The organism is Brachyspira innocens ATCC 29796 (assembly GCF_000384655.1).
GTDB lineage: Bacteria > Spirochaetota > Brachyspiria > Brachyspirales > Brachyspiraceae > Brachyspira > Brachyspira innocens.
In genome coordinates, this window is the sequence record NZ_ARQI01000128.1 from 57,672 (window position 1) to 110,071 (window position 52,400).

51 protein-coding genes (1 of these 51 only partly in view) are annotated in these 52,400 nt (G+C 28.0%); 20 read left to right on the forward strand and 31 right to left on the reverse strand.

The window, feature by feature from the left end; translation table 11 throughout:
• Both F811_RS0113710 and F811_RS0113715 read right to left on the reverse strand, forming a co-directional pair.
• Positions 1 to 801, reverse strand: partial view of a type I phosphomannose isomerase catalytic subunit gene (locus F811_RS0113710; RefSeq protein ID WP_020005808.1) — the 5' portion only. Its footprint begins 177 nt before the window's first position; the window shows 801 of its 978 coding nt (coding positions 1-801); its start codon is at positions 799 to 801; its stop codon lies off the left edge, out of view.
• Positions 802 to 839: 38 nt separating this feature from the next.
• The gene (locus F811_RS0113715) at positions 840 to 1,277 is read right to left on the reverse strand and encodes a 2-thiouracil desulfurase family protein (RefSeq protein ID WP_020005809.1); all 438 of its coding nucleotides are present in this window, start codon (positions 1,275 to 1,277) and stop codon (positions 840 to 842) included.
• Between the two features lie 342 nt (positions 1,278 to 1,619).
• Here F811_RS0113715 and F811_RS0113720 point away from each other — a divergent pair, with 342 nt between their 5' ends.
• The 8 genes from F811_RS0113720 to F811_RS0113755 all read left to right on the forward strand — a co-directional run bounded on the left by F811_RS0113720 (position 1,620) and on the right by F811_RS0113755 (position 9,970).
• Positions 1,620 to 2,561 (forward strand): Rpn family recombination-promoting nuclease/putative transposase, encoded by a 942-nt coding sequence (locus F811_RS0113720; protein ID WP_020005810.1) that lies wholly within the window; start codon positions 1,620 to 1,622, stop codon positions 2,559 to 2,561.
• Positions 2,562 to 2,830: 269 nt separating this feature from the next.
• Positions 2,831 to 3,379, forward strand: a complete 549-nt coding sequence (gene frr, locus F811_RS0113725) for a ribosome recycling factor (protein ID WP_020005811.1) — start codon at positions 2,831 to 2,833, stop codon at positions 3,377 to 3,379.
• A complete protein-coding gene (locus F811_RS0113730; protein WP_020005812.1) occupies positions 3,376 to 4,092 on the forward strand; it encodes an undecaprenyl pyrophosphate synthase in 717 nt (238 codons plus the stop codon). Before frr ends, F811_RS0113730 begins: the two co-directional genes overlap by 4 nt.
• Before the next feature lie 7 nt (positions 4,093 to 4,099).
• Complete coding sequence (locus tag F811_RS0113735; RefSeq protein ID WP_020005813.1) at positions 4,100 to 5,005, forward strand: phosphatidate cytidylyltransferase; 906 nt, start codon at positions 4,100 to 4,102, stop codon at positions 5,003 to 5,005.
• 103 nt (positions 5,006 to 5,108) lie between these two features.
• Positions 5,109 to 6,434 (forward strand): extracellular solute-binding protein, encoded by a 1,326-nt coding sequence (locus F811_RS0113740; RefSeq protein WP_020005814.1) that lies wholly within the window; start codon positions 5,109 to 5,111, stop codon positions 6,432 to 6,434.
• Between the two features lie 385 nt (positions 6,435 to 6,819).
• On the forward strand, positions 6,820 to 8,151 hold the full coding sequence (locus F811_RS0113745; RefSeq protein WP_020005815.1) for an extracellular solute-binding protein: 1,332 nt from the start codon (positions 6,820 to 6,822) through the stop codon (positions 8,149 to 8,151).
• 131 nt (positions 8,152 to 8,282) lie between these two features.
• Positions 8,283 to 9,140 carry a carbohydrate ABC transporter permease gene (locus F811_RS0113750; RefSeq protein ID WP_020005816.1) on the forward strand — a complete coding sequence of 286 codons (858 nt, stop codon included), beginning with the start codon at positions 8,283 to 8,285 and terminating at the stop codon, positions 9,138 to 9,140.
• Positions 9,137 to 9,970, forward strand: a complete 834-nt coding sequence (locus tag F811_RS0113755; RefSeq protein ID WP_020005817.1) for a carbohydrate ABC transporter permease — start codon at positions 9,137 to 9,139, stop codon at positions 9,968 to 9,970. Before F811_RS0113750 ends, F811_RS0113755 begins: the two co-directional genes overlap by 4 nt.
• Before the next feature lie 140 nt (positions 9,971 to 10,110).
• Here F811_RS0113755 and F811_RS0113760 read toward each other — a convergent pair whose 3' ends face one another.
• The 5 genes from F811_RS0113760 to F811_RS0113780 all read right to left on the reverse strand — a co-directional run bounded on the left by F811_RS0113760 (position 10,111) and on the right by F811_RS0113780 (position 17,154).
• Positions 10,111 to 11,691, reverse strand: coding sequence for an amidohydrolase (locus F811_RS0113760; protein ID WP_020005818.1), 1,581 nt, complete (start codon positions 11,689 to 11,691; stop codon positions 10,111 to 10,113).
• 30 nt (positions 11,692 to 11,721) lie between these two features.
• Complete coding sequence (locus F811_RS0113765) at positions 11,722 to 13,542, reverse strand: ABC-F family ATP-binding cassette domain-containing protein (RefSeq protein ID WP_020005819.1); 1,821 nt, start codon at positions 13,540 to 13,542, stop codon at positions 11,722 to 11,724.
• Between the two features lie 103 nt (positions 13,543 to 13,645).
• Positions 13,646 to 15,061: a UDP-N-acetylmuramoyl-L-alanine--D-glutamate ligase gene (gene murD / locus F811_RS0113770; protein WP_020005820.1), complete on the reverse strand. Its 1,416-nt coding sequence runs from the start codon at positions 15,059 to 15,061 to the stop codon at positions 13,646 to 13,648.
• Between the two features lie 123 nt (positions 15,062 to 15,184).
• Complete coding sequence (locus F811_RS0113775; protein WP_020005821.1) at positions 15,185 to 16,183, reverse strand: hypothetical protein; 999 nt, start codon at positions 16,181 to 16,183, stop codon at positions 15,185 to 15,187.
• A gap of 89 nt (positions 16,184 to 16,272) precedes the next feature.
• A complete protein-coding gene (locus F811_RS0113780; protein WP_020005822.1) occupies positions 16,273 to 17,154 on the reverse strand; it encodes a cation diffusion facilitator family transporter in 882 nt (293 codons plus the stop codon).
• A 258-nt stretch (positions 17,155 to 17,412) separates the two neighbouring features.
• Between F811_RS0113780 and fabD the strand changes: the two genes are divergently transcribed.
• Positions 17,413 to 18,327, forward strand: a complete 915-nt coding sequence (gene fabD / locus F811_RS0113785) for an ACP S-malonyltransferase (RefSeq protein WP_020005823.1) — start codon at positions 17,413 to 17,415, stop codon at positions 18,325 to 18,327.
• A gap of 155 nt (positions 18,328 to 18,482) precedes the next feature.
• On the opposite strand, the gene ahpC is transcribed toward fabD, so the two are convergent.
• Positions 18,483 to 19,046, reverse strand: coding sequence for an alkyl hydroperoxide reductase subunit C (gene ahpC, locus F811_RS0113790; RefSeq protein ID WP_020005824.1), 564 nt, complete (start codon positions 19,044 to 19,046; stop codon positions 18,483 to 18,485).
• A 235-nt stretch (positions 19,047 to 19,281) separates the two neighbouring features.
• On the opposite strand from ahpC, the gene yqeK reads away from it, so the two are divergent.
• Both yqeK and hflX read left to right on the forward strand, forming a co-directional pair.
• Positions 19,282 to 19,851 carry a bis(5'-nucleosyl)-tetraphosphatase (symmetrical) YqeK gene (gene yqeK / locus F811_RS0113795; protein WP_020005825.1) on the forward strand — a complete coding sequence of 190 codons (570 nt, stop codon included), beginning with the start codon at positions 19,282 to 19,284 and terminating at the stop codon, positions 19,849 to 19,851.
• A 152-nt stretch (positions 19,852 to 20,003) separates the two neighbouring features.
• Positions 20,004 to 21,125: a GTPase HflX gene (gene hflX / locus F811_RS0113800; protein WP_020005826.1), complete on the forward strand. Its 1,122-nt coding sequence runs from the start codon at positions 20,004 to 20,006 to the stop codon at positions 21,123 to 21,125.
• A 3-nt stretch (positions 21,126 to 21,128) separates the two neighbouring features.
• On the opposite strand, the gene F811_RS0113805 is transcribed toward hflX, so the two are convergent.
• Both F811_RS0113805 and F811_RS0113810 read right to left on the reverse strand, forming a co-directional pair.
• Positions 21,129 to 21,587 carry a CAP domain-containing protein gene (locus F811_RS0113805; protein WP_020005827.1) on the reverse strand — a complete coding sequence of 153 codons (459 nt, stop codon included), beginning with the start codon at positions 21,585 to 21,587 and terminating at the stop codon, positions 21,129 to 21,131.
• An 82-nt stretch (positions 21,588 to 21,669) separates the two neighbouring features.
• Positions 21,670 to 23,391, reverse strand: coding sequence for a DNA adenine methylase (locus tag F811_RS0113810; RefSeq protein WP_020005828.1), 1,722 nt, complete (start codon positions 23,389 to 23,391; stop codon positions 21,670 to 21,672).
• A 186-nt stretch (positions 23,392 to 23,577) separates the two neighbouring features.
• Here F811_RS0113810 and F811_RS0113815 point away from each other — a divergent pair, with 186 nt between their 5' ends.
• Entirely contained in the window at positions 23,578 to 25,398 is a 1,821-nt protein-coding gene (locus F811_RS0113815) for a methyl-accepting chemotaxis protein (RefSeq protein ID WP_020005829.1), read from the forward strand.
• Between the two features lie 57 nt (positions 25,399 to 25,455).
• On the opposite strand, the gene F811_RS0113820 is transcribed toward F811_RS0113815, so the two are convergent.
• From F811_RS0113820 to F811_RS0113830, 3 genes are all read right to left on the reverse strand, one after another.
• Positions 25,456 to 26,832, reverse strand: a complete 1,377-nt coding sequence (locus tag F811_RS0113820) for an MATE family efflux transporter (RefSeq protein ID WP_020005830.1) — start codon at positions 26,830 to 26,832, stop codon at positions 25,456 to 25,458.
• 521 nt (positions 26,833 to 27,353) lie between these two features.
• The gene (locus tag F811_RS0113825; protein ID WP_020005831.1) at positions 27,354 to 28,361 is read right to left on the reverse strand and encodes an aldose epimerase family protein; all 1,008 of its coding nucleotides are present in this window, start codon (positions 28,359 to 28,361) and stop codon (positions 27,354 to 27,356) included.
• 328 nt (positions 28,362 to 28,689) lie between these two features.
• Positions 28,690 to 29,085: a secondary thiamine-phosphate synthase enzyme YjbQ gene (locus tag F811_RS0113830; RefSeq protein WP_020005832.1), complete on the reverse strand. Its 396-nt coding sequence runs from the start codon at positions 29,083 to 29,085 to the stop codon at positions 28,690 to 28,692.
• 447 nt (positions 29,086 to 29,532) lie between these two features.
• On the opposite strand from F811_RS0113830, the gene F811_RS0113835 reads away from it, so the two are divergent.
• From F811_RS0113835 to F811_RS0113845, 3 genes are read left to right on the forward strand one after another with little or no spacing between them, the layout of a single operon-like run.
• On the forward strand, positions 29,533 to 30,030 hold the full coding sequence (locus F811_RS0113835; RefSeq protein WP_026364468.1) for a pyridoxamine 5'-phosphate oxidase family protein: 498 nt from the start codon (positions 29,533 to 29,535) through the stop codon (positions 30,028 to 30,030).
• Positions 30,031 to 31,419, forward strand: coding sequence for a TldD/PmbA family protein (locus tag F811_RS0113840; RefSeq protein ID WP_020005834.1), 1,389 nt, complete (start codon positions 30,031 to 30,033; stop codon positions 31,417 to 31,419).
• A 3-nt stretch (positions 31,420 to 31,422) separates the two neighbouring features.
• Positions 31,423 to 32,781 carry a TldD/PmbA family protein gene (locus F811_RS0113845; RefSeq protein WP_020005835.1) on the forward strand — a complete coding sequence of 453 codons (1,359 nt, stop codon included), beginning with the start codon at positions 31,423 to 31,425 and terminating at the stop codon, positions 32,779 to 32,781.
• Positions 32,782 to 32,882: 101 nt separating this feature from the next.
• Here F811_RS0113845 and F811_RS0113850 read toward each other — a convergent pair whose 3' ends face one another.
• The 7 genes from F811_RS0113850 to F811_RS0113880 all read right to left on the reverse strand — a co-directional run bounded on the left by F811_RS0113850 (position 32,883) and on the right by F811_RS0113880 (position 39,717).
• A complete protein-coding gene (locus F811_RS0113850) occupies positions 32,883 to 33,716 on the reverse strand; it encodes a DinB family protein (protein ID WP_020005836.1) in 834 nt (277 codons plus the stop codon).
• Between the two features lie 66 nt (positions 33,717 to 33,782).
• Positions 33,783 to 34,310 carry a ComF family protein gene (locus tag F811_RS0113855; protein ID WP_020005837.1) on the reverse strand — a complete coding sequence of 176 codons (528 nt, stop codon included), beginning with the start codon at positions 34,308 to 34,310 and terminating at the stop codon, positions 33,783 to 33,785.
• Positions 34,303 to 34,818 (reverse strand): hypothetical protein, encoded by a 516-nt coding sequence (locus F811_RS0113860; RefSeq protein WP_020005838.1) that lies wholly within the window; start codon positions 34,816 to 34,818, stop codon positions 34,303 to 34,305. The genes F811_RS0113855 and F811_RS0113860 overlap by 8 nt, the downstream gene beginning before the upstream one ends.
• Positions 34,819 to 34,886: 68 nt before the next feature.
• Positions 34,887 to 36,836, reverse strand: coding sequence for a lysozyme inhibitor LprI family protein (locus tag F811_RS0113865; protein ID WP_020005839.1), 1,950 nt, complete (start codon positions 36,834 to 36,836; stop codon positions 34,887 to 34,889).
• Positions 36,837 to 36,964: 128 nt separating this feature from the next.
• Positions 36,965 to 37,753 carry an ABC transporter ATP-binding protein gene (locus tag F811_RS0113870; protein ID WP_020005840.1) on the reverse strand — a complete coding sequence of 263 codons (789 nt, stop codon included), beginning with the start codon at positions 37,751 to 37,753 and terminating at the stop codon, positions 36,965 to 36,967.
• A gap of 27 nt (positions 37,754 to 37,780) precedes the next feature.
• Positions 37,781 to 38,689 (reverse strand): ABC transporter permease, encoded by a 909-nt coding sequence (locus F811_RS0113875; protein WP_020005841.1) that lies wholly within the window; start codon positions 38,687 to 38,689, stop codon positions 37,781 to 37,783.
• Between the two features lie 59 nt (positions 38,690 to 38,748).
• Positions 38,749 to 39,717 (reverse strand): ABC transporter substrate-binding protein, encoded by a 969-nt coding sequence (locus F811_RS0113880; RefSeq protein ID WP_020005842.1) that lies wholly within the window; start codon positions 39,715 to 39,717, stop codon positions 38,749 to 38,751.
• A 342-nt stretch (positions 39,718 to 40,059) separates the two neighbouring features.
• On the opposite strand from F811_RS0113880, the gene F811_RS0113885 reads away from it, so the two are divergent.
• From F811_RS0113885 to F811_RS0113905, 5 genes are all read left to right on the forward strand, one after another.
• A complete protein-coding gene (locus F811_RS0113885; protein ID WP_020005843.1) occupies positions 40,060 to 41,025 on the forward strand; it encodes an Rpn family recombination-promoting nuclease/putative transposase in 966 nt (321 codons plus the stop codon).
• 408 nt (positions 41,026 to 41,433) lie between these two features.
• Positions 41,434 to 41,880, forward strand: coding sequence for a hypothetical protein (locus F811_RS0113890; RefSeq protein ID WP_020005844.1), 447 nt, complete (start codon positions 41,434 to 41,436; stop codon positions 41,878 to 41,880).
• A gap of 14 nt (positions 41,881 to 41,894) precedes the next feature.
• Positions 41,895 to 42,449, forward strand: coding sequence for a hypothetical protein (locus tag F811_RS0113895; protein WP_020005845.1), 555 nt, complete (start codon positions 41,895 to 41,897; stop codon positions 42,447 to 42,449).
• A gap of 73 nt (positions 42,450 to 42,522) precedes the next feature.
• Entirely contained in the window at positions 42,523 to 44,508 is a 1,986-nt protein-coding gene (locus tag F811_RS0113900) for a TonB-dependent receptor plug domain-containing protein (RefSeq protein ID WP_020005846.1), read from the forward strand.
• 170 nt (positions 44,509 to 44,678) lie between these two features.
• Positions 44,679 to 45,812: a 1-propanol dehydrogenase PduQ gene (locus F811_RS0113905; RefSeq protein WP_020005847.1), complete on the forward strand. Its 1,134-nt coding sequence runs from the start codon at positions 44,679 to 44,681 to the stop codon at positions 45,810 to 45,812.
• Between the two features lie 86 nt (positions 45,813 to 45,898).
• On the opposite strand, the gene F811_RS0113910 is transcribed toward F811_RS0113905, so the two are convergent.
• The 11 genes from F811_RS0113910 to F811_RS0113960 are packed head-to-tail and all read right to left on the reverse strand — an operon-like array spanning position 45,899 to position 52,399.
• Complete coding sequence (locus F811_RS0113910; RefSeq protein WP_020005848.1) at positions 45,899 to 46,327, reverse strand: cupin domain-containing protein; 429 nt, start codon at positions 46,325 to 46,327, stop codon at positions 45,899 to 45,901.
• 28 nt (positions 46,328 to 46,355) lie between these two features.
• Complete coding sequence (locus tag F811_RS0113915) at positions 46,356 to 46,631, reverse strand: BMC domain-containing protein (RefSeq protein ID WP_020005849.1); 276 nt, start codon at positions 46,629 to 46,631, stop codon at positions 46,356 to 46,358.
• 9 nt (positions 46,632 to 46,640) lie between these two features.
• Positions 46,641 to 46,949, reverse strand: a complete 309-nt coding sequence (locus F811_RS0113920) for a hypothetical protein (protein WP_020005850.1) — start codon at positions 46,947 to 46,949, stop codon at positions 46,641 to 46,643.
• 17 nt (positions 46,950 to 46,966) lie between these two features.
• Positions 46,967 to 47,512, reverse strand: coding sequence for a BMC domain-containing protein (locus F811_RS0113925; RefSeq protein WP_020005851.1), 546 nt, complete (start codon positions 47,510 to 47,512; stop codon positions 46,967 to 46,969).
• Positions 47,509 to 48,879, reverse strand: a complete 1,371-nt coding sequence (locus F811_RS0113930) for a 4Fe-4S dicluster domain-containing protein (RefSeq protein WP_020005852.1) — start codon at positions 48,877 to 48,879, stop codon at positions 47,509 to 47,511. The genes F811_RS0113925 and F811_RS0113930 overlap by 4 nt, the downstream gene beginning before the upstream one ends.
• A gap of 16 nt (positions 48,880 to 48,895) precedes the next feature.
• The gene (locus tag F811_RS0113935; protein ID WP_020005853.1) at positions 48,896 to 49,168 is read right to left on the reverse strand and encodes a EutN/CcmL family microcompartment protein; all 273 of its coding nucleotides are present in this window, start codon (positions 49,166 to 49,168) and stop codon (positions 48,896 to 48,898) included.
• A gap of 18 nt (positions 49,169 to 49,186) precedes the next feature.
• A complete protein-coding gene (locus tag F811_RS0113940) occupies positions 49,187 to 49,822 on the reverse strand; it encodes a hypothetical protein (RefSeq protein ID WP_020005854.1) in 636 nt (211 codons plus the stop codon).
• 28 nt (positions 49,823 to 49,850) lie between these two features.
• Entirely contained in the window at positions 49,851 to 50,690 is an 840-nt protein-coding gene (gene eutJ / locus F811_RS0113945) for an ethanolamine utilization protein EutJ (RefSeq protein ID WP_020005855.1), read from the reverse strand.
• Entirely contained in the window at positions 50,687 to 51,319 is a 633-nt protein-coding gene (pduL, locus tag F811_RS0113950) for a phosphate propanoyltransferase (RefSeq protein WP_020005856.1), read from the reverse strand. The genes eutJ and pduL overlap by 4 nt, the downstream gene beginning before the upstream one ends.
• The gene (locus tag F811_RS0113955) at positions 51,316 to 52,071 is read right to left on the reverse strand and encodes an ethanolamine utilization protein (protein ID WP_020005857.1); all 756 of its coding nucleotides are present in this window, start codon (positions 52,069 to 52,071) and stop codon (positions 51,316 to 51,318) included. Before F811_RS0113955 ends, pduL begins: the two co-directional genes overlap by 4 nt.
• Positions 52,072 to 52,093: 22 nt before the next feature.
• Positions 52,094 to 52,399 (reverse strand): BMC domain-containing protein, encoded by a 306-nt coding sequence (locus F811_RS0113960; RefSeq protein ID WP_020005858.1) that lies wholly within the window; start codon positions 52,397 to 52,399, stop codon positions 52,094 to 52,096.
• Position 52,400: the final 1 nt, after the last annotated feature.

Below are 52,400 nucleotides of genomic sequence, written 5' to 3' on the forward strand. Positions count from 1 at the left end.
GGTTTTAGAAGAATACATGCCATTAACAATATATTCATCTGCTGTAAAGTATTCATTAGAAAATACTCTATTAATTTCTAATGATGCATCTTTAAATTTATTTTGTTTAGATGATTTTAGGCTAAATGCATTAATATCTTTTATAACATTAAAAGAATCTTCTATATGAAGCTCTCTTGAGTTTCCATTTTTATCAACTCTATTCCAATCATAAAGCCTATATGTAACATCGCTTGGAGTTTGTATCTCTGCTATAACAGCATTTCCTAATATAGCATGTATGCAGCCGCTTGGTATATAAAAGGCATCTCCCTTATTTATATGAAAATAATTGAATTTATCTTCTATATTTTCTTTATTAAGCAAAGCTCTATTTAAATTTTCTTTAGTAATATTTTCTTTTAGTCCTATAAGAAGCTTAGCATTATCTAATGCATCAATAACATACCACATCTCATTTTTACCATGTTTATTATGCCTTTTATTAGCATATTCTTCATCGGGGTGTACTTGTATAGATAATTTATCTCTTGCATCTATGAGTTTTATTAATAGCGGAAAATAATCCTCTTTACATTTTGTTCCAAGAAGTTCAGAACCATATTCTTTTACCAAACATGATAAAGTCTTTCCTTTAAGGTCGCCATTAGACACTACACTATTATCATTAGGCAAATCGCATATTTCCCAACTTTCTCCTATAGCTTTACTTTTATCAAAAGGCTTTGAATATATGGAAGCCAATGAATTGCCACCCCAAATAACTTCTTTTGGTATTTCATTAAATTCTAGCAAATACATAGCTTAATTATATAAGATAAAATAAATAATTCAATATACTATAATTCAAAATATTCTTTTATTTTACACTCTCCTATAATTTTTACATTATTATTAGAAAGCAAATCAGCACAAATGCCATTACCTTTTATCAATACCTTATTAAAAGTGCCGTCATATATTTCTCCAAATCCGCAAGAAGGGCTTCTCTCTTTTAATATAGCTAATTCAGCATTATATAACTTTGATAGTTTAAGCACCTCATTAGCACCATTAATAAAATTTTCTGTTACATCTTCATTATCTTTATTGATAACATTTCTATTAATAATTTCAGCAGGTTTTCTAGGCGTAGGAAGACCTCCTAACTGTTCGGGACATATTGGAATAAGATTATAACCTTTAGATATTAGTTTTATAAGAATATCTGATTTATTATCATTACCATCATATCTGCATTTTACACCCAAAAGACATGCACTTACTAATATATTCATAATAGACACTCTCTATACTTTTGATTATTCATTATAACTTAAAATCATTTTATTTACAGCAATGTAATTTTTTTTATATTATTTTTTAAGTCAAATAAATTTTATAATACTTGTCTCAAAATCAAATTAATAAATATTCATAATATTTTACTTTTTAGTATTTTTATTTTTATGATTGCATCTTTACCTTGTATAAACTAGTTTGTATACATACTTCATTTTTGCATCTAAAATATATAAAATACAAAACATTATATTTATAATTTTATCAAATACTTATTAAACGAGTTTAATAAATAATCAAAACTTTACTTTTATATATATTTTTTGTATAATAACACTATGAAAGATTTAGATAGATTAAAACAAATATTAAATGAGCCTGTTACAGTTGATAATTTAAATAGAATTAATGACTATTTTATACGCTATTTATTTTCACATACAGGCAATGAAAATATAGCTTTAAACTTTATTAATGCCGTATTTAAAGATTTAAACTTTGAAACTTTTAAGAAAATAGAAATATTAAATCCATTTAACATAGCAAAAAATTATGATGAGAAAGAATCAATAGTTGATATAAAAGCAACAACTGAAACAGGTATAACTGTTTTAATAGAAATACAATCTAGAGGAAATGAAGATTTTATAAAAAGAGCTTTATACTATTGGGCTTATAATTACAGTTCTAGTTTAAATAGAGGTTCTTTTTATGATGAATTAAAACCTACTGTAAGTATCAATATTACAAATTTTATATTAACAGATGAAGATAAAGTACATAGCTGTTATGTTTTAAAAGAATTAAATAACAATAAAATTCTCACAGATCATTGTCAATTGCATTTCCTTGAGCTTCCTAAATTCAATTTAAAAAATATTTCTGCAATAGAAACTTTAGACAACATACATAAAGAATTTATTTCTTGGGTAAAATTTTTTAAGGGGGAAGATATGTCTATCTTAATGAAAGAAAATACCATATTTGAAGAAGTAGAGAAAAAATGCCAGACTTTTGTTAATGACAGCCCAGTAATGGATAAATATAAAAAACGCGAAGTAGACACATATTTTTTTAATAAGAGTATAGAATTAGATATGAAAAAAGCTAAAGAAGAAGGTATAAAGGAAGGCATAGAACAGGGCATAGAAAAGGGAATAGAGAAAGGAGAAAGAAATAAAGCAGTATCTATGGCAAAAAATATGAAAGTTAGAGCTATGGATATTAATCTTATCAGTGAATTAACAGGATTGAGTATCAAAGAAATAGAAAAATTATAATATAGTTATGCAATTTTTTACAAAATTAAGTTAGCTATAGTCTAGTGATAAAAAGACTGGTTGGATTTAGAAGCATGTAACAAATCAGGCTATGTACTTCATAATGGAAAATACTCTTATAAAAATAAAAACACTAAAAATTTAAATAGTACAATTAGTTATTAATTTAGTTTTTAAACAACTCTAATAATTAGCTTGACAATAGTATTATATTAAATTATAATTTACTAAAATAAAATTATTTAAAATTAAAAGAGGTTTTATTATCTATGTCAAAAGAATCGTATAAAGACAGAATGGAAAAAGCTATTTCAAGTTTGCAAAATGATTTAAAAGGTATAAGAACAGGAAGAGCTAATGCTTCTATACTAGACGGAGTTAAGGTAGAGGCCTATGGAAGCAATATGCCGTTAAAACAAGTTGGAAATGTTTCTACTCCAGATTCAAGAACTATTATGATACAGCCATTCGATAAAGGATTGGTTAGCGACATAGAAAAAGCTATATTAAAAGCTGATTTAGGTTTTAATCCCTTCAATGACGGCGGTAATATAAGAATAGTTGTGCCAGAACTTACAAAAGAAAGAAGAGAAGAATTAAAAAAAGGTGTAAGACATAGAGGCGAAGAAGCTAAAATAGCTGTACGCAACATAAGAAGAGATGAAAATGATAAAATAAAAAAAGAATTGAAAGATAAAACTATCACTGAAGATGAATCAAAATCTCAAGAGAAAAAAATACAAAATGAAACAGATGCCTATATTAAAAAAATAGATGAAATGATTAACACAAAAGAAAAAGAATTAGATACTATATGATTGAACAGAATACCCCCATACATGTAGCTATAATTATGGACGGCAATGGAAGATGGGCAAAAGCTCATAATAAAAGCAGAAGTTACGGACATAGAGCTGGAAGTGAAAATGTTATTAATATAGTCGAAGCCTCTGGAGAACTTAATATAAAATACTTAACTTTATATGCATTCTCCACCGAAAATTGGAAAAGACCCGAAGAAGAAAAAAAAGCTCTTTTTCAATTATTAAAAGAATTCTACAAAAAAGAAATAAAAAGACTGATTTCTAATAATATACTGGTAAAACATATAGGAGATATATCTCTTTTCCCAAAAGATACTATAAAAACTATAGAAGAAACAGAAAAAGAAACATTGGAAAAATGTAAAAATCCGATATTAACTGTAGTATTAGCTTTAAATTATGGTTTTAGAGATGAACTGAAAAATGCTTTAAAAAATATATGCTATGATGCTAAAAATAATAAAATAGATATAGAAAATATTGATGAAAACTTTATTCAAAATTATCTATATACAAAAGATATTCCAGACCCAGATCTTATTATAAGAACATCTGGAGAGGCAAGACTTAGCAATTTTCTTATGTATCAGGCCTCATACAGTGAGTTGTATTTTACTGATATATTATGGCCTGATTTCTCTAAAGAAGATTTTAAAAAAGCTATAGAAGAATATTCAAACAGAAATAGAAGATACGGAGGCCTATAATTTTATTATGAAGAAAAGACTTATATCCGTAGCAGTTACATTGCCGCTCTTTACCATAATATTGCTTTATGACAAAGTTATTTCTCTCTTTCATTTATTAATATTATCAATATCAATTTTTAGTGCTTCAGAAATATTCTATATGGCTAAAGTTCACAGACAAAAAAACTTAAGAACTGTTGTTGCCACTATGATAGCCATGGTATTAGGATATATTATAACTATTTGCGGTATTAAAGTATTCAAAGGTGATTTTTCAGCACTTTATAAAATAATAGAAACAAAAAATCCGTCTATGGATCTATCATTAGTTATGGTTTTTGCATTAATAGCTGCCCTATTTATCATAAATATATTCAAAGTTAATGTCTCAACATTTGAAGAAAAAGGACGTGCCATATTAACAGCCGTTTTCTGCTTTATATATGTAGGTTTAGGAGTATGGCATATATCTCTTATGCGTTTTATGCCTAGCGGTAAATATTATATAGTTTTTATATTATTATGTGCTTGGCTAAGTGACACTGGCGGATATGTAATAGGAAGAAAATTAGGAAAACACAAACTTTCCAATAGTGCCTCTCCAAATAAAAGCTATGAGGGACTTATAGGAATGTTTATATTTACCATACCTATGGGGCTTTTATACTACTATTTATATTCTAATGGATATTTAACTCCAGTACTTGGGAAAAATATACCGCACTTTACATTGCCGCAAATAATACTACTAACTTCAATATTTACTCTAACAGGATTTCTTGGAGATATGGGAGAAAGCCTTATAAAAAGAATGTATGATACTAAAGATTCAAGTAAATTGTTTCCAGGTCATGGAGGAGTATTTGATATATTTGATAGCGTCATATTAACAGCTCCTATTTCGTATTACATATTCCTGCTCTTACAATAAATTATAAAAAATACATATTATTAATCTTTTTTAACTCAATAAAATTGCTTTTTATAATATAAGTAGTATAATAAATTTACTTATATTACTAAGGAGTTATCATATGAAACATTATTTAAATCTGTTTCTAATCATTTTATTTTCTATAGTTCTTTTTTCATGTAACGGTACAGAAAAAAAACAGTCTGAAGTAGTAAAACTTCCTGCTATAGATGAAAATACTGAAACAGAACTTATTGTATGGGGATGGAATGTCGCTGCAAAAGCATTAGAAGAAACAGCTAAAACATTCAATGAGAAATATCCCAAAATAAAAATCACTGTACAGGAATTCGGCGGAGCTGGACAATTGTACAAAAAAGCAGGGGTTGTATTATCTTCTGGACAAGGTGTTCCAGATATTATGCAGCTTGAAAGTGATTATGTTCAAACTTATGCAGAAACTTATCCTCAGTATTTTTTAGATTTAAAATCATTAGCTCCAAAAGATATTGATATAAAAGTTGATCCTTCTAAAGTATCTACAAGCTATGATACAGAAGGAAAATTAGTATCAATAGCTTGGGATTCTGGTCCTGTAGTAGTATTTTATAGAGCAGATTTATTTAAAGAAGCTGGAATTGATCCTAACAGCATCACTACTTATGATGAATATATAGCTGCAGGAAAAAAATTCCAAGAAAAATTTCCTAATATAAAATTCCTAGGAAATATGTTTATTCAAGATGACGGAGTATGGAGAAATTTGATGGTTCAAAATAATACATACTACTTGAATAGAAACGGAGAAGTTACTATATCCTCACCTGCTGCTGTAGAAAGTACAAAAGTATTAAGAAGTTTTTTAGATGAAGGTATAATGGCTAACACTGTTAATTGGGACGGTTCTATTAGGGCTAACAAAAGCGGAGAAGTAGCCACTTATATATCAGGTGCTTGGTGGGCTGGTACTATAAAAGATCAAATGCCAGAAATGAAAGGAAAATGGGCTATTATGCCTATGCCTGCTTATTCTAAAGGAGGCGTTAGAGCTTCTTCTCATGGCGGTTCTACTTTAACAATTACAGCTTCAGACCCTATAAAACAGGCTGCTGCTTGGGCTTTTATAGAACATTCTTTATTAAATGTTGACAGTCAATTACTTATGTATAAAAATTATGGATTATTCCCATCATATCTGCCAGTTTATGATGATCCTAGATTCCAAGAAGCTGATGAATATTTTGGAGAAGGATTTAATCAAATGTTAGGGGATATAACTAAACAGATACCTGCTGCAATTTATACTTCATCTGATTACTCTGAGATTCGTAATATATGTGTTGCTGCATATGAAGCTATTTTAAACAATAATGCGGATATACAAAAAACTTTAGATGACGCTGCTTTGCAAATAAGCGGTGCTACTGGAAGAAAAATAGCAAAATAATAGTATTACAAATTTAATATTAATGAATATAAGCGTTCTGCATACCAATGCAGGACGCTTTTTTTATTTATAGTATTAGACTTATTTTAAAAGTATTTGACAAGATTAACTTTAAAATTATGAATAAAATTAGTTTTGAAACAAATCTATTATAATTTTATATAAACAAAAAACATACCAGATTAATATGGAAATTTAATTGCTTGAAATATTATAAAATAGCAATATAATAATTTTATATATAATTAACGGTTTATTTTTTAGAAGTTAAATCTTAATGAAAGTATAGTTTTTCATAAAATAATATAATATTATTATATTTTCAAATTGATTTTTCTATTAAATATTACTATAATATAACATATAATAAATATAGGAGTACTTTATGATTAAGAACTACTTTTACCGTCTATTAGTGGTATCGATTACAGTAATTATGCTCTCCTGCTCTGGAAATAATGCAGTAGAACAAACCGAAGTAAACTTACCAATAATAGATTCAGATACTGAAACAGAACTTACAGTTTGGGGCTGGAATGTAGCCGCTAAAGCATTAATGGAAACAGCAAAAACATTCAATGAAAAATACCCTAAAATAAAAATTAATGTTCAGGAATTTGGCGGTCCGCCTCAATTATATGAAAAAGCAGGTGTTGTATTATCTTCAGGACAGGGAATACCTGATGTAATGCAGATAGAAAGCGATTTTATTCAAACTTATTCTGAAACTTACCCTCAAAGATTTTTAGATTTAAAAACTTTAGTTCCTACAAATTTTAACTCTATTGTAGACCCTTCAAAAATTCCTACAAGTTATGATACTGAAGGAAAACTAACTTCTATACCTTGGGATTCAGGTCCTGTAGTATTATATTATAGAGAAGATTTATTTAGAGAAGCTGGAATAGATCCAAACACTATTGAAACTTATGATGATTTAATTGCAGCTGGAAAAGACTTGCAGGCAAAACTACCAAATGTAAAATTAACTGGTTTTAGCTTTACCCAAGATGACGGCGTGTGGAGAACTTTAATGGTTCAAAACAACATATACTATCTTGATACAAATGGAAATATTACTCTGTCTTCTCCAAGAGCTGTAGAAAGTATGCAGCTTGTAAAAAGATTAATAGATGAAGGATTAGTATTAAATACAGTAAACTGGGATACTGGAATAAGAGCACATAAAAACGGAGAAATAGCGATGAGCTTTAACGGAGGCTGGTGGGGAGGCACTATGAAAGATCAAATGCCTGAAATGGCTGGTAAATGGAGAGCTATGGAAATACCTGCTTATACTCAAGGCGGTGTAAGAGCTTCTTCTTTAGGAGGTTCAACTCTAACTATAACTGCTACAGACCCTATTAAACAGGCTGCTGCTTGGGCTTTTATAGAACATTCCCTTCTTAATACTGACAGCCAGCTTTTAATGTATGAAAAATATGGGCTTTTCCCTTCATATCTTCCTGCTTATGAAGATGAAAGATTCTTACAGCCAGATCCTTATTTCGGAAATCAAAACTATAATGAATTATTAGGTAAAGTTACTAAAAATATACCTCCTGCTTTATACAATTCTGATGATTACTCTGATTTGAGAAATGTAGCAGTAAGTGCATATGAAGAGATAATAAATAATAACTCTGATATACAGGAAACTTTGGATGCAGCCGCTCAGCAGGCAAACAGTATAACTGGAAGAAAAATAATAAAATAATAATTTTTATTGCTAGTAATAAACTAACACTAAAAATTTAATATTATTAAAAATTTTATTTATACGGTATTAAAAAATCATTTAATACCGTATAATCTTATAATAATAAAAAATAATAAGGAGAGCGGCAGATGCAATTAAAGAAAAATATTACCCCATGGCTCTTTATTGCCCCAGCTTTAGTATTTATAGTTTTATTCAGCATATATCCGCTTATAGAAACTATATTCCTAAGCTTTATGACTCAAACCAGAGGTCATTTAGTATTTAACGGCATTAATAATTTCAAAAGATTATTTTCAGATCAATACTTTTATGTATCTTTAAAAAACTCTTTAATATATTTAATTATACAAGTTCCTATAATGACATTATTAGCTATACTTCTTTCTATAGCACTTCACAGAGGAATTACAAAATTAAAAGGGTTATACAGAACAGTATTTTTTATACCATTTATTGTGGAATCTGTAGCATATAGTTTGATATTTGTAATACTTTTTCAGGAAAGAGGTGTAATAAATTATTTACTATCTTTATTTAATTTACAGCCAGTTATGTGGCTTACTCAAACTTGGCCTGCTAGAATAGTAATAATGCTTATAATGACTTGGAGATGGACTGGATATAATATGATTATAATATTGGCTGGACTTCAGGGAATACCAGAAGATTATTATGAAGCTGCTACTATTGACGGAGCTAATGCTTGGCAGCAGTTTGTTCATATTACAATTCCAATGCTTAAACCCGTTATATTATTCTCTACCATACTATCAACTATAGGTACTCTAAATCTATTTACAGAGCCTTACCTTTTAACAAACGGAGGACCTAATAATTCAACTATAAGTTTGGGATTATACATATACAGACAAGCATTCCAATCTATTAACTTAACTTATGCTGCTACAATATCAGTGGTTATACTTGTAATAGTAGGATTTCTTTCTAGGCTTCAATTGAAATTTGGAGGGGATAAAAAATGACAAGAGCAAAACAGCAAAAAATCACTAGAATAATATTATATATTGTTCTTACAATAGGTATGATAGCATGTGTTTACCCGCTATTTTTCATGTTAATAGCTTCTACAAGAGTATCAGGCGATATATTTTTATTTCCTCCTCCTATAACTTTTGGAGACAATTTTTTTGAAAACTTAAAAAATTTGCAGGAGAGAATACCTATATGGTATGCATTATTTAATTCATTCAAAATTGCTGTTATATATACTATTATTAATTTATTAGTATGTTCAATGGCAGCATACTCTATTTCTAAATTTAATTATAAAGGAAGAAACATAGTCTTTGTAATTATAATGCTTACAATGATGCTTCCAGCACATGCTAAGTTAGTACCTTTATACAGAATGATGACTGCTTTAAATATACAAGACACTCATTTAGCAATAATACTCCCTGATATAGCAGGAGCTTTTGGTATATTTTTAATGAGACAGAACTTCCATTCTGTGCCTGATACTTTAATAGAAGCTGCAAGGATAGATGGTGCTAATGAATGGACTATATTTATAAAAATAGTTATGCCTTTAATGATACCCGCTTTAACCGCTTTAGGAATATATATGTTCGTTGCTGAATGGACTAACTTCACTTGGCCATTAATTATATTAAATACTCCTGAAAAATTTACATTGCCTGTAGCATTGGCTCAGTTGAAAGCTGATACTAGAATAGACTATGGACAAATTATGGTTGGTGCTATATTTGCTGTTGTTCCTATAATGGCGGTATTTTTAGCATTACAAAAATACTTTATATCAGGATTAACTGGAGGAGCTGTTAAAGAATAATAAAGAATAATATTTATTGTTATAATACAATAAAACTTATTCATACAAACTATTAAAATAAAATTATTGAACAATAAAAAATAAAGGGGCTAATTTGATAATTAAGCCCCTTTTTTTATATTTTAATCAATCAAATAATATCATGCACTATAAACTATATCGCCGTCAATTATAGTTTTTAATACTTTTATATTTTTTATATCTTTAACATCAGCTTCAAATATATCTCTATCCAAAACTATAAAATCAGCTAATTTATCCTCTTCAATACTTCCTTTTATATTATCTTCAGAAGACATATAAGCACTTCCCATAGTATATAAATAAACTGCCTCTTTTACTGTAAGTTTTTCCTGAGGCATCCAGCCGCCTTCAGGCCAGCCGTTTAAATCCTCTCTATTAACAGCACAGTGTATACCTTCCATAACACTAATACCATCAACAGGACCAGCAGAACCAAATCCTATTTTTACTCCCATATCCATAGCTGTTTTAAAAGCATAGCTACTAGAAGCCTTTTCATGTCCTACCCTATCTTCTACAATATGCATATCATAGTGAAGAAATATAGGCTGATAATATATACCTACATTTAACTGCTTCATTCTTTCAAATAATTGTTTATCTGTTATCTGACAATGAACTAAACCGTTTCTTCTATATTTAAAATCTTTAGTATCTTTTATTTTTTCTATTGAGTTTAATGCCATGTCAATAGCACCATCTCCAGTAGCCTGTATGGCCAAAGAATAATCCAAACTATTAGCATACTCTACTAATTCATCAAGCTCTTCCTGCTTATACTGAGTAACTCCTTTAAAACCTTTAGCATCATTATAGTCATCTCTTAAAAGTGCTGTTCTCGAACCTATACCGCCGTCTATAATAACTTTTATGCGTGCTACTTTAAATCTCTCATCGTTAATATATTGATAATAATAATAATCTCTGAAATCATCTATATCTTTTTTATTTATAAACTGAGCCTGTTCGCATACTCTTATTTTAAGTTTTTTCTCTCTGTTAAGTTTCTGATATGCATCTATTATTTTTCTATAATCAAAGTCTGGCAAACTTCTCAAGTCATCTGTCTGTACAGAAGTAATACCCATTTTGAAGAATTGCTCCTGAGTATCTAATATTATTGATTTTAAAGTATCTATTTCTAATGATTTAATTTTTGATAAAATTAATATCATATCTTTAGAACTTATGAGCCCGTTTTCAAAATCTATACTGTCAGATTTCATATCTTCAGTAACACCGCATAATTCAAGGGCCTTACTATTTGCCACTATCATCTCGCCGCATATTCTTCTAAAAGCTACTGGATATTCACTAGATATTTTATCCAAATCATTTTTATTAAGCATTCTTTTCTCTTCAAAATAATCCTGATTCCAGCCCCAGCCTATAACCCAGCCTTCATATTTTTCAGCATTTTTAGCTAATTCAATAACCTCTCTTATAGACTCACATTTACTCAAATTAAGCATAGTATTAAAACGGGCAAAACCTACAAAATTAACACAGCTGTCATTAAATCCAGGTATAACAGTTCTGCCTTCCAAATCAATAATCTCTTCAGCATCTGCATATTTTTTTAATACCTCTTCATTAGTCCCTGCAAACGCTATTCTGCCATTTTCAACAGCTAAAGCCTCATAAATACTGTCGTTCTTATCCATAGAGTAAATCTTAGCATTTTTAAAAATTCTCATAATTTGACTATCTCCTACATTTTATTTTACTTACAACATAGCCTTTATATTGTCTATCTCTTCATTGACCAAAAGCCATTCGTTTTCAGTTTCTTCTATTAATCTCTTCACTTCCAATAAACGCTTACTCTTCTCATCATCATAACTTGAAGAAGTTTCAAAAAACTTTAATATATCAGCCTCTTCTTTTTTATAATCCTCAATTTGTTTTTCATGCTTTTTCAGCATTGATTCGCATTTTGAAAGTTTATTTCTAATTTTTTTTCTCTCTTCATAATTACTATTATTTTTTTCATCAGTATTATTACTACTTTCTTTAACGCCGTTTTTTTCCTGATACTCTAATTCCTTTTCTTCCTCTTCCAATGCTTCAATTCTTACCCTATAAACATAAGCCTCATAATCCCCAGAATAAAGTGAAAGTTTTTTGTCCTTAACTTCTATTATAGTATCAGCAAGCATACTGGCAAAAGTTCTGTCATGCGAAGTAAAAAATATTGTTCCGCCATAATCTCTTAAAGAAGATGCAAGTGCCTCAACTGTTTCAAAATCCAAATGGTTAGTAGGCTCGTCCAAAATAAGAACATCAGCACATTGAGTAATGGCAGCAAGAAGTGAAAGCCTAGCCATCTCTCCTCCGCTTAAAACCTTTACATCTTTATTTACATCTTCGCCTGAAAATAAAAAACTTCCTAAAAGTGTTAAAAGTTCTTGAGTTAATAGACCCTGTTTGGCATTCTTTTTTAAATATGACAAAACTGTATCATTTGATGTTACATTTTTATAAGTATCCTCTCCGAAATATGCTATCTTTATACCGTATGAATAATTATAACTTCCAGATACGGGCTCAAGTCTTCCAGCTATAGTTCTTAAAAAAGTAGTTTTACCTTCTCCGTTTTGACCTAAAACAGCAACTCTGCTTCCTCTTGCTATTTCTATACGTCCGCTTTCAGCAACTATTTTGTCTCCATATCCTACAGCCAAATCATCAGAAATAAGAGCGAAACCTTTTTTTTCTGGAACTTCTGGAAGTTTTATCCTAACATTTTTTGCTGGGTGTGTAATTTCTATAGTTTTTAATTTTTCTATCTGCTTTATACGAGACTGTACTGCTTTTGCCTTTGTAGCTTTATACCTAAATCTTTCGACAAATCTCTCTAAATGAGCTTTTCTCTCTTCCACATTTTTATTATACTTTTTTATTGTATACTCTTTTTCCTCTTTATATTCAAAATAATCTTCTATATTACCTGGGAAATAAGTTATTTTGCCGTTTTCCATTTCTATAGTTTTTTCGCATGTTGTTTTTAAAAACTCTCTATCATGCGAAACTATTAAAAATCCGCCGTTATAATCCATTAAAAAATTTTCTAAATCTATTAATGTATTTAAATCCAAGAAGTTTGAAGGTTCATCGAGTATTAAAAAATTAGGCTCATAAAGCATCATCTCAGCAAGCTTTACACGCATTCTATAACCGCTGGATAAACTTCCTAAATTATAATTAATCTTTATATGATCTATTCCAAATCTGCTTGCTATTTTAGAGCATTTCCAAGATTCTTTTGATGTAACTCTTGTAAGATAATCTATTACTTTTTCACTCTCATCAAAATCACCTTGCTGACGCAAATAACCTATTCTCACATCATCAGAAAATATTATCTCCCCATCGTCAGGCTCTTCAAGCCCCATAAGGATTTTTAAAAGAGTGGTTTTGCCTGCTCCGTTTCGTCCTATCATGCCTATTTTTGATTTCTCTTCTATAAGCAAATTAACATTATCAAGCAGAACTTTGTGAACAAATCTCTTGGATATATTTACTATGTTTATAATACTTCTAGCCATTTCTTTTTTACTTAAAAAATTTTCTATTTTAAAAAAGGATTTTATAATAATTTTAAAAAATATTCAAATACAAAAATAAAAATAATTCTATTAAATTATAATATTATTCTTTTGTAATATTATCTAGTTTATAGACTAAACTCTTGAAATATTTTCCTCTCTCCTCATAATTTTTAAACATATCAAAGCTGGCACAGCCCGGGGAAAGTAAAACAGTATCACCGTTTATAGATATTGCAGAAGCATAATTAAAAGCGTCTGTAAAATCTTTTATAATAATCTTATTCTCAAAATGTATCATATCATCAAGAGCTTCAGCAGCCTCTCCTATAAGTATCAATTTTTTTACTCTGCTTTCTATAAGATTATTTAAAGAAGTAAAATCTATATTTTTATTACGTCCGCCCATTATAAGTATTATATCCTTATCAAAAGATTTCAAAGCACTCATAACAGCATTCATAGATGTAGCTTTAGAATCATTAATATATTTAACTCCATTTATCTCAGCAACCAACTCTACCCTATGTTCTATACCCTTAAAATTGTTAACAACATGCTCAATATACTCTACTGGTATATTATCTTTCAAACATACTAAAACTGCTGCAAGTATATTTGCTACATTATGTTTACCTAGTATTTTTCTTTCTTTTATAGAAAATAATTTTTCATTCTCATAATATATATACTCATCTTCTTCATTATAATAAATATCTGCAAATTTGCTTTTTAATGAAAAAGTCAAAAGTTTCATCTTGCAGTTATTATTAAATTCATTATACCAAATATTAGTATAAATATTATCATAATTAAGTATAAGAAAATCATTTTTATTTTGATTGATACTTATATTTTTTTTGGCATTGAAATACTCTTCTATATCTTTATATCTGTCAAGATGATCTTCGGCAATATTCAGTACTGCTGCTATATGAGCATGAAATTTCTCAACTGTTTCTAATTGAAAACTTGAAAGCTCTAATACAATATCTTCATCTGGCTCTATAGTTTCAACCTCTTTAGAAAAAGTATTTCCTACATTACCCACAAGTCTTGCCTTTTTGTATGAACTTATTATTTTATGAATAAGCGTAACTGTAGTAGTTTTTCCGTCTGTACCTGTTACTGCTATATAATTTCTATTAGGCAAAAGATTGTAAGCAAACTCTATCTCCCCTATTATTTTTATACCTCTTCTTTTAGCTTCTTTTACTATCTCTATAGTATGCGGAATACCAGGGGAAATTATTATAAGAGTTATACCATCTAAAATAGATATTTCCTGATTTCCGAAAAAGAGTTTGGCATTTTTATCTTTTAATGCCTCTATACTATCCTGAAGCTGTTCTTCTGTTTTACTGTCGCTTAAAGCATATTTTATATTGATATTTAAACTTGTATTAATATCGTATAAAATATTTGCTATACTCACACCGCTTCTTACAGTGGCACCCAATATCAAAATATTTTGTTTTTTTAGGACTTTTATATATGTTTTATTCAAATCAAGAATCATTTTAACACACCAAATATTTATTTTTTATAAAAACTAATTATAACAAAATAATAATAAATTTAAATAATTTATTTTTTATAATTTATCATTTATTATATCAAAATTAATGTTTACATAATAAATCTATATATTAATTTCTTTTATAGTATCATTTTCAATATAATATATAATCCCAAACATATCATTAAAAAAGCATTTATTATTATTGATAACTGCGATATTTTTTAATGTATTATTTTTTATATTATAGCTATTAACATTTATACAATATTTATTAAAATCCAAAGCTATTAAATTATCATTATAAAAATATAACTTACCATGCACTTCATTATTTTCATCTAAACTAAATAAATTAATATTAATAGATTTATAACTTTCTAAATATCTATACTCATCACTATTATCTATTTTTATATCATCTATATTATAGAACATTAATTGATTATAAACAAAATCTTCATCATTAAAATTTGTATTATCACAAGCCAAAACAAATTCTTTATTATCTATAAAAGTTAAAGGTCTATCCCAATTATAACCGCTTATATATTTATTAACAACATCTGTTTGGCATTTCTCATATACCCTTAAAAACTCTTCAATATTAAAATACCTTATACAGTCAATAGGATTCCATACCCATCCGTTAGAAAGAAAATGTTTATAATCTTTTGATACTAATAAATTGCTGTGAAAATAATCTATACCAAACTCTTTTTCATCTCTGTTTATATCAGTTATCATCTCTTTAGTTTTTAAATTTATTATATTAAGAGTATTCCATTTAGTTTGAGTGATAAGATGTATTTCATTATTAATAATACAAAATTCATTAGAATAGCTTGAATATTTAGAACAGTAATCCTCTCTTTGTAAATTAATAATATCCAATGTTTCTATATTTACAACAGCAGAGTTTAATCCTTTCTCCTCAGTTATACATATATAAGGATACATTAATTTTAAAACTGTAACTTCTTCTTTTGAATTTATATTTTCTATTTTTTTTAACTCTTTATATGAATTATCTTTTTTATTATACTTTATTAATTTTAAATCATCAGTAAATAAAAAATATTCTTCTGAGTTTTTATTATTTAAAACAACATTCTCTATCATAGTATTTATAATAAAATAAAAACGAAAAATATCAATAATAGTCTATACACCCCGCCCACCCGCCCCAAATTTTTATTAGATTAGCATTGTTATTTATAAGCCTCTATATGTATAGTAGGTTCTATATTCAATCTTTTTCTTATTTCATTTTCAAATATACTTACATTATTATGAGCTTCAAAAACTGTCATGTCTTTTGGAAAACGCATATGAAAAGTGATTTCGCTATGATCTCCGTAAGTATGTATATGAAAATGATGCAAATTAGCAGCGTCATCATTAATATTAAGTTCTTTAGCTATATCATTAATACTTTTAATAATCTCTTCTGAAGGATATTCACCTATTAAAGGTTTTACACTAGATTTAATAACATCAAAAGCAGCATAGAATATTACAAGAGAAACCAATATACTTAATACACCGTCTATCCACCAGAAACTTTTTCCAAATAAAATACCTACTAATATAATTATAGAAGTAACACTATCACTTCTATGATGCCAAGCGTCTGCATATAATGATTTAGATCCAGACTTTCTATATCCCCATAAAGAATACTGAGCCAAAAGTTCTTTTACCAAAATAGAAACCACCATAGCTACTATTGCCATCGTAGTAAATGAAGCTGTTTTTTTATTCATAATATTTTTTATAGCCTCAGAGAAAAAGCTATAACCAATAAATACAAGCATAATACCCACTATAAAACTAGTTATAAGTTCTATTCTTCCATGTCCGAATGGATGTTCTTTATCAGGCGGTCTTTTAGAAAATATACCTCCTATTATAACTATAACACTGCTTATACAATCGCTCAATGAATGCCAAGCATCTGCCATAATAGATAAAGAACCTGTTAAAAGTCCTACTATATACTTAAAAGCAAATAATAATATATTTATGATAACAGATACCACACCCTCTATTATCATATATTTTGATTTTTTTTCATTACTAACATGATTCATTTTGTGACCCCAAATTTAATTTTTTTAATCTTTTAAGGATAAAGAATTTAATATAAAATGTCAATTATACAAATATAAATTGTTGTTTACAGATTAGAATGTTTTAACTTTATATAAAAATATTGTAACTTATATAAGATAAATCAAAATAAAATTAAGAACTTGATAAAAGTTAATTTTTTTGTTAATATAGTTCTATATGGTTTACATAATTAAAAATTAATAAAAAATATATACAAAAAAAGGAGAACAAATAATATGTCAAATATAGCATTTTTATTTCCAGGTCAAGGTTCGCAATGTGCAGGTATGGGAAAATCTTTGTATGATAATGTTGCCGAATCTAAAGCAATATTCGATAAGGCAGCAAATATATTAGATGATGTAGATATAAAAGCATTATGTTTTGAAGGAACAGAAGATGATCTTAAAAAAACAGAAAATACTCAGCCTGCTTTGGTTACAGTAGGTATTGCAGTTTATGAGGCATTAAAAGCAAAAGGAGTTAAAGGTAATTTATTTGCAGGTCATAGCTTGGGAGAAATTACTGCTCTTTCTGCTGCAGGATATATATCATTTGAAGATGCTGTAAAAATAGCAAGAACAAGAGGTCTTCTAATGGCTAAAGCTGGTGCTGATGCTCCTTATGGAATGGCTGCAGTACTTGGATTAAGTTATGACGATGTTGCTAAATGTATGCCAGAAAATAAAGAGGTTGTTGCTGCTAATTATAATTTAAAAGATCAAATAGTTATATCTGGTTTATTAAGTGCAATTGAAACTGTTACTCCAAAACTTCAGGAGGCTGGTGCTAAAAGAGTATTGCCTCTAAAAGTATCTGGTGCTTTTCACTCTCCATTTATGAAACCTGCTGCTGACAGCTTAAAAGAGTTTTTAGAAAAAATAGAGTTCCATAAAAATGATAATAAAGTTTTATCTAATGTTACAGCTGAAGTTCATGAATTTGATTCTATAAAAGAAAATTTATACAAACAAATGTTCTCTACTGTAAGATGGTATGAAAGCATGCTTAATATTCAAAAACAAGGTATTACAAAAGTCTTTGAATGCGGACCTGGTAAAGTATTAGTAGGCATGAGCAAAAAAATCACTCCAGATATTGAATCTGTTTGCGTGTTTGATATAGACTCTTTAAATGCTGCTTGTAATTAATAAAAATATAAAATAATAATATAAAGGCAGGATTTATCATTATTTCCTGTCTTTTATTTTGCAGAAAATTTTTAAAATAAAAAAGGACATATAAAATGAATTATATGCCCTTTAATTTTATACTATATTTAAATTAATATTATTATATTACAAAATTATAGCTTACCAACCAAATCAATACCAGGTTTTAAAGTTTTAGCACCAGGTTTCCATTTAGCAGGACAAACTTCGCCGCCATGTTCAGCTACATACTGAGCAGCTTGTACTTTACGTAATAATTCGTTAGCATCTCTTCCGATTCCCATATCATGTACTTCATAAGCTTTGATTTGACCTTCTGGGTTTACAATGAAACTTCCGCGGAAATTCTGACCAGCTTCATCTACATATACTTCAAAAAATCTTCCTAATATTCCAGTAGGATCTCCTAACATTGTGTATTTAAGATTTTTAATTGTTTCTGTAGCATCTGCCCAAGCTTTATGTACAAAGTGAGTGTCAGCTGATACTGAATATACTTCGCAGTTGATCTTTTTTAAATCTTCATAAACAGTATTTAAATCTGCTAATTCTGTAGGACATACAAATGTAAAGTCTGCAGGATAAAAGAAAAATACACTCCATTTACCTAATACATCTTTTTTTTCAACAGTTTTGAACTCGCCGTTTTGATAGGCTTCTACTTTGAAATCTATTAGTTTTTTATTGATTAAACTCATTTTATAACTCCTTTTACCAATGTTTGTATGTTCTAACAATACATTAAATAATAGTTTTTGTCAAGTAAAAAATAATATAAATTGATAAAAATTACTAAAAAACAAAATTATTTTGAAACATACATAATGATTTTTTGAACATATTGACACTAAATAATATATGCAATTAAATTGACAAAATAATTCTGCTGTAATAAAATAATAAAACTAAATAAAAAATAGAGAATAAAAATATATGAAAGACTTTAATAATCAAGAATTAGAAATAGTAAAATATATAAATAAATACTTACCTTTTCGAGAAAAGCATATACTTTCTACAAGAGAGCTTTCTGTAAAAATAGCAGAAAAATACGAGGTTGATACTGATAAGGCTTCTATTGCAGCACTGTGTCATGATTTGGGAAAAAGATATAAAGATGATGATATGCGTAAAATTATACTTGAAAATGATAATATAGAATATCCAAGCTATATTACAGGTGCCTTACTTCATGCAAGAGTTAGTGCCATAATAACAGAAAAAGAATTCAATATAACTGATAAAGAGATTTTGAAAGCTATAGAAAGCCATACAGTAGGACATGGAAATATGACAATGCTTGAAAAAATAATATATGCCGCAGATTATCTTGAACCTACAAGAAAACTTGAAACAGCTGATAAAATAAGAGAAAAAATTTTTACAGATTTTGATAATGCATTTTTAGAAGTTGTTTATGAATCTATAAGTTTTGTGCTTAGTAAGAAACAATATTTATCTGATAAAACTATAGAACTTTATAATTCTATGGTAACAAAATAATAATTTTTAAAATACTAGAAGGCAAATATAAAAATTGTGAGCGTATAGCAAATTTATTTGCTATACATTTTTAGCGAACAATTTTTATTAGCAATAATAACAAAATAATAATTTTATAAACTTTTAAATACTTAAATATGGGAACATTTTTTATGGAGAGCAATGTAAACAATATAAAAAAAGCATATATAATATTTGTAGCCGACAGCAAACAATACAGAAACAGTAAAATTAATATAGATAATATACTAGATGAACTTTCAATGCTATGCGATACAGCAGGGTACGAAGTAGCAGAAAGATATTCATTTATTCAGCAAAAAATAACTGCAGGCACTTATATAGGTACTGGTAAATTAGAAAGTTTAAAAGAAAGTGCTTTAACTGATAATGTTGAATATTTCGTATTTGATAATGAATTAAGCGGTTCGCAGGTTAATGCTATAGAAGAAGGCTCTAATATAACAGCACTCACAAGAACAGAAATAATACTAGAAATATTCGCAATGCGTGCCAAAACAATGACTGCAAAAATGCAGGTGGAATTAGCTTTTTTAGAATTTGAATACCCGAGATTAAAAGGTAAAAGGACAAATTTAAGCCAAATAAAAGGAGGTATTGGATTAAGAGGAGGTGCTGGAGAAAAGCAGCTAGAATATGATAGAAGAAGAGTAAGAGAGAGAATACATAAATTAAAAACTCAGTTAAGCAAAGTTGAAAAATCAGCAAGCACTGGAAGAAAATCAAGGGGTAATGCTTTTAGAGTTGCTATAGTAGGATATACTAATGCTGGAAAAAGCACATTATTTAATTTGTTATGCAAAGAAAGTGTCTATGTAGAAGACAAATTATTTGCAACTTTAGATACACATACTAGAAAACTATATCTTGGAGATGATACACCTGTAGAAGCAATAATAAGCGATACAGTAGGGTTTATAGACAGACTTCCGCATACATTAGTAGCATCATTTAAATCTACACTTTCAGAAGTTGTAGAAGCCGATTTATTACTGCATTTAGTTGACGCTTCCGATGAAAATATAAATGATAAACTCGTTCAGGTAGAAAGTATCATAAAAGAAATAGATGCTTCACATATAAAACGTATTGTAGTATTTAATAAAGTTGATAACATTGATGATGTGCAGAAAAATAAAATATCTACTTCTTATGATGATTCAATATTTATAAGTGCTAAAAATAATATTAATATAGAAACGCTTAGAAAAAAAATACTTGATAATATATTGGAATTAAGAAAAGAAATATAATAATTAATTCATTCTTCTAAGTTGAGCAAATATAACAACCCAAAAATCCTCGCCATTAATTGCATAATGCGAGACCCCTACATGGGTAAATTTTTCACTTAATATATTAATCTTATACTGTGAGGAGTTCATCCAATAACTTATAACCGTTTCAGCATTCTTAAATCTGTATGCTATATTCTCATCAGAAGAAAAAACCCTTATCCGATTATCATATAAAATTTCATCATACCGAGTATTATTAGGTCTGATATGAGAAAAATTAATTGAAAGCTCTTTTGCTCTAATATCCGCCACCTTATTAAGTTCATCACTTAATTCAAATGGGTATAAACCTTCATTTTCTCTAACTTCATTTAATGCCTTTAATGTTGTTTCAGCTTCGTAATTATCTTCTGAATACAAAACAGCCATAGAACAAAAATAAAGAATAAATAAAGCTTTAATCATAATCTTAAACATATATATTTTACTTCTCTAATTTTCTATTATTTTAGATATTTTTATATTCTATAAATACAGTATTAAATATAATATCTTTTTATTATTTTTCAAGTCTAAGTAATAATTTATTTTTGTTAATTTCAGAAATATTAGAATGCGTTATATTGTAAATTATTCTCTTTCTTATCCTATCTATAATGCTTATATCATTATTTTTATAATATGATATTATATCCAAAATATCATTTGTAATATCAAATAAATACTCATTTGATTTTCTTGAACATAACCTACTGTAAGTTTTTAATATATATTCTCCAAAATATTTTATAAGTTTTATGTTGTTTGATAATACCGCAGCATTAAAATGGTATGAATATATTTTCAATGCCCCTATATTATCTTCTTTTATGTATCTGTCTAAAAATAAAGAAAACATTTTGATATATTCCAAACTTTTATTTTGAAGTTTTAAGCATATATCTTCTTTATTTATTATATGAGTGGAATATTCAAGATAAATTACTATAATATCATCTTTATCATAATCAAATATTATACTGTCTTTAGAACAATCCAAAGGGTTTTCTAATTTAAGTCTTATATTTTCTATATATTTTAAATTTTTATTGAAATTATTAAAATAAAAATTATGTTTTCTAGTATCTACAACAAATAAATATTCTACATTTTTGGTTTTATTAACAATAGATCTTTTAGCACCTCTGTATTTTGTATATTCAGAAGTTACTATATCCAATTTACCATGCTCTTCAAGAATGGATATTAGGTCATCATATTCTATTATACCATCAGTAGAATAACTCATTACTATATAATTACTATTTATATTATCGAGTAAATTTATTAAAGTATCTTTTGCAGTTTGCTTGTAGCAGTATAAAGATTTAGTTTTTACCCAGTCCTTTCTAATACCGCCCTTATCCGTTTTTTTCCCGTCAATATAAATATTTTTATTAATCGGCGGCTTATCCCATAAAGCTATAGTATTAAGCAAATGATAATTACTTCCATACTGATGCTGATTATAAGGCGGATCTAAATAAACTAAATCAAAATGCTTATCTTTGTTTTTTATAACAAACTCATTAGCATCAAGCATACTCACATAACAATCAGCACCTTGAAATAATGGTATTTGTTTTAATGATATAGGAGAAAGTATCCTATTTAATGCATCTTTATTTCTCCCGCCAAAACCTGCATGAAAAGCCTTAAATACTCCAGAAGTATTTGTATGTGTAGCAGATTCATATATTATAGAAGCTATTAAATAATAATATTCTTTTTGATTAATAGCATTATTTTTATAAAGCTCTTCTATGTTATGTCTTATAATATCTATCCTTGAAGCATTATACTGAGTATAAAAAAGTCTTTCATTAATTAAGTCTGGATTATTGTCATCTGAAGGAGCATAATATTTAGAAATATATCTGTCATTATCATTAATATAATTAATACTGTTAATCATATTAATTGTATTTTCTAATCCCCCAGTATGAATAAACATATTATCCAAATCTTTTATATTAATAGATAAATGAGCATAATTCAATATATAAGAATAATACTCCCAATCATTAGAATAAACCTCTAAATTTAAAGTCTTTAGAAGTCTTGATACGCTTCCGCTTCCTGCAAATAAATCCAAAGCAGTTTTTATAGAACTATCATGTTCTAATATATGCAAAACTGCAGCCTCTATAAATGGAAGAAGTCTTCTTTTATTTCCAATATATGCTATTAAATTTTCTTTTAAATATTTTTCTTTAGTATTAGCTTCTGCATTAGTTATCATAGTTTTATTATCATAATATAGTTTACATAATTATATTAACATAATAACAGCAAAATATCAACATACCAGATTAATATTAATTTAAAAATATACTATTTACTATTTTTTTATAATAGTTTATATTATATAGGCTTTATAGGTTATTTTATAAAAATTTACAGCAGTTTATTAAAGAGGTGGAAATTTATGAAAGAAAATATCAAAAAAAATAGCTTAGTATTAAAATTTTTAATACCATATATGACAGCTCTGTTTATAATATGTGTACTTATTTATATAGCATACCGTCCGCAATATAAAGTAAGGTTTTTAAACTCAAATAAATATAATATATCAAATATATCCGATGAATTAGAAAATAATATATCTTCTTTATACGGTAAAATAAATATATTCTGCTCATATGTTGAAAAAGAAACAGACACTAATAAATTATTAGAAGTATTTGCAAATGTATTAAAAAATGAAAGTGATTTAATGAATATATTTTATGCAGACACAATACCATATAAAAACGGCGGCACTGTATTAAATATTGTAGGACAGCTTCCAAATGATTATGACCAGACAACTAAAGAATGGTATCAAAAAGCATTAGCCTCAAAAGAAATAATGATATCAGATCCTTATATTGATGCTATAACACAAAATTTAATAATAACATTTTCAAAAGCTATATACAGAGATGGTAACTTATATGGAATAGTTGGTATTGATGTTCAGTTATCAAAAGTTTTAAGTGAAACATTAAATTTGTCAAAAAATTATAATTATGATTTAAGCATTATAGATGATAATGGTTTGTATATACTCCATTCAGATAGTAATTATGTATTAAAAGAAAATGCATTTAATAATAATATAATATCTCCTCATAAAAATGATATATTAAATAATACTCATTATGAATGGATAGATAAAGATTTTTCTTATTTATCTTCAAGGATAAAAAACAGTCAATGGTATTTGATTGTAAAGACGGGAAATGAAGAATTAAAATCATCTCTTTTAAAACTTCTTATTCTTATCATATCTATATTTATAATATTATCTGCTATAGAAACTGTTTTAGTACTTTTAATAGCCATACCTATATCAAGCACATTGGATAATACTATATCAATAATAAGTTCAATGGCAAAGGGTAATTTTAATACATTATTTAATGAAAAAGAATTAAAAAAGAGAGACCAAACAGGAGATGTTATAAGAGCATTAAATGAAATGCAAAATAAGCTAGGCGATATAATATATAACATGAAAAATGAAATTAACGGAATAAATAATTCAGTAAATATAATCACAAACGGCAATATCAATTTATCTGATAGAGCCACATCTCAAGCAAGCTCATTAGAGGAATTAACAAGATCTATAGAGTTTGTATTTTCATCATTAAAAGAAACAGCTGAAAATGCAGGAAATGCAAAAAGCATGAGTGAAAAAGTATCTAATGCTACAAGAAACGGAGTAAATGCTATTAATGCTACATCCGAAAATATGGCTGAAATATCTGAAGCAAGTAAAAAAATATCAGACATCACTAAAATAATAGAATCCATTGCTTTGCAAACTAATATACTAGCATTAAATGCATCGGTAGAAGCAGCACGTGCGGGGGAACAGGGTAAAGGTTTTGCTGTTGTTGCAAGCGAGGTGAGAAACTTGGCTCAAAATGTAGGAAATGCTGCAAAAGATATAACAAGCATAGCTAATGAAACTGTGGATAAAATACAAAACGGAAGTGCTTCTGTACAGGCTTCATCTTATATATTAAATCAAATAGAATCATCTGTTAATGATGTGCTTACTTTACTAACAGAAATATCAAGTGCTATTATAGAAGAAGAAAACAGCGTATCTGAAATAAATACTGCTGTTGTAGAAATTAATAAAATAACTCAAGATACTTCCAAAATAGCTAATGACGGAGCTAGTGCAAGTAAAGATGTACTTGATAAATCAAATAATATAGTTGAACAAGTTTCTTATTTCCGTTTTAATTAAAAAATAAATCGGCATAATAGTTAAGTAAAAAAACAATATTATGCCGATTATAATTTACTATGCATTAATATATTTAAACTTTATCCATTTTCCGCTTAAATATCTATAAGTAAATATTAAAGCCTTTACTATCCAATCAGCAAACATAGCAATCCAAGTTCCAATCATACCCATATGAAAATAAAGTGCAAACACATAAGCAAGAACTATCCTGCATACTATCATCGATATAGAAGCCACTGCCATAGGAAATTTTGCATCCCCAGAAGCTCTAAATACCACTGGAAGAGAATAACCCAAAGGCCATATAATCATCATAACAGCATGATACCATGATAATTTATAAGTATATGATGTTGCCTCAGCAGATAAATGGTATATATGAAGTATAAAAGGAAGAAGAGATAATATTATAATACTTGTTATAGTTTGGGATATATAAATAATTGCTATAATTTTTTTAGTATAATATTTAGTTTGATTATAGTCATTAGCACCAACACACTGCGATATAACAGTAGTAAGCCCCAACCCTATAGCCATTCCGGGCAGAACTTCAAAAGATGCTATCAATGTAGATACTGAATTGGCTGCTATTGAAGCTGTACCAAATGTAGATACCAAACTTAATATCAATAATCTTCCAAAATAAAACATACCATTTTCTATACCATAAGGAACACCTACCGATAATATTCTTTTTACTGCAGAAAAAGTCATTTTATATTTAATTTTATTTTTTATATATATTATATTTTTTTTATTTAATCCCAAAATTATAATTATTAAAGCTGCTCCTATTCTGCTAATCAATGTAGAAATTGCCGCACCAGCTATACCCATCTTAAATACATAAATTAAAACAGCATTACCTATAACATTCAATATATTCATAGATATCATTATTTTCATTGATATTTTAGAATTACCTATAGTTCTAAACATAGAAGCTCCTCCATTGTATAGAGCCAAAAAAGGTATTGAGGCAGCTACTATAAGCATGTATGTATTTGCATTGTTTCTTACTTCTTCAGTTATACTTCCAAATAAAATAGTCAGTAAATAATCTTTAAATATATAAATTAATATTGTTATAACTATAGAAAATAATAATAAAAATCTTATAAGCTGATTAATAGAATCATCTGCATGCTCTATATCTTTAGCCCCTATATATTGCCCGCTTGCAACAGCCCCTCCAGTAGCAATGGCAGCAAATATACTTATAAGAAAAGCTATAACAAAGTCAACCAAAAATACGGCTGACACTGCGTCTTCTCCTACATTGGCAACCATTATGGAATCTATCAAACCAACTAAATACTCCAAAAATACTTCTATAACAAGCGGTATAAATAATTTGGCAAGGTATTTATTTGAAAACATATAATTTCTTTTAATAGCATTTGAATTAGAATAACTTATATCACTCAATTTTATCTCCTTAAAAATAATTATGCATAATTTTTATAATTTTTGAGATTAATTATAGCATTGGAGTATACTCTAATGTCAAATGGTTTTTATGATTTTTTTTATATAAGACTTGTTTCAAAACTACTTTACAAGATTAACTATAAAATTATTAAATTAAAAAATTATAAGTATTAAAAAATTGAGTTTTGAAACAAGCATATAAAAAATAAAGGAGCTACAATTAATATACAGCCCCTTAAAAAAATATTTATTATATAATATTAGACTTGTTTCTAAAGTATTTTACAAATAATTTGATAAGTTTCTTATTTTATGTTAAATTTTATAATATTAATTATTATACAAGTAAATCTTTTATATGTTGTATAAATAATACGTTCAAACTACAAAATGCAGTTCTTTTGGTTCTTTTATACCAATAAAAGAACTGGGGGTTGGGGCAAAGCCCCAACTATAATTAAAAAATATTAAATTAAAAATTTATAAATATTAATAAATTTAGTTTTGAAACAGGTCTATTATATTAATCCAAACTTATATATAGTTCTATGATTATATTCTCGGTCTGGATAAAGCATTATGCTTGGGAAATGATTAAAGTTTAAAGAACATGAAAAATATTGTGCTTCCAAACAAAAAGCCTCATGTTTACCCAAAGTCTGATTTCTTACTTTACAGTTATTAAGAGAATTAGCCGTATAAAAAAGCACAGAAGGCATTGTAGTAAATACTTCCAAACTTATTCCAGTTTCTTTGGAAATAACTTTTACTCTTTGTTTATTTATATCATTATCATCAAATACAAAACAATTATCACATCCTCCTTTAGATTTTATTATATCATCTATTTTTTTTGATTTTGTAAAATCATAAGGAGTATTTTTAGTTTTTAATATCTCGCCTGAAGTAATACCATTTTCATCATCACCCAAATAATAAGCGGCATCTATAAATATTTCATGATCATTAATTTTTCCGCCGCCGTTTAAATTAAAATAAGAATGATTCATGATATTTAAAGGAGTTGTTTTATCTGTAGTGGCAATATAGTCTATTATTATTTCATTTTCATCTGTTATAGTGTATTTTACTATCAAATTAAGATTTCCGGGATAACCTTCTTCTCCGTCTTTTGATACATAATAAAATAATACTTCATTATCTTTTTTTTGTATAGAATTATAAATTACATAAGAAAGTCCGTTTACACCTCCATGAGTATGATCTGGCGATTTATTAGCTGTTATATTGTATTCTTTATCATCTATTTTAAATTTGGCTCCAATGGTTCGTCCTGCCACTCTTCCTACAGTAGCCCCCATATGTCCGTTTTTTGCCTTATCTGTATAAAACTCTATATCATCAGAACCGAATGCCGTTTCTATTTCCTTGCCGTTTTTATCTTTAAAAAATATACCTGTTATAGTTGCTCCTACTTCTGCCAATTTTATTTTTAAGCCCTTATCATTTTCTAAAGTATATAGATATGTATTTTTACCAAAATCTTCTTTCTTTGATCTAAACATAATAATATCCTTATAGTGGTTTATACAAATATTATACATCATTTTGAATTTTATTTATATAATAAACATTATAATTAATTATTTTTATATACATACATAAGGTATATTGACAAATAGATATTTTTTTATATACTATAATAGTATAATAATTATTTTAAGGAAAACATATGTGATTAATAATAGAGCTAATTGGTGCAATTAGTCAATTAATAAAGAAAAAATTTCTAAATAAAAATACAGAAAAAACTCTAAAGTAATTTATCATACATTTAATATATTTAATTTACCCCATTAGTGTAATCAAGGGAGAATAACTTTCTCCCTTGAGTTATTTGCTTATAATCTGTACATAAACTTTTCTATTTCTAGCACCGTCAAATTCAAAGAAATATATATCCTGCCAAGTACCTAATACAATTTTTTTATTCTCTATTATCACTGTCAAACTTGGGGATACCAAAGAAGATAAAACATGTGCCTGAGAATTACCTTCGCTATGTTCATAATTATCATGCTGAGGTACTAATTTATTAAATGCATTTTTCATATCAAAAACAACATCAGGGTCAGCATTTTCATTTATCCCAACAGCGGCAGTAGTATGCGGTACAAATATAACAGCAATTCCTTTATCCACTTTCTCTTCATTAATACATCTTTGAACTTCATCTGTAATATCTACTATATCAAATCTTGATTTAGTTTTAACATTTATAGTATGCATTATTATTTCCTTTGATTTATATTAATAATTAATTATATACTAAACAAATATAATTTGTCAAAAATAAATTTTTTAAATTTAAAATATTGCAGGGCTTTGCCAACAACTCTGTGTGCTACACAGCACAACACTTCTTTTGGACGCTGTCCGCCAAGTACGCCTCACTCTGTGTGCCGTAGGCAGGCGAGAAGCAGGCACAGCCCGCAGTAGCGAAAGGCTATGTTTCAGTACAAATTTAATAATTGATCCTACATATAAACATATTTAATGTAATTCAGGATTGTTTTTACACTTGCACTTTCGCGAAGCGTGCCTTTGGCAGCAACTTTTTGCTGCGGGAAAAAGTTGAATAAAAAAATGACAAACTTAAAAATTGTCAGTATATACTACATGATAATGCCTTGATTGTCAATTGATTATTTTATTATTATGTATATAATAGATTCTATGTTTAGAGAGATGAAAAGAAAAAAGCAATTATTATCATATTCAGAAAGTATTAAAATATTAGAAAAATGCACTTCTGGAGTTTTAGCTCTTATAGGAGATGATAATTATCCGTATACTGTTCCTTTAAGTTATGTTTACTCTGATAATAAAATATTTTTTCATGCAGCTAAAAGCGGCTATAAAATAGATGCTATAAGAAATAATAATAAAGCATCATTTTGTATTATAGAAAAAGATGATGTTAAGATGAAAGAATATACCACCTATTACAGAAGTGTTATAGTATTTGGAAGAGTTTTTATTATAGAAGATGAATATAAAAAAAGAGAAGCTATTGAAAAACTAGCTCTAAAATATTATCCCAATGACAATAAAGAAAATAGAAATAATATCATAAATAAAGAATATAATGCTATGTGTATGATTGAATTAGATATAGAGCATATCACTGGTAAAGAGGCAATAGAATTAGTAAAAACAAAAAAAGGAGAATAAATGAAATATTTTAATTTTGATGAAAATTTTTTACATACTGTTTTGCAGGAAGCTTTAAAAAACGGAGGAGAATATGCCGACTTATTTTTTGAAGATACAAAAATTAACTCTATAGGATATTTAGATTCTGGAGTTGATAATACAAGTCTTGGAAATAATTACGGCGTTGGTTTAAGAATCATAGTTAATAAAAAAACAATATATTTATATTCTAATGATACAAGTAATGACAGTTTAATAAATTTAGCTAAAAGTGCTTCTTCTATAGTAAATGATAAAAAGCATATAATAAACGGTTTTATAGAATCTCATGAAAAAAATCATCATCCATTACATATAAATCCTTTCGATATAAACTTTGATGAAAAAATAGAAATGCTTTCATATTTGGACAAAAAAGCAAGAGAAGTATCTGACAAAATAAAGCAGGTTAATTTAAGATATATGGAAAAACAGAGAAATATTTTAGTATGTGCAAGCAATGGAATATTAAAAGAAGATTCTCAAACATATGTAAGACTGGTTATGGTTTCAATGGCATCTGACGGAGTTAATACCCAGACAGCAAGCAGAACTAAAGGAGCTTTGGACGGATATCAGGTAATAAGAGATATTAATTTAGATGAAATGGCTTTAGAAACTGCCAATTCTGCAATAAAAATGCTTAATGCAAAATATCCTAAATCTGGAAAATACCCTGTAGTTATAGACAATGCATTCGGAGGCGTAATATTTCATGAAGCATGCGGACATGCTTTGGAAGCCACTTCTGTTGCTGATAATGCAAGCGTATTTTGCGGAAGACTTGGAGAAAAGATAGCCTCTGATGTTGTTACAGCGGTTGATGATGGAACTATACAGAATGCTTGGGGAAGCTACAATATTGATGATGAAGGAAATGAAGCTCAAAGAACTGTATTAATAGAAAACGGCATATTAAAAAGTTATTTAGTTGACGAGCTAGGCTCTTTAAAAATGAATCAAAAAGTTACTGGAAGTGCCAGAAGAGAAAATTATAAATATCCACCTACTTCAAGAATGAGAAATACATTTATAGATAAAGGAAACTCTAGTTTTGAAGATTTAATTTCTCAAATAGAGTACGGACTTTATGCTAAAAAAATGGGAGGCGGTTCAGTAGACCCTGCCACTACAGATTATAACTTTGCTGTTTCTGAAGGGTACATAATAGAAAAAGGAAAGATTACTGAACCTGTAAGAGGTGCTACACTTATAGGAAGAGGAGGTGAAACTCTTATGAATATCGAGGCAGTATCTTCAAATTTGCAATTAGCTGACGGTATGTGCGGAAGTATTTCTGGAAGCGTTCCTACAACTGTGGGACAGCCAGCAATCAGAGTAAAAGAATTAACTGTAGGAGGAAGATAATATATGGCAGAATTAAATAACTATATGAATAGAATTAAAGAAATATACAGCACTGTAAAAAATAAATCAAATGATATTGATGAAATAGAAGTTTATATGTCAAGCAGCGGAGAGGAAGAGTTTTCTGTAAGAGAAAGAGATTTAGATAAATATACATTTGCTGAATCTGGAGGTATAGGATTAAAACTTATAAAAGACGGAAAAGTGGGAATAAGTTTTACAGAAAAGCTAGATTCAAATGACTCTATAGAAACTTTAATTAACAATGCAAAAATCTCTCTTTCATATGCCAATGCCGAACCTGATTATAATGTATTGATAGAAAAAGAAGATGATGAAGAAGTTTATAATATAATAAATAATGATATAGTTAATATTTCTAACGAAGAGTTAAAAAAAATATCATTAAATATAGAAGATAAATTATATTCGCTTGATAAAAGAATAGTTAATGTACCTTCTGCAGGACTTGCAAGATATGACTTTATAAAATGCATTATAAACAGCAATGGTGTTTGCAAAGGAGAGATAAAAAATAATATAACATACTACGCTGAAGTTATAGCAAAAGATTCTAACAGCACAAAAACTTATTTTGATGTATACTCTTCAAAAGATACATTTTTTGATATAGACGCTTTCACAAAAAATATAGCCGATAATGTTATAAGCAAACTAAATGCCAAAGAAATAGAAAGCGGAAAATATAAAACCGTATTTACAAGCAAAGCTATGAGAACAATTTTAGGGGCATATTTAGGACTTTTTTCTGCTGAAAATGTACAAAAAAAATTATCACTCCTTCAGGGAAAATTAAATCAAAAAATAGCAAATAGTATAATCAATATTAAAGATATACCAGTATTTGATAAAGGCATATACAATACTCATTTTGACGGAGAAGGCTCTAAAACAAAAGATTTAAATATTATAACAAATGGAGTATTAAACAGCTATTTATACAATAATTATACAGCAAGAAAAGACTCTGTAAAAACTACATCTCATGCATCAAGAGGATTTAAAACTCCTATAGGAATATCATGTCATAACTTTATATTAGAAGAAGGAGAAAATACACAAAAAGAGCTTATATCTCAAATAAAAAATGGAATATTAGTAAACTCTTTAACTGGAACACATTCTGGAGTTAATGCTATAAGCGGAGACTTCTCTCTTCAGGCAGAAGGCATAAAAATAGAAAATGGAAAATTATCATATACTGCAAATCCTTTCATAGTATCAGGTAATATATTAGATTTATTAAATGATATAGAAATGCTTGCAAATGATACAGAATATCATCATTCCTCTATTTATACTCCAAGTGCTTTGATTAGAGAATTATCATTTGCTTCATAACAATGTTTATAAAAAATAAAGAGCATATAATTAATATAATAAAATTATAAGCTCTTTATTTAAATTTTTTATTTTTATATTCAAAAAACTACTCTATATAATTACACCATAGTCATCAAATTAGAATAATCATTTTTATATCCCATTTGATCTAAAAGAACAGAAATCTCTCCTCTATGATGAGTGCTGTGATTTAATTCATGCATTATTAAATGATATCTTGGCTTTTTTACTTCTTTATTAGGCACTACAACCTTACCTGATATATTAAAATTATCTATAGAATTAACAATAGCTATTATAACATCATCAAGTTTTTTTCTTACTTCTATTAATGTTTTCAAATCTTTATCTATATCTCTATTAAAACTAAAATCATTATTTAAATATGTCAATACCTCTTCATTAGCAATATTTTTTTTATTTGAATATTTTCTGAATATACCAAAAAAATACATATCGCATTGAATCATATGCTTAAATATTCCATATATGGATTTAAAATAAGCACCAGTTTCTTTTTTCAAGTCATCTTCTTTCACTGTTAATAACACTTCAATAAGCTCTTCATTAGCATTTTTATTATATAAAGCCATTAGATTCATCATTTTTTTTGCTGTTTTATCCGCAGGCTTTTTCACAGTCTGATTTTCTTTTAATTTTTTACTATCTTCTATTCTCTTACTGACTTTATTTGTAGTATCATCTTTTTTAGCATTGATAAGATTTGTTTTCATCTGCTTTACTTTATCTGTAATATTTTTCTTCTCTTCCTGAAGTTTTTTTAACTGCTTAGCTTTTAATTCTTTAACATTCTTCTTTAAATCTTTTGTTATACTTGATTTTATTTTTTCTATATCTCTAATTTTCCTGTCTAATTTTTTAGATTCCATTTCAATTTTTCTAGTAAGTTCTTTTATCTGAGCTTCCATCATAATTTAAATCCTTATATTAATTTTGTTTTTATTATATTATTTTATTTTGATAATTCAATATTTATTTTAACTAAAAATATGATTTCTATAGCAAAAAATTAAACATTCCAAATAATAATTAAAATTTAATGCTTCAAATAGTTTAATAACCTCTTTTAAAGTTTCACCTGAAGCATAAACATCATCTATTAAAAGTATATTTTTGTTTTTTAATACCAAACTTTCTTTTATTTCAAAAGCATTTTTAATATTATCCTTTCTTTCTTTTAAACTTTCCAAAAATTTTTGTTCTTTTATATTTTTAATAATTTTTATTAAATCATACTTTTTGATATTAAAGTTATCATTTATATAATCGGCAAAATAATTCATAACGCATGAGTTTTTATTTGAAGGTATATAAAGAAGTATATCAAATTTATTATTATTTGTTTTTATATAATCATTTATAGAATTAAAAATATTAAAAGGAGTTTCTATTTCTTTCTTTTTCAAAGCCCTTATTTCATCTCCAAGTTCTTTATCTAAATCACCAAGAGCTGTTACTTTTATATCATCTATATAAAAAACTTTATACGGCTTAAAATTATTCATTGATAATATCTTTAATCTTTTTTTCTTTGAATATAAAATACATCAAAACAGAAAATACAAAATTCACTATAATTCCTTTATATCCGCTTAAAAGTCCTCTAAACCAAGCATCAATACTTACATCAAAAATAAATGTTAAAATAACAGATGAAAATCTTGCTAAAATAAAAGCAAACAATGTAAGCAATATAAAAGAAACTTTTTTATTTCTAAAAAATAATACTATAGCAGAAAATATAACACCCTCAAAAATTAAAAAGTATAAAGTCGGAGGCATAGGCATATTAGTAAGGAAATAATTTATAAGAGGTGATATAACAGAAAGAAGAATTAAAAATAGAGGATTTAATATATATGCTCCCAAAGATAAAGCAAAAAATATAGGCAGAAATTCCTTTCCATCTAATCCTAAATAATGAACTGCTATAGGAGAAGCTATACTTATAAAAGTAAGAAGAATCAATATAAGAGCATTAATATTTGTTTTTCTTATAACTAAACTTTTCATAATAATAACCTTTAATATTTTAAATCATGCAAAATTATAAAATAAATTAAAAAAATTACAAACTCTTATTATTTAGTTTCTAATATATTAATCATTTCTTTTTCTATTTCTTCAACATCACCCTGTTTATCCTGAATAGCTTTGGTCTCTAATCGTCTGCTTTCTAATAATTTTTCTTTTCCGTCTTCATTGAGTTTTTCTCTTTCCCTGTAATAATTATCACTTATAATTTTATCGGCTATTCTCAATGTTTTATCAGAAACTATAGCCTTATCAGAATCACTGCCTGCTTTATTCATATCAAAACTTGCATCTGTTTTTAGAGCTTTTTCAATTAAATCTGCTTTCCATAATAATTTAGGCATAAATTTATAATTTTTATAAGTAAATTGAACTACACTAACAATGCCATTTTCTGTAAATATATCCTGAGCTGTATTTGTCTGATAGTCTACAAGAAGCATTTTATTTTTTCCTTCTTCCTCGTATATCTTCTGATAAGTATTTAAGCCCTGCTTACTGCTGCTGTTTATTGACTTTCCAGCTGCACTTTCCAAATCAAGCTCCAAATTATCCTTAAGAAGCAAAGTATATGATGCTATACCTCCTCTTCCTCCAGAATGTTCATAAGTACCAGTTACCATTATCTCTTCTTTGCCGTCATTATTTATATCACATAAGAAAAAATTAGGATAATATAATGGAAAAGATAATATATCATTTAAATACTCAGCATATTCTTCGCTTTGAAACTTTCCATTAGTAATAAAATTAGAATTAGTAACAAAATCTTTTAAATTATTATTTTTAATAGAATTAGTTTTAGCCAAAGTTAATTTTGAATCATCGCCAAGACGAAAATTAAATGTTTCATCTGATTCATAAACTGCATACCTTGTATTTCCAATAAACAGAGGATTAAAATAATAAACTTCTTTTAATTTATCATTTTCAATAGCATAAACAAAAGTATTTTTATTAAACTCTAAAAAATACAAATCGGAAAACTCATCATACTTTTCTTTAGGAGATGTATTTTCAAGATTATAAAAGTTTTCATAATATTCTATATTAGGATCTATTTTATTTCTGTTCAAAGCCCCTGATGCATAAGTTCTTATATATCTGTTCATTATGTTAGTATTTAATACATCTTTTATTACACCAATAGAAGATATATGTGCTGTACCTTCATAGATTATTGAAGATATATTATAATTATTTTCATTATAAACATCTAAATACCCAGTATTTTTTGATATATATTTTAAGAATTTTTTTTCAAAAGCATCTGCAATTAATTGTTCAGCTCTTAAATCTTCTGGTGCTTCTATTATATAATTAACTAAATTCATTTTGTTTGAATATATTTCATTTGCATTATCATATTCTCCTACAATACCTATCATCATTGATATATTAGTACCGCCTGCTTTTTTCCAATCTTTTAAATGGTTTTGCAAATCTTCAAAACAATATAATGAATCACATGCCATATGAGATAAAAACAAAGCAAAATAAATATCAGCGTCTTTATTGTTAATACTTAAAAGCAAATCTCTAGCCTTTTTTAAAGCCAAATTTCTCTCTACATATATATATTCTGAAGCATAAAATGGAGTGAAATCATCAGCATACAAATCATCTCCTGATATATCATCTCTATAGCTGTAATGATAGGCATTAGATATAAAATCTATAGCATATTTCTTTATATCATTATCTCCAACAAGTTTCTTATTAAGAAAATCTTTATTTCTGTTTATAATATTGCTGTAATATGCATCCTGATAATAATTTGTTAAAGCATTGCTAAAACTATCTTTATCAACTCTAACAGCTTTATATGCATACTTCATATCAAAAAACGGGAGTTTATTATTAATATTAGTTACAATTTCTTCTTGAGTATTATTAGATACATTTGTATTATTCGTATTGCTTGATTTAGAATTATTACTGCAGCCTGAGAAAATTAGTATAAGAATAAAAAATACTATATAGAATTTATTAATCATAACACCCCCGCAATTTATTTTCAGAAAACATATTTATCATAATCTATGCCATTATATATAAATTATATATATAAGAGAGTTTTTTTACAAGCATAAAATAAACTGCTCTATATTTAAGTGTATGCATATTAAGATAATAATAATTTGTCGCTTAAAGAACCATCAGCGGTTTCAAATTTTTTGAGCAAGTCTGATATTTCTAAAGATTTTTTCTCTTCGCCTGAAACATCATATATAATATTACCATCATTCATCATTATAAGTCTGTTGCCGTAATGAATAGCATCTTTAATATTATGAGTAACCATAAACGCTGTAAGTTTATCTTCTCTTATTATCTCTTCAGTAAGCTCCAATACTTTTTTAGCAGTTTTAGGGTCAAGAGCGGCAGTATGTTCATCTAATAATAGAAGTCTAGGTTTTTTAAGAGTTGCCATAAGAAGAGTCAAAGCCTGTCTCTGTCCGCCTGATAAAAGACCTACCTTTGACTGAAGCCTTGTTTCAAGTCCTAAATCAAGCCTTTTTAACTTTTCTACATACTCTTCTCTTTCAGCATGAGTAATCCCCCATCTCAAAGTTCTAGGCTTTCCTTTTCTCTTTGCAAGTGCAAGATTCTCTTCTATACCCATATTTGAAGCAGTGCCTACCATTGGGTCCTGAAATACCCTTCCAAAAAGTCCAGCTCTTGCATACTCCTTTTTGTCTGTGATATCAACTCCGTCAACAGATATAGTGCCATAGTCAACTTCATAAACTCCAGCAATCAAATTAAGAAGCGTAGATTTACCAGCTCCATTTCCGCCTATAACGGTAACAAAATCTCCGTCATTAAGTTTAAGATTAACACCTTTAATTGCTTTTTTCTCTGTAATAGTGCCTTTATTAAATGTTTTATAAACTTCTTTTAATTCCAACATATTATTACCCTCCGATATTAATCTTTATTAACCTTTTCTTTTACCGCCTACAACTCTTGTAACCTTTCTATTTAATACTGGCACTGAAAGAGCAATAGCAACGATTATCGCTGTAAGAAGTTTTAAGTCAGTAGCTTTAAGTCCCAACTGAAGAACTATCGCAATTATTATTCTGTATATTATAGAACCAAGCACCACAGAAGCAAGTTTGTACCAGAAAGAAAATCTATTTCCAAATACAACCTCACCTATTATAACAGAGGCAAGCCCTATAACTATAGTACCTGTTCCCATACCTACATCAGCATAACCCTGACTTTGACTAACTAGAGCACCTGATAAAGCAACCAAAGCATTTGATATCATAAGTCCAATTATTTTCATAACATTAGTATCTACACCCAAGGCTCTAATCATCTTTTCATTGTTTCCAGTAGCCCTTATAGCACAGCCCATCTCTGTACCAAAAAACCAATACATTAGAGCTATAATAATTACAGAAAATATAAATCCTACAAGCAAATCGGATAATACTTTACTCAATGAAAACATATTTTGAATTATAGTCAAAGATGTATCCATTCCTAAAAGAGGTATATTAGGTCTGTTTCCCATTACCCTGATATTAATAGAATATAATGCTATCATAGTAAGAATACCAGCCAAAATACCGGGAATTTGTAATTTTGTATTTAAAAATCCAGTAGCAAATCCAGCCAAAGCACCCGCTAAAAAAGCAAAGAATAAAGTAAAAAAAGGATTCATACCATTAGATATAAGTATAGCACTTACAGCACCGCCCAATGCAAAACTTCCGTCAACAGTTAAATCTGGAAAATCCAAAACCTTAAATGTTATATAAACTCCAAGCGTCATTATACCCCAAATTATACCTTGAGACGCTGCACCTTGTATAGCAAGTAAAAGCCCTTCCATATATACAAACCCTCTTTTATTATTACTTTATTTTATTTATTACTTTTTATTATTTATCATTATTTATTATACAATGATTCTGGTATAGTTATACCTATACTATTAACCATATTAGTATTAACAACCAAATCAAAAGTTTTTAAAGTTTCTATAGGCATATTGGCAGGCTGTTTTTCACCTTTTAATATGGATACCGCCTGAGTAGCTGTTAATTTGCCAAGTTCATAATAGCTTATAGCATAAGTAGCAGTTCCGCCTAGCATAGTCATACCGCCCTCTCCGCAAACTACTGGAAGTTTAGCAGGTTCAGCAACTAATGCCACTGTAGCCATACCTGCTGCTATCATATTATCAGTAGGAGTGTAAATTGCCTCAACTCTGCCTATTAAACTTTGTACCATCTGCTGTATTTCATTAGCTGAAGTAACAGTAGCGTCTATATATTTTATACCCATAGAGTCTAATTTTTTCTTTGCTATATCCATTTGAAATACTGAGTTCTGCTCGCTTGAACAATATAAAAGTCCTACAGTTTTTAAGTTAGGAGTAATCTCATTTAATAATTCTATCTGAGCTTCTACTGGAGTTAAATCTGAAGTACCTGAAACATTTCCGCCCGGTGCATTATTATCTGCTACAAGTTTGGCAGCTGCTGGGTCTGTAACTGCTGTAACTAATATAGGTATATCTTTTGTCATATTAGCCACTGCCTGTGCTGCAGGTGTTGCTATTGCAAGTATCAAATCGCTTTTATCATTAACAAACTTCTGAGCTATAGTAACACAGTTTGCCTGTTCGCCCTGAGCATTCTGATAATCTATAGTAATATTTTTTCCGTCTTCATATCCTGCCTCTTTAAGTCCGTCAACAAAACCTCTGTATGAAGCATCTAAAGCATCATGCTCTATTAATTGTAAAATTCCTATTTTAAATACTTTATCTCCAGATGCATTTGAAGAAGATGATGAATTAGAACATGAAATAAATATCATAGACATAATAAGAAATGAAGAAGATAAATACTTCATAAAACAAACTCCTAATTTAATAATTGATGAAAAAATCACAAAAACTACATATAGTAATTATACTACATATAATAATAATGTCAATTAATAATCAAAGACTATATTAAAAGTTTATGACTTTTTTATATACATAAAAATATAGTTTATTAATTTTATATTTTTGAAAATGTATTATCAACTTTTTGATGTTTTTTGCATAAACCTGAAAAATCATACTTTATTTATATATTAAACCTAGTCTAAAAAACTGGAGTATAAAGCAAGTCTATTAAATACTGCAAATATTTTTAAATTAAAAAATTAATTTTTGACAAACTAAAAAAATTTCAGTATAATTAAGCTATGAAAGAGATTAACAGACTTAATGATTTATTTGTACGATATTTAATCGGTACTGAAGGTGATGAGGATATATTAGAAAATATTGTTAATGCTGTTTTAAATGATGCGGACTTTGAATCGGTAAGCAATCTTGAAATTATTAATCCTTATAATTTAGCTTCAAATGAAAACTTAAAAGAATCTATTCTCGATGTTAAAGCAAAAACAAAAGACGGTAAAAAGATACTTATAGAAATACAGTTAGTAGGAAACAATAATTTTATAAAACGAATATTATATTACATAGCAAAAAATATAGCTTCTGAATTGAAAGAAAATGATTTATATAGAGGTATAAGTCAGATGATTAGTATCAGTTTTATCAATTTTAATTTAACTATAGGAAATGAAACAGATATAAAAAAAGAACATAAATGTTTTACACTTGCAGATGTTTATAATCCTAATCTTAGATTGGACGATTTACAAATACATTTTATAGAAATTAAAAGATTTGCAGAAATATTAAAAAATGTTAGTATAGGTGAATATAACAAAAATAAACTTTTATCTTGGATTGACTTTTTTACAACTAAAGATTTAGAAAAAAGTATAAATAAACTATTAGGAGGTAATGATATCATGCCTAAAGTTATAGACAAATATAAAAGATTTGTAGCTGATGAAAAAGAGATGTCTGCTTACAATGAAAGAGATACTTTTCTTTACGGACAGGCTGCTATGCTTCAGTATGAAAGGTCAGAAGGAAAAAAAGAAGGCATAGAGATAGGTTTTCAGAAAGGAATAGAACAAGGAATAGAACAAGGAATAGAACAAGGAATAGAAAAGGGAATAGAACAAGGGATAGAACAAGGCTACAAAGAAAGTCAAATAAATATAGCAAAAGAAATGAAAAAAGAGAATATGGACATCAATCTTATAAGCAAATTAACAGGCTTGAATGCTTCAGATATAGAAAAACTTTAGAAATATTGTATAATTTTATGCTTAAATAGATAATTAAGAGTTCAATTTTGAAACAATAAAAGTATCATTTATGAAACAAATTAAACGAAAACAAAACTAGTTTAATAATTTTTATATAATTTTTTAAAAAGTTTACTTATAAAAGATCTTGATATAAAAAAACAAACATATATAATATATTGTATTCTATGGGAATGAGGGTGCAAATCCTTCGCTGGCACGCAACCGTAAAGCTTAATTCTATTTATAAACAGTTATAAAGAATTAACAAAGTCGGATACCATTTAAATAGTCGAGTGCACTATCTAAAAAATCCTGCACTCCTTTATTAAATAGCTTTTAATTTTTTAATTTAAATAAAGGAGCATTTTTATACAAAAACAAATCAAAATTTTATTAACAATTCTAATGGCTTTGGTATTATCAGTATCATGTTCTAAAAACAACCCGAACGACCCAACAAAAACTAAAGAACAGATGCTTCAGCAAAAATGGCAGGACAATGACACAACTTGGGGAATTTCTCAATATATTATTACAGATAGTACATTTGATAGCTTATATAATGATTCGGTAAGCTATTCTTTTTCTATATCAGAAATTGTTTGGAACTCAGATAATAAATCTGGAATTATATACGGAAAATATACAGCCAATTCATCTTCACAAGAAGTAGTAGGAAAATATTATGCTGTTTCATTTAAAGATTTGACAGATACAACTGTAAAAATTTCTGGTGCTTATAAAAGCGGAGGAGTTTCTGCAACTGACAAATTAGAAGATGCAAAAACTACATTCACTGAAGCTGATGGTTATTTTGGTGCTTATTCAGATTGTACTGCTGTTGCTCAATAATTTAGAGGTATCCTATGAAAATTAAAAAATCATATTTGTTAATTATAATATTTGCATTAATTATATCTTGTTCTAATCCTTCTACAAATCCTGATAACAATAACAATCAAAATACTTCGTCATCTGTAAAGGCTGTAACTTCTGGAGTGCATACTATACAATACGGCAGTAAAACTTCTGAAATTGATGTAACAGATGAAGCTCAGTTAAAAACTTTATGGATTACTCTAGTATCTGGAAAAACCGTTTATAAATCAAGTGATTATTCATCTGTAAGCGGAAACTTTGATGCTGAAGGCAATTATTATGACAGTACCGATACAGTAAATATAAGAACAAAAATTATAAAATGTGCAGTATATGAATATAATAATAAAAAATATCTCGCTGCTGTATATCGGGATAATAAAAATACAGGCATGCCTAGCAGTTACCGTTTGATAATTGCAGACGAAAAAGGCATTGAGCAGGCTTGGTATGGCGGCGGAAGCGATGAAAGTGTTATACCAAATGCAAATACTCAGTGGACTAAATATGATTTTGTTTTCGGATATTTAAAAGAATATTAATTTAATAAAAATATAAGGGGCGGTGATATAAAGCCGTTCCTTTTTATATAAAATAATACAAATCTATAAAAAAATGAAAAAAATAAATATTTACTCTGCAGCATTATTTATAATAACAGCTATATTTTTTTATTCTCAAAATATAAATGCTCAAACCTACCTTATAAGAGAACTTAAAGGCGGTATTTGGGTTACTTCGCAGGTTGAAATTACTAATGCAGTTCAGACAAATAATACAAACAGCACTGCAAACCCTGTAAAAATCCCTAAAACTCCTATAAAGATTAATAACAATGTAATAACCTCTGAAGAAATTGAAAGAAGAGGATATAAAAATGCTCAAGAAGTGCTTGCTAATCAGGCTGGATTTGTAAATAAAGGCTCTTATATGGGAAATGAAACAGTTGAACCTGCTGGCGGAAGTGCCGACAACATGAAAATATATGTTAATGGCGTTCTTATGAATACAGCAAAAGGCAATGCTGATGCTGGAGTAGATTTAAGAAGAATACCTGCAAATCTAATAGAAAAAATTGAAATTATAGGAAACAGTATTTATATTACTACAAAAACTCCTTTGGAGGATATTGTATTAGTATCTTTGGGCTACGGAGCATACAATACTATAACGCCTTCAATACTTTTTTCAAAAAACTTTGACAATAAGCATATTATTACTTTTACTGCAGACTCCTATTACACTGACGGCAATTATTATTATGATTTTTTAAATAGTTCTCAAAAACCTATAGTAGGATATATTAATGATAATAAACAGCTTATAGTAAACTCATCTCTTGACTACAGATATAATTTTGAAAATAAAAACTACATAAGAGCTTTTGTTAATATATCATATTCGGATGCAGTATCAAAATATCAGCTTCCTCCTATAAATACAACAGACTCATGGTTTAAGTTTACAACATTAACATCTTCTGTTTCATACAATGGATTTTCTGATATACTTGATTATAATATAAACTTATCTTATGTTTTTGATTCTTTTGTTGACAGACCTTATTATCAAAACGGTAAACCTGTATCAGATTATCAGTCGCATGCAATAGCATTAAATACTACTCTATCAAGAATGGATGAGCTTCTGCCAAATATTATAACATTCTACAATAAACTAACTCCAGAATACAGATATGATTTTTTAATTGAAGATAAAAATGCAGTAGAAAAAAATTATAATTTCACGCCTCAAAGACATTCTTTATCATTATTATACGAGCCTCAATTATCTTTCGGATACTGGGATAATAACATTCCTATATTCTCATTTCTTCCAAGCATAAAATATGAGTTTCAGCATGAAGATTTTGATATAAACAGAAATAATAATTACTTAGCATACAATATTGCAGCAAATCTAAACTTCTACAAAGGATACAGTTTATATTTTTCATACTCTCATGATTATTCTGTTCCTACATTCAATGATTTATTTTATAACAACTACGGAAACCCTAATCTAAAACCAGAAGAATATAATCAAATATACACTAAACTTACATTAGAGCCTGTAACAAATTTAAAAATAGAAGCCTCATATACATATACAACATACACAAATAAAATAGTTTGGTATTCAACTGTTCCAGAAAATGTAGACATCGCAGTTTCGCATATAGTTACACCAAGCATCGAATATAGTATACCTTTTGCTAAATATCATAAGATAAAAACAAGATTAGGCTACTCTTATCAGCTTGCTTATATGGGAAAAAATAAACTTCCAAAAATAGGTTTGCCAGAACATGTGGTTACTGCATTACTTGCTTATGACTTTATACCAAATCATAAAGTATTAAGTTCATTATCATTAAATATTTATTATACATACTCCACCCCAAGACCTTTATCAGAATACAGACCTATATATTATTCAGAAGTTTTTCATGACTTTAATATATCATTCTATTCTATATGGTTTGAGCATTTAATATTTTCTATGAACTTTAAAAATATTTTTAATAAAACTCCTATTCTTTCAGCATATTCTATAGCAAAGCCTTTTACTTGGGAATTTGAACTTGGGTACAATTTTTAATACTGTAAAATTATTATGATATTAAAAATACATATTTTGATAATATTCTATTGACTTTAAAGTATATAGATGTATACTCTAAACATCAAGCAATAGATCTTTTAATTTTTCCCTATCTTTGTATGAAAATATATGTAAAAAATAACATAAACAGATAGGAGTTATTATATATGATAGAGTTCATTTTAAATACAAAAATAATATCTGGAAATAATGCTTTACTTGAATTAGATCTTTCAAAGTCAAAGCGTGTTTCTATATTTACAGATAATAACATGCTTAAAATTGGGGCTTGCGATTCTACTATAAACCTATTAAAAAATAAAAATATTAATTATGAAATATTTTCTGATATAGAACCAGATCCTAGTTTTGAGATAGTTATAAAATGTTTAAGTAAGATTTTATCATTTGATTCTGATACTATAATAGCAATAGGAGGCGGCTCTGTAATAGATACTGCTAAATCTGTAATATATTTTGCTTTAGAAGTTAATAAAAGAATGTCTGATAATTTGAAAAAACCTATTTTTATAGCTGTGCCTACTACAAGCGGAACAGGCTCTGAAGTTACTTCATATGCCATAATAACAGATAAAGAAACCCATAGAAAAGTGCCTCTTCTATCTAATGAAATGCTTCCAGACATAGCTTTATTAGACCCTCAGTTTACTATGACAGTACCTCCTAGAATAACAGCAGAAACAGGAATGGACGTCATGGCACATGCTTTTGAATCGTATGTTTCTGTGAATGCTAGTCCTTTTACTATGCCGTATAGTGAACATGCTATAGTTGGCATATTTAATAATATATCTAAAGCTGTACATAATGGAAAGGATATTGATGCCCGTATAGCCATGCATGAACTATCCTGTATAGCAGGGGTTGCTTTTAATAATGCTGGTTTGGGTTTAATACATGCTATGGCACATGCACTTGGAGGAAGATTTAGACAGCCTCATGGAAGGGCTAATGCTATATTAATGCCTCATGTTATAGAATATAATGCCAAAAATTGTGAAAAATCTGCTAAAAAATATGCTAAAGTTATAGATTTATTAAATGTAAAAAATATTGATGATGTTTCAGCTTCATGCGAAATATTAAAACATCTAATTTTAGAATTAAATAAAAATATAGGAATAAATCAAAAAATAACAGAATATGGTGTTGATAAAAATGAATTTGAAAATGCTATAGAAGAAATGGCTTCAAATGCTTTAAAAGATGTATGTTTATTAACCAATCCTGTTAAGCCTAGTTTAGAAGATGTTAAAAATATTTATAGAAAACTTATATAAATATAACTGAATATAATAAAAACTGCAAAATTAATTATAAAAAATATTTTGCAGTTTTTAATATATAAAAAATATAATATAAATACTTAATTATTTGAACAAACTACACGCAAAAATTTGGCATAGAAAGGCGTAGAGAAATTAACACAATCTCCTTTTAATACTGATACTATTTCCCCTTGCTTAGCTTCAGTTATATTTTGATTACTCTCAGCTATAAGAACACCCTCTAAAACAATATAAATCTCATCACTATTTAATACGCATTTGATAGAAGAAGCATTCAATTCCATCAATAAACATTTTAATGCCCCTCTCTCATCTGTATTAAAAACATCTGTTATATACACATTTTTATCTATATCAGATTGAACTTTATTAATATCTGAAATATTTTTCTTTATTATTTTTCTGCTATTTGAATTATTTTTATCCTTATATCCAGAAGCAGTTCCAGTATGTAAAAAGGTGCAGATTGTTTCTGACACAATAGACTGAATATCTTTATTTTCCATAATCCGCAAAAACTCCTTTAGTTTTTATTTAAGGTATAATACGCCATAAATCATTATGAGGCTTTGCAATAACAGTATATCTGCATTTACTATTTAATTTTTTTATAGCAATTTCAGCACTTTTTACAGCCTCTTTAATATTGGATATACTGCCCGCTATAATAATAACAACTATACCTGAACCAATACGTTCTTTATCTATAACTTCTACATTAGCTGCATTTAAAAGAGTATCCAAAGCACTAATAACCGCAACATATCCAGTAGTTTCTATTATTCCAATAGATAAATTCAAATTTTCCATTAAAAATCTTTATAAATTTACTCTATTTAATACTTCAGTTATAACTTTTTTTATAATCTTTTCATCAGTGATATTAAGTTTATTAACTAAAATTTTTATAGTCTGTTTTACTATCTCCGTACTATCATCTTTTACACAAGAGCATCCGCAATTATCAGCAATATCTTTTTTATAAACTATTTTTATCCCTTTTGATTTAATAATATCCATAGCACTTGGAGTAAATATCACATTATTATCAGTTTCTATAATTTCTGTATTATCTTTTATAAGATCATAAACATTCTGGCTATTATAAAGTATTTTATTTTTATTCATAAATACACACTCCAAAATTATAAAATAGAATTATATAATTCATCTATAGGAGAAGGCAATATACAATAATCAACAACAAGCCCCTCATCTTCAGCCTTTTTAATTCCAGCCTTAACAGCCTCTTCAACAGCACTAATTTTTCCAGTCATTGTAATATAAGATTTTCCGCCTATAGCAAAACCAAGCCTAACATTAACTAATGACACATCACTGGCCTTAGCAGCATCATCAGCACCCTGTACAGCAGAAGCAATAGAAAAATATTCTATAACTCCAATAGCCTCTTTAGGAAAATCTCCCAAAGTACCATTAATAGCTTCTATAACTGTATCATGAACATTTGCTATTACAAAAGAATTAATTACAGAATGCCCTCCAGCATTAAGAGCCGCATTTTTAGATGCTTCTACAGCCCCTACATCTCCGCTGAATATAACAATATACTTTCTGGGGCATACAGAATGAGATCTCAAAACCTTAACATTCGCAGTTTTTCCTATATAATCTGTAACTAATATTCCTTTAGCTATACTGTTCAATTCTATCATTCCTATAGACTTCATTTAATACTCTCCCCATTTATAACTATTTTTTCACTGTCAGCAGACTCTACAATACCATTAATACTTGAATGAATATTAGCCCCAACTTTATCCATCGGTACTGCAGCTATAATTTGACCTTCTTTAACTAAATCCCCCTCTTTAACTAAAGCCTCAGCAGGCATTCCTATATGCTGCCTTAATTCTATACATACTTTTGAAACTTTAATTTCTTTAGGGTTGTCCATGTCTGCTTCATCATGGTCATATTTATCCAATTCCAAAATTCTAGTAAGTCTGTTAGTTGATACCCTTCTATATTCTATAGAAGAGTGTACTCCATAATCTTTTACATTTCTATCCAATTTAATATTTGCTTTTCTCAAAAGTGATTTAATGTATATATTCATGTTTGAAGGATTAATACCCATAGGACAAGAATAAAGTTCGCATATACCGCACTCACAGCAGAAATATGCCTCTTTAAGTATATCCAATACATTCTCACTATTATTTTCTATATTATCCAAATCAGCAAATGCTGAAGTACGCATAACCAAATGAGGGTGAATTTTATGACCTATTAAATTCCTAGGGCATAACTCAGAACAAGCAGAACATTGTATACATGAACATTTAGCTAAAGAAATCATCTTATCATAATTTATATTTTTCTTTTTTACCAAATAATGATCATTATCAATAACTATCAAAGCTCCAGTTGTTTTCTTAACAAACAAATTATTAGTCTCTTTTATAGGATAATATCTTCCCATCATGGGACCGCCGACTATAACGTATTTATTATCATCATTTACGCCAGACTGATATAAAATCTCTCTTAAATTAGCACCTATAGGAGCTTTAACAATAGAAGGTTTATCTACTTCTCCTAATATTGACATATATTTTGAAGTTACAGGTATATCGCTTAGACTATCATAAATATTGCATAAAGTAGCAACATTAAACACAACACAGCCCTCTTCTAAAGGTATACCCCCAGCCTTAATAACTCTTTTAGTAATATTATATACCAAAGTCTGTTCATCACCTAAAGGATAAAAACTTTTAAATGTCTTTATTTCTATAGGAGCATTCTCTTTTTTTATGGCTTCAGATAATGCTTCTATTTGCTTAGTATATTTTTTCTTAGTGCCGATAATTATATGTTCAGCTGATATTTCATTACCTATAACAGTTAATGCTTTTATTATTTTATCAGCATATTTTAACATTAAGAACTGATCCGTTTTTAATAGGGGTTCGCATTCTGCTGCATTAGCTATTAAATATTCCACTTTTTCAGGCAATTTTATATGTGATGGAAAACCTGCTCCGCCAGCACCAACAATACCAGCATTATATATTTTTTCTTTCAAACTCATATATAAACCTTCATTTTTATTTATTTAAATCAACCTGATCCACTATTCCCACTATAACTGCATCTATAGGCAGCATATCTTTATCACCCTGAGCATTTCTAGCACCGCTTCCAGAAGTAATAATAACTATATCGCCTATACCAGCCCCTATATAATCACAAGCTACAATAATATCCAATTCTTTACTAGTATCTGGTTCAAATACTCTTGTAATTAAAAGTTTGCTTCCAGATAAAGCCTCCTCTTTTTTTGTAGCCCATACACTCCCTATTACTTTTGCTAGTACCATTAATAATTCCTTTTAATTTTATTCATTATAAATAATGTTTATTTTATTTTCTTTTATATAATCCATAACAAGCGGTGTAATTATAACATTATTTCTTACTATAATACTTGAATAATCTTTAACAATATCCATTATATCACTTTTAGTAACAACTTTTTTATCAGTAAAATCAAATGAAGCTGATGAACTTTTAATTTCATTATTACTATTTTTACTAAAATATGATAAAAAACTTTTGCTATCAAGTATTATAAGCCCATAAGATTTTGCAGTATTTTCAAGCTCTAATAATTTAGAAAATAATTGATTAGAAGCTGTTTTTTTATAATTATCAAATTTATCATTATCTTTTAATGCTAAAACTTTTTTTCCAGATAATAAAGCATTAATTATAAAAGAAGTATTACTGTCTTTATATAAAAGATTAGATATAGAAGATATAATTTCAGCCGATAAATCATCTATTATAAACATACAATGATTATTAAAATCACAAGCATTATTAGATATATCAACTTTATACCCCATATTTTCTAATTCGTTTTTGAAACAGAAACTATTATTATCTGATAGAACAAATACAGAATCTATGCATGTTTTATTTAATTGATTTATAACTTCTAGTACAATTTTTTTTAATACTAAATCGTCCATAAATTTATAATACTTCCTCTAATTTTTATTAATTCTTATTATTTTCAACCAAACTCATAGCTATGCCCAAAGGAGTAACCAAAAAAGGATTTTTAGGCTTTATAGTATGCACATTAGTTTCCTTTTCAACAACATTTTCAAACCCGTCCAAACATACTGTACCGCCAACCAAACATATTAAATCTACATTATAATCTTTTATATGCTTGCTTATTATACTCCCTACTTTTTGTATTACTGGAAGAACAATTCTAAATATCTCTTTTGAATTATTTTTATCCTTCTTTTTATTTTCCGCTTCGTTAAAAGAAATGCCATAATTTCCAGCAATAGTAAGAGTAAAATGAGTTCCGCCAGTAGGCTCATCAGCCGTGTATATCATTTTACCATTATTAAATATAGCAATACCAGTGGTACCTCCTCCCACATCAACAACTGCTCCGTTGTCTATATTTAATATATAGTTAGCAGCTTCAGGCTCTTCTATCACATTTAACACCTCAAACCCAGCACTTTCAGCTACATATCTATGAGTAGCAACTGATTTGTTGTTAACTCCGGGCGGCATGGCAATAGCAGCATTTACAAGCTCAACTCCAAGCCTATTTTCCAATTTTCCCTTTAATTCTCTAACAATAGAGCAAGCCCTAGAATAATCAACAACAAGCCCATCTCTCACTACTTCAGCATATTGAAGCTCCGTTGCTATAGGATTGCCTTTTGAATCTAAAACTACTAATACAATATAAGCAGTACCTAAATCAACACCTACATACAGTTTATCATTTATATTAAAATCACCATTTTTTTCTATACAGTCAGTCGTCCTATCTATAATAGAATCAACATATTCAAATGAAAAACTCATAAAATGATCTCTCCATATCCCTGACTGAGTAAACCGCATGCATTTGCCTCATCAAAATCTATATGCATAGCAGGCATAAATTTATCACTAACCCTTACAACAACCTCATCAAATATTAAAGATCTAATACCATAAACTTTAACTTTAACTATCTGACCATTATACAAATTCCATTCTGAAGCATCTTTTTCTCTTAAATGTATATGTCTTTTAGCCACTATAACAGAATTTTTAGCTTCTATACTTCCATTTTTTCCAATTATAGTTATATCTCCAGCCCCCTCGAGCTGCCCTGATTCATTAATCGTTATATTTTTAATACCTAATGCCCTAGCATCAGATATAGATAATTCTACCTGAGTATTTTTTCTCACAGGACCTAATATAGCTATATTATTCATTTCTGACTTAAGACCAACAAGTTTAACACGCTCCTCACTTAAATACTGTCCGGGCTGTGAAAGATCTCTTTTCGGAGTTAAAGAATAACCTTTTCCAAACAATATCTCTAAATCACTTTGAGACAGATGTACATGTCTTGCTGATATTTCCACCTTTATGATTTTTCTTTTGCTAAGCTCATATTTAATGGAATCAGATACTTTATTAAAAAATGAATTATCTGTCATTTGCTTATATCCTTACCAGTATGTGCCATTAACATTAATATATAAACAGCACTGCTCATACGATTCAATAACTTTATAAGGTCATCTCTCTCATTTTTTAAAGCATTATATGCAGCTAGTTCCACTTCTCTAACAGCCGTTCTTATAAGATTAAGTTTTATAACAGTAAAAGGCATATTACAATTAACAAAAATATGATCGCATCCGAAATACTCTTTTGGGTGATGAGACATTTTTCTAATCTCTTCTTCTGTCAAATCAAATATGGTATCAAACTCTAAACTTTTATTTGAAACCTCAGAATATAATATAGTATGTATTAGTTTCTGATATTTTTTTAAGTATTCAAGCAATTTATCCTCATGTCTTTCTTTAAACTGATACTGTATATCAACAATTAAAGAAAGCAGACTGTCTAATTTTCCCCTTAGCACTATCCTAGGATGATTTTTCTCAACTAATACATTATTATATAAATGAGTATAATTTTCAGGTTTAGTATTCAATTTTTTATTTGTACTATAGTCTATATAATACTCCATATTTTCTATTTCTTTTATACCATAGGATTTAGGACTCGATGTAGAACTTCCTGCATTAAAGCTGCCTGATTTTATTTTAAGTTCTATTTTGCGTGAAGCCAAATATTCTTTAGCAGAAGGAGTTACAAAAACACCCTCTTCTATAAAATATTCTGATACATCTCTGTTAAGTATCTCGCTTCTAAGCATTTGTTCTGTTAAAACTTTCATAATAAACCTATTACTTTATATATTACTCTTCTTTACTGCTATTATTAACTTGCGGAGCTGGAAGAAGTGTTTCCACTTCTTCATGAGGTCTTGGTATTACATGCACGCTGATAAGCTCTCCTACTTTAGCGGCTGCTGCTGCTCCTGCATCTGTTGCTGCTTTCACTGCTCCTACATCACCACGTACCATAATTGTTACTAAACCTCCGCCTACTAATGTTTTTCCTATTAGATTAACATTAGCTGCTTTTACCATAGCATCTGCTGCTTCTATAGCAGATACCAAACCTTTAGTTTCTATCATACCTAAAGCCATAGAACTTGCCATA

What these genes read in the sequence shown, in the direction of transcription:
- F811_RS0113715 (WP_020005809.1), bottom strand. Translation starts at nt 1,277, where the DNA reads ATGAATATATTAGTAAGTGCATGTCTTTTGGGTGTAAAATGCAGATAT.
- F811_RS0113720 (WP_020005810.1), top strand. Translation starts at nt 1,620, where the DNA reads ATGAAAGATTTAGATAGATTAAAACAAATATTAAATGAGCCTGTTACA.
- frr (WP_020005811.1), top strand. Translation starts at nt 2,831, where the DNA reads ATGTCAAAAGAATCGTATAAAGACAGAATGGAAAAAGCTATTTCAAGT.
- F811_RS0113730 (WP_020005812.1), top strand. Translation starts at nt 3,376, where the DNA reads ATGATTGAACAGAATACCCCCATACATGTAGCTATAATTATGGACGGC.
- F811_RS0113735 (WP_020005813.1), top strand. Translation starts at nt 4,100, where the DNA reads ATGAAGAAAAGACTTATATCCGTAGCAGTTACATTGCCGCTCTTTACC.
- F811_RS0113740 (WP_020005814.1), top strand. Translation starts at nt 5,109, where the DNA reads ATGAAACATTATTTAAATCTGTTTCTAATCATTTTATTTTCTATAGTT.
- F811_RS0113745 (WP_020005815.1), top strand. Translation starts at nt 6,820, where the DNA reads ATGATTAAGAACTACTTTTACCGTCTATTAGTGGTATCGATTACAGTA.
- F811_RS0113750 (WP_020005816.1), top strand. Translation starts at nt 8,283, where the DNA reads ATGCAATTAAAGAAAAATATTACCCCATGGCTCTTTATTGCCCCAGCT.
- F811_RS0113755 (WP_020005817.1), top strand. Translation starts at nt 9,137, where the DNA reads ATGACAAGAGCAAAACAGCAAAAAATCACTAGAATAATATTATATATT.
- F811_RS0113760 (WP_020005818.1), bottom strand. Translation starts at nt 11,691, where the DNA reads ATGAGAATTTTTAAAAATGCTAAGATTTACTCTATGGATAAGAACGAC.
- F811_RS0113765 (WP_020005819.1), bottom strand. Translation starts at nt 13,542, where the DNA reads ATGGCTAGAAGTATTATAAACATAGTAAATATATCCAAGAGATTTGTT.
- murD (WP_020005820.1), bottom strand. Translation starts at nt 15,061, where the DNA reads ATGATTCTTGATTTGAATAAAACATATATAAAAGTCCTAAAAAAACAA.
- F811_RS0113775 (WP_020005821.1), bottom strand. Translation starts at nt 16,183, where the DNA reads ATGATAGAGAATGTTGTTTTAAATAATAAAAACTCAGAAGAATATTTT.
- F811_RS0113780 (WP_020005822.1), bottom strand. Translation starts at nt 17,154, where the DNA reads ATGAATCATGTTAGTAATGAAAAAAAATCAAAATATATGATAATAGAG.
- fabD (WP_020005823.1), top strand. Translation starts at nt 17,413, where the DNA reads ATGTCAAATATAGCATTTTTATTTCCAGGTCAAGGTTCGCAATGTGCA.
- ahpC (WP_020005824.1), bottom strand. Translation starts at nt 19,046, where the DNA reads ATGAGTTTAATCAATAAAAAACTAATAGATTTCAAAGTAGAAGCCTAT.
- yqeK (WP_020005825.1), top strand. Translation starts at nt 19,282, where the DNA reads ATGAAAGACTTTAATAATCAAGAATTAGAAATAGTAAAATATATAAAT.
- hflX (WP_020005826.1), top strand. Translation starts at nt 20,004, where the DNA reads ATGGAGAGCAATGTAAACAATATAAAAAAAGCATATATAATATTTGTA.
- F811_RS0113805 (WP_020005827.1), bottom strand. Translation starts at nt 21,587, where the DNA reads ATGTTTAAGATTATGATTAAAGCTTTATTTATTCTTTATTTTTGTTCT.
- F811_RS0113810 (WP_020005828.1), bottom strand. Translation starts at nt 23,391, where the DNA reads ATGATAACTAATGCAGAAGCTAATACTAAAGAAAAATATTTAAAAGAA.
- F811_RS0113815 (WP_020005829.1), top strand. Translation starts at nt 23,578, where the DNA reads ATGAAAGAAAATATCAAAAAAAATAGCTTAGTATTAAAATTTTTAATA.
- F811_RS0113825 (WP_020005831.1), bottom strand. Translation starts at nt 28,361, where the DNA reads ATGTTTAGATCAAAGAAAGAAGATTTTGGTAAAAATACATATCTATAT.
- F811_RS0113830 (WP_020005832.1), bottom strand. Translation starts at nt 29,085, where the DNA reads ATGCATACTATAAATGTTAAAACTAAATCAAGATTTGATATAGTAGAT.
- F811_RS0113835 (WP_026364468.1), top strand. Translation starts at nt 29,533, where the DNA reads ATGTTTAGAGAGATGAAAAGAAAAAAGCAATTATTATCATATTCAGAA.
- F811_RS0113840 (WP_020005834.1), top strand. Translation starts at nt 30,031, where the DNA reads ATGAAATATTTTAATTTTGATGAAAATTTTTTACATACTGTTTTGCAG.
- F811_RS0113845 (WP_020005835.1), top strand. Translation starts at nt 31,423, where the DNA reads ATGGCAGAATTAAATAACTATATGAATAGAATTAAAGAAATATACAGC.
- F811_RS0113850 (WP_020005836.1), bottom strand. Translation starts at nt 33,716, where the DNA reads ATGATGGAAGCTCAGATAAAAGAACTTACTAGAAAAATTGAAATGGAA.
- F811_RS0113855 (WP_020005837.1), bottom strand. Translation starts at nt 34,310, where the DNA reads ATGAATAATTTTAAGCCGTATAAAGTTTTTTATATAGATGATATAAAA.
- F811_RS0113860 (WP_020005838.1), bottom strand. Translation starts at nt 34,818, where the DNA reads ATGAAAAGTTTAGTTATAAGAAAAACAAATATTAATGCTCTTATATTG.
- F811_RS0113865 (WP_020005839.1), bottom strand. Translation starts at nt 36,836, where the DNA reads ATGATTAATAAATTCTATATAGTATTTTTTATTCTTATACTAATTTTC.
- F811_RS0113870 (WP_020005840.1), bottom strand. Translation starts at nt 37,753, where the DNA reads ATGTTGGAATTAAAAGAAGTTTATAAAACATTTAATAAAGGCACTATT.
- F811_RS0113875 (WP_020005841.1), bottom strand. Translation starts at nt 38,689, where the DNA reads ATGGAAGGGCTTTTACTTGCTATACAAGGTGCAGCGTCTCAAGGTATA.
- F811_RS0113880 (WP_020005842.1), bottom strand. Translation starts at nt 39,717, where the DNA reads ATGAAGTATTTATCTTCTTCATTTCTTATTATGTCTATGATATTTATT.
- F811_RS0113885 (WP_020005843.1), top strand. Translation starts at nt 40,060, where the DNA reads ATGAAAGAGATTAACAGACTTAATGATTTATTTGTACGATATTTAATC.
- F811_RS0113890 (WP_020005844.1), top strand. Translation starts at nt 41,434, where the DNA reads ATGGCTTTGGTATTATCAGTATCATGTTCTAAAAACAACCCGAACGAC.
- F811_RS0113895 (WP_020005845.1), top strand. Translation starts at nt 41,895, where the DNA reads ATGAAAATTAAAAAATCATATTTGTTAATTATAATATTTGCATTAATT.
- F811_RS0113900 (WP_020005846.1), top strand. Translation starts at nt 42,523, where the DNA reads ATGAAAAAAATAAATATTTACTCTGCAGCATTATTTATAATAACAGCT.
- F811_RS0113905 (WP_020005847.1), top strand. Translation starts at nt 44,679, where the DNA reads ATGATAGAGTTCATTTTAAATACAAAAATAATATCTGGAAATAATGCT.
- F811_RS0113910 (WP_020005848.1), bottom strand. Translation starts at nt 46,327, where the DNA reads ATGGAAAATAAAGATATTCAGTCTATTGTGTCAGAAACAATCTGCACC.
- F811_RS0113915 (WP_020005849.1), bottom strand. Translation starts at nt 46,631, where the DNA reads ATGGAAAATTTGAATTTATCTATTGGAATAATAGAAACTACTGGATAT.
- F811_RS0113920 (WP_020005850.1), bottom strand. Translation starts at nt 46,949, where the DNA reads ATGAATAAAAATAAAATACTTTATAATAGCCAGAATGTTTATGATCTT.
- F811_RS0113925 (WP_020005851.1), bottom strand. Translation starts at nt 47,512, where the DNA reads ATGAAGTCTATAGGAATGATAGAATTGAACAGTATAGCTAAAGGAATA.
- F811_RS0113930 (WP_020005852.1), bottom strand. Translation starts at nt 48,879, where the DNA reads ATGAGTTTGAAAGAAAAAATATATAATGCTGGTATTGTTGGTGCTGGC.
- F811_RS0113935 (WP_020005853.1), bottom strand. Translation starts at nt 49,168, where the DNA reads ATGGTACTAGCAAAAGTAATAGGGAGTGTATGGGCTACAAAAAAAGAG.
- F811_RS0113940 (WP_020005854.1), bottom strand. Translation starts at nt 49,822, where the DNA reads ATGGACGATTTAGTATTAAAAAAAATTGTACTAGAAGTTATAAATCAA.
- eutJ (WP_020005855.1), bottom strand. Translation starts at nt 50,690, where the DNA reads ATGAGTTTTTCATTTGAATATGTTGATTCTATTATAGATAGGACGACT.
- pduL (WP_020005856.1), bottom strand. Translation starts at nt 51,319, where the DNA reads ATGACAGATAATTCATTTTTTAATAAAGTATCTGATTCCATTAAATAT.
- F811_RS0113955 (WP_020005857.1), bottom strand. Translation starts at nt 52,071, where the DNA reads ATGAAAGTTTTAACAGAACAAATGCTTAGAAGCGAGATACTTAACAGA.
- F811_RS0113960 (WP_020005858.1), bottom strand. Translation starts at nt 52,399, where the DNA reads ATGGCAAGTTCTATGGCTTTAGGTATGATAGAAACTAAAGGTTTGGTA.